The sequence below is a fragment of the Bacillus cereus group sp. N11 genome (assembly GCF_016483605.1).
Taxonomy (GTDB): domain Bacteria; phylum Bacillota; class Bacilli; order Bacillales; family Bacillaceae_G; genus Bacillus_A; species Bacillus_A toyonensis.
On the sequence record NZ_JAEHBN010000021.1, the window covers coordinates 1 to 57,671 of the forward strand.

Below are 57,671 nucleotides of genomic sequence, written 5' to 3' on the forward strand. Positions count from 1 at the left end.
TTAAAAAATGGTGAAAAAGTAACAGTACTAGGAAAAGCAAACGGCTGGGCGAAAATCAATTACCAAGGAAAAGAAGGTTATGTGTCGTTAGAGTTTATAACGATTGGTAAAGATTCCATAGATCCAACAAACCCAACAAACCCTGGACAGGTAACAGAAGAACGAGCAGTTGTAAATGCGTCTTTATTAAATGTACGTAAAGGTCCATCAACAGGTGCGGCAGCTGTCGGTCATTTGAAAAATGGAGAGACTGTTACGATCATAGGAAAAGAAAATGGCTGGGCAAAAATCCGTTTTAATGGCGGAGAGGGTTATGTTTCGTTACAGTTCTTAAAAGTTAAACAAGGTTCGTCTTCTTATGAAATTGTTACCTCATCACAAAAGGTTCAAAAACCAAATGAAGCGGAAGCAACACAAATTATGCAGAATATGAAAGAAGATGCTTACATTAAAAGTGACGGTAAAGTTGTAAATATGAAGCAAGGTTTCGTTCGTGCAAATGGTGTTATTAATATTTATGATATTACGACGGGTAAAAAGCTCACATATGTAAAGGGTGGAGCTGACCTGAAATTTGTAAAAGCTGTTGATGATCGTATTCATGTCCAAATTGATGGTATGACAGGTTATGTGAATATAAATGATGTTACATTACATCCGACAATGACTGGTGAGAAAACGTCGTATTATGCAACTAAAAATGGCAAGTTATATCATTATGTATACAATCCGGAAAATGGTAAACATGCAACGTATCAAATTGGTAATGCTCCGAAACATTTAAAAGAAGGAGAGCGTTACGAGGCTTTTGATAAGAAGCAAATTGGAGGACAAGATAGTTATCAATACTTTGAGTATATGCCACTTCGTGCAACATCTACTTATACAGGAGATGAAATTGATAATTTCTTACGTAAATCGAATGCAAAGAGTCCACTTATTGGATTAGGAAAATATTTTGTAAGTGCAGCAGAGAAATATAAGATGAATGCCGGTTACTTAGTGTCACATGCAATTTTAGAATCAGGATGGGGAACAAGTCGTATCGCGCAAGATAAGAAAAATTTATTTGGCTTTAGAGCGGTAGATTCAGATCCATATAATGGTGCAACTGGATTCAAAACATGGGAAGAAGGTATTGATTTTTGTGCGGCATATATAGATAAGCATTACTTAAATCCAAGTGGAAATACATATAATGGTGGAAACTTAGGAGATAAGGCACAAGGAATGAACGTCATGTATGCAAGTGATGAAAATTGGGGACAGCAAATTGCCTCGCTTATGTATAGAATTGATGCAATGAATGGAAGTAAAGATTTAAATAAATATCGACTTGGAACGTTAACGGCAGGTTCTCCGATATTCAAAAGTATGGCTGAAGGTCAGACTGGAATGACATCTCGCAACATTATGGTAGCCATTAAGAAAACAGTTAATACACCACAAGGATCGTATTATGAAATTGTTTCGGATAATAAAGAATACAACAGTGTCTACGTAAAAGCTGGATCTGTAAATCTTGTGAACTCTTATTAAAGGAAAACATCATCATTTCAATGCAGAAAAGTGAAGTTCATAATGTTAGAGGAAGTGACAGTGTGAAAAAATATATCGCATTTGATATTGGTGGTACACAGATTAAATATGGGATTATTTCAAAATCTGGGATATTACTAAATCACGAAACTACATTAACAGAGGCCCATTTAGGTGGGGAACAAATCGTTCAAAAGATTATTAGCTTGGCGGAGCAATTAATGAATGAACATGTTGTTTCTGGAATCGGTATTAGTACAGCCGGAATTGTAGATATTCATAGAGGAATCATAACTGGCGGCGTGGATCATATTCCACGCTATGCTGGTATTCCTATTATTGATAGATTACAAGCTGTATTAAAAGTTCCTATATCCATTGAAAATGATGTCAATTGTGCTTTGTTTGGAGAGATGTGGCAAGGTGTTGGAAGAAATGAAAATAATTGCATTATGCTTACCCTTGGAACGGGAATAGGGGGAGCTATTGTTATTAATAAAAAACTGTACAGAGGTCATTCATTTAGTGCTGGTGAATGGGGCAATATGTTGATCGAAGGGAAACAATTTGAAGAGGTTGCCTCGATTTCAGGGTTAATTTCTCTTGTGCGGAAGTATAAAGGTAGCGGGAATTGGAACGGTGAAAAAATTTTTGAATTATATGATCAGAAGGATAAAGAAGTTATACATGCCGTTCAAATATTCTTTAAACATTTAGCCATTGGAATTAGTAATCTTGCTTATATCTTCAATCCAAAAGTAATTATTATTGGTGGAGGGATTACTAATAGAGGTAATCGATTTTTAGAAGAAGTAAAGGAAGAGGTACGAAAATATTTAAATCCTGAGATTTATAGTAATTGCGAGATTAAAATCGCACAAAATCGTAATCACGCAGGAGTGATTGGTTCGATTTACCACTTCTTACATCAATATAAATAAATGATATAGGTGTTTTCACATAATTGAGAATTTATTCTTTTTCTCAATAGATAAATAATGCTACAATATAAGAGAAGAATACAATATTTTCCGATTAGGAAAATGCTTTGTAGAAAGGAAGAAACTTCATGCCTATTATTTTAGAAAAAGGACAAAAGATCGATTTAACGAAAGGACAACCGAGAGTAGCAAAACTACAGGTTGGCTTAGGCTGGGATCCAATTGGGCAATCAGGTGGGTTTCTGTCTTCATTATTTGGAAGTAGACCAAATGTAGATTGTGATGCATCAGTTGTTATGTTAGAAGGAGAGCGTTTTTTAAATAAAAATGATTTAGTTTACTTTGGAAACAAACTTTCTACTTGTGGTAGTATTATTCATTCAGGAGATAATTTAACAGGTGAAGGCGCTGGTGACGACGAAACAATTTTCGTAGAATTACATAAAGTTCCGAGCCGTATTAATCGTTTAGTATTCGTTGTAAATATTTATGACTGTGTAAATCGTCGTCAAGATTTTGGGATGATTCGTAATGCATATATTCGTATTCAAAACCCGCAAACAGGTGAAGAATTAGCACGTTATAACTTGTCAGATAACTATGCTGGCAAAACGACTCTAATTGCAGGAGAAATGTACCGACACGGAAGTGAGTGGAAGTTTTCAGCGGTTGGAGAAGGAACACAAGATAAAAATTTAAGTGAGATTGTATCACGTTATCAATAAAATAAACTGAGGAGGAATTGTATATGGCATCAATTTCGTTGAAAAAGGGACAAAAGGTAGATTTAACAAAAACGAATCCAGGTCTTTCAAAAGTTCTTGTAGGACTTGGTTGGGATACGAATCGTTATGACGGACAAAACGATTTCGATTTAGATGTTAGTATTTTCTTAGTAGGTGCGAATGGTAAAGTCTCAGGCGCAGAGGATTTCGTCTTCTACAATAATCCAAAAGGGGCGAATGGTGCTGTAGAGCATTTAGGAGATAACCGCACAGGCGAAGGTGAAGGCGATGACGAATCAATTAAAGTAGATTTGAAAAATGTTCCTGCTCACATCGAACGTATTTGTTTCACAATTACAATTTATGATGGAGAAGGCCGTAGCCAAAACTTTGGACAAGTTTCTAACGCTTTCGTACGTATTCTAGATGAAGAGAAAAATGCAGAATTAATTCGTTACGATTTAGGAGAAGACTTCTCTATTGAAACAGCGGTAGTAGTGGGTGAATTATACCGTCATGCAGGTGAATGGAAGTTCAATGCAATTGGAAGTGGATTCCAAGGTGGATTAGGTTCTCTATGTAATAACTTTGGTTTAGATGTAGAGTAATAGATTTATATATCCATCGGTGAAACGCATGTTTACTGATGGATATATTTTTAAAGATTAAAATATAGAGGTGAATATAAATGGTTATTCAGTTACAAAAAGGACAGAAGATCGATTTAGGTAAGACAAGCCCTGGTTTAACAAAAGCGGTAATTGGTCTTGGGTGGGATATTAAATCTTATGATGGTGGATCTGATTTCGATTTAGATGCATCGGCATTTCTATTAGATGCGAACGGAAAATGTACGAAGGAAACTGATTTTATTTTCTATAACAATTTACAGTCTCCTTGTGAATCTGTTCTGCATACAGGAGATAACCGTACAGGTGAAGGTGAAGGCGATGATGAGCAACTTGTTGTCGATTTGAAGAAAGTTCCAGCAGATGTACATAAAATTGCAATCACAGTTACAATTTATGATGGTGAAGGCCGTAATCAAAACTTTGGACAAGTCGGAAACGCATTCGTTCGTTTAGCGAATGAGGAAACAAACGAAGAAGTTCTTCGTTTTGATTTAGGGGAAGATTTCTCCATTGAAACAGCAGTTGTCTTTTGTGAATTATACCGTCATAATGGACAGTGGAAGTTTAATGCAGTAGGAAGCGGTTTCCAAGGTGGATTAGGTGCGCTTGTAAGAGCGTATGGCTTGGATGCATAAGAAGGGAAACGACATTCGTTTCCTTTTTTTGACCTTTCTATAAATCTAGCAAAGAATAGGGGATAAAGGTAAGATGAGCATTTTGCAAGAAATCATTAATACGTATGCTCAGTTTTTCGACTTAGATATGTGGATTAAAGTGTTGCAAGATCCAGTATCTTGGGGATTAATTGGTACACTTGTTGTACTTGAAGGGTTACTATCTGCTGATAACGCACTTGTGTTAGCGGTAATGGTAAAACATCTTCCGGAAGAGAAACGTAAAAAAGCATTATTCTACGGACTTATTGGAGCTTATGTGTTCCGCTTTATTGCGATTGGAATTGGAATGTTCTTAATTAAATTATGGTGGGTAAAACTTCTTGGTGCGCTTTACCTTGCTTGGTTATCAGTGAAATACTTTATTGATAAGCGTAAAGGTGCAAGTGAAGAAGAGGAAGCTCATGGTATGAATCAAAATAGTATTCTCTTTAGAATGTTCGGTGTCTTCTGGGGAACGGTTGCGATGGTTGAATTAATGGATATCGCGTTCTCTGTAGATAGCGTACTTGCTGCATTTGGTGTATCAAATGAAGTTTGGATTTTACTATTAGGCGGAATGCTCGGTATTTTAATGATGCGTGGTATTGCTGGCGTATTTTTAAAATTGTTAGAGCGTATTCCAGAATTAGAAACAACAGCGTATATTTTAATTCTAATTATTGCAGCGAAAATGTTATTGTCTCTAATTGATATTCACATTAGTCATACACTGTTCTTTATTATTTTACTTGTAGCATTTGGAGCAACATTTATAATTCACTACATGAAGAATTCTGGACAGGCTAAAGAAGAAGTTGCAGCTACTAAAAATAATCATAAATAATTGAAATGGGTTTGCTCGTTATGCGAGCGCCCATTTTTTATAACTAAAAATAGTTTATAATAGAAGAGAGACTTTATAAAAACGTAAATGTTTTTGGAGGTGAACTGTTGTGTTTTCACGTTTTACACTTCAACCATGTGCATTAAAAGAAGAATCAGATTTAAAACAATTTGAAGCGCTTTTAGAAAAACGCCCACAATATGAACTGACAGAGAATGAAATGAAATTTAGTTATATAGCAACGCGTATTCTTGGTGTTCCTAATGATGTAGATGAATATTTCAATGATTTATTTGATTATAGTGAAGCAAAAGGGATTGAGGTTTTGCATGAACAAAATTTAAATAAGGTGATTGATTCCGAAAAACTGCGTCATATTCAAGAAGTTTTTGCGTTACATCAAGAAGCACCAAATGGACTTACAGTAAATAGGCTTGTAGCCCATTTGTCTGGAAAGCAACTATTACCGCAAGTAGACAATCCTGATTTGCAACATTATATACATACGACGTTTATTTCTGTATTGAAATTGTATGAGAAACAACATAATCAATCTTTAAAGACAGAAGGATTCCGTCGTTTCTTAATCGATATGATTAAGTTAAGTGAGAATTATGTAACGAAGTGGTTTTCTACGATTAATTATAAGAAACAAATGCCGCGTATCATTTGGTATGGTGATGCACAGGAAAGTCGTATATATTTCTTATACTTTCTTATTATGCTCGGCTGTGATGTACTTTATTATCACCCGGAAGGAAAAGATGGCTTTGAGAATATCGATGAAGCGGGAAGAACTTTTGTTGTGTCTCATTCAAGCCGTATTTCTCTTGAACCATTTCCCGATCGTCGTCGCGAACGCGTCGCAACAGTAGCGTACCAAGCTTCAAAGGAAATTGAGCAAGTACTTCACCATGATAATTCACTACTGTATAAGCCGTGGCAATTCCGTTCGTATACACCTGTAGCACGTACATTAAAAACGACATATGATGAACTCTTTTTAATTACGAAAGAAAAGTCGTTTGTACGCCCAACATTCTTTGTTGAAAATAAACACATTTATATCCCTTCTTTATTTGCAAAAATATCAGGCGTTTCAAAGAACGATAAAGAATATTTTCAACGATTAAAGGCAGTTACATCATTCGATAACAGTTTATTAATTAATACATTCCCGTTTACGAAAGAACAAAAAGCGAATTTCCAATATCATTACCGAGATGCATTGGACCGCGGAGGAAAGTTACACCCGGATTTAATTATGAATAGCCATTGGTGGCCGCATAAGCGTTTACCGGAAGGTTTACAGCATGGTATTGCAGAGGCAATCATCCATACGTGTGAAAGTGAAATGTGTAAACCAGTTGGGAAAGAGATGAAACAAGAGGTAGCACTATATGTTTTCGCGCAGCTCTCTCAAATACCACCGAATATTTTAGAACAGCTTGAGAAATTTGATTATTCACAAGATGTACCGAAAATTGTTATATTTAATAATGAGAAGAGTGGAGAATTAACTCGTTCCGATGCTGTTTTACTACTATTTTTAAATCAAATTGGAGTAGATGTATTCCATTTCAATCCAACGGGGAGAAACGATATTGAACCGTATATTGAAGCAGGCGCATTTGATTCACATTGGCTTGAGGAAGTTAATTTTGATCTTGAGTTTCATGGTTCATCAGCCTATAAAAATTTATCACAAACAATAAAAGGACTATTTCGTCCATTTTTATAAGGAAAGGGAGAATACCATATGAATAACCCAGTCGTACTAGATTCAAAAACAGAATTAAATGAGCAAACCGCACAAGATGTCCGTTTACAACTTAGACAAGATGCGGAAGTACAACGTATTTATAATGCGGTAGATATTAAAGATCAGTTAGAATTAATCGAGCTTGGAAAAGAACCGTCTATGGAAATTTCACGTTTCGCTGATCAAATTTTACATACAATGTCTTTATCAAAAATAGAAGATTCTGGTGAATTATTAAAACAGCTTGGTAAAATTATGGACAGGTTTGATAGTAAAGATTTTGCGGAAGAGAAAAGTGGTTTCTTCTCACGTATGTTCAAAAAAGCAGATAAAATGATTGAACAAATCTTTAGTAAGTATCAGACAATGGGTCGCGAAATGGATAAAGTATACGTAGAAATTACGAAGTATCAAGATGAAATGAAAAAATCAATTGGTACGTTAGATGGCTTGTATGAGCAAAACTTAAAGTATTATTTAGATTTAGAAAAGTACGTAGTGGCAGGAGAAATGTTATTAGAGCGTTTAAATACAGAGTTAGTCCCGATGTATGAAGAGCGCGTACGTAATAATGATCAACTAGCAGGTATTGAATTAGAATCACTTAAAAACTCTGTTGAAATTTTAGAGCAACGTATTGATGATTTAGAAAAGGCACGTATGGTTGCTCTACTTACAGCACCACAAATTCGTATGATTCAACGTGGTAACAATAAATTAATCGGTAAGATTAATACAGCATTTATTACAACGATTCCTATCTTTAAAAATGGTATCATTCAAGCGGTAAATGCGAAACGTCAAAAGCTTGTTGCAGATTCTATGGCTGAACTTGATCGTCGTACAAATGAGTTACTGAAGAAAAATGCACAAAATATCGCAACTCAAAGTGTGGAAGTAGCGAGATTATCAGGTTCTTCTAGTATTAAGATGGAAACACTTGAAGAAACTTGGAACATTATTTCAAGAGGTATGCAAGAAACACAACAAATTGAAGAGCAAAATAAACGTGAGCGTGAAGAAAGTCGTAAGCGCATGGCTACACTAACAGAAAACATCAAAAAAGAATTACAAGGATAAAGTGAAACTTTAATCAGTGGGTTTTTGTTCATCCTCACTGATTGTTAACCTTCACCAATTGGGCGTTTATGGGCAGTTGATCTCCCACCTCAAGCTGAATTTTGAGGTGGGAGTTTTACTACCGGGAAAATAGTGGGATAAAGAAAAGGCAATGAGGAACAGTCCTCATTGCCTTTTAGTTTCTCTTAACTAATTTAATGATTTCATTCACAACGAGCGGAATGATACTTAACAAGAGAACAAATCCCCAATCGCGTAATGTTAATGCATGTACACCGAATATATTCGCTAGAGGAGGGATGGAGATGATACATACTTGCATAAGAACACCAATAAGAAGTGAGAAGACTAAGTATTTATTTGTAAATATCCCAATTGAGAAAATCGATTTCGTTCTTGAACGCAAGTTAAATGAATGAACGAGCTGAGAAAAACTAAGAACGACAAATGCCATCGTTTGAGCATGTAATAGAGCATCTTCATCAATTTGCTCTGGGAAAAGTGGAAATAAGTTTGTATCTCCAGCATAGAGTTTCGCCCCAACGATAAAGGCTGCTAACGTTAAAAATCCAATTACAACACCATTGAAAATAAGAAAAGGGACGCTCCCGCTAAATAGACTTTCTTTCGCACGTCGTGGTTTTTCTTTCATCACATCTGAATCTTCAGGATCAACACCGAGTGACAATGCAGGAAGTGTGTCGGTAATTAAATTAACCCACAAAATGTGGATTGGGCGTAATGGTGTCGCCCAGCCAAGTAAAATAGCTAAAAATAAAGCGATAATTTCTCCGAAGTTACAAGAGAGTAGGAAGAGAATCGATTTTTTTATGTTACGGTAAATATTTCTGCCTTCTTCAACGGCTTTAACGATAGATGAGAAGTTATCGTCTGTTAAAACGACATCTGCTGCGCCTTTTGCAACATCTGTCCCTGTAATGCCCATTGCTACGCCAACATCTGCTTGTTTTAAAGATGGAGCATCATTGACGCCATCACCAGTCATAGAAACGATATTTCCTTTCGCACGTAATGCTTTTACAATCTTCACTTTATGTTCTGGAGAAACCCTAGCGAATACATGTAAGTGATTAATTTTGCTTGCTAGTTCTGTATCTGAAATGTTATCTAGTTCAGTTCCAATCATAATTTCAGATTTTTCTTCAGCAATACCAAGTTCTTTAGCAATTGCAAAGGCGGTATCCTTATGATCACCAGTAATCATAACTGTACGAATACCAGCTTTTTTACACTCTGTAATGGAATCTTTTACTTCTGTGCGTGGTGGATCAATCATACCGACAAGACCGATAAAGATGAGATTTTCTTCGAGATAATTTATATCCACATCATTCGCATTATATTGTTTAAATGCGAATGAAAGTACTCTTAAAGCTTCTTGAGACATTGCCCCGGCAGCTTCTAATATTTGATTTTTATCAGAATTTGTGAAGACCTCAACTTTGTCATTTATAAAGATATGGGTGCAGTGAGGTAAAAGTTTATCAATAGCACCTTTCGTCATACTGTAGTAGCTTTCATCGTATGTATGCACTGTTGACATCATTTTACGATCAGAATCAAAAGGTAGCTCGTTAACACGTTCATGTTTATTTTCTAAATGATCTTTTTGCATGTTAAAAGTGCTTCCAGCAACGAGAAGGGCAATTTCAGTAGGGTCCCCAGTTTGGGATTCACTACTATAAGACGCATCATTACATAACACCATATTTTCTAACAATAGACGGTGTACATCATTATTTACATTCAAATTTTCTAACTGAGCGTATGTGTTATCACTATAAAAGTGAGTAACGGTCATTTTATTTTGCGTTAATGTACCTGTTTTATCTGAACAAATAATTGTGACAGACCCGAGAGCTTCAACAGCTGGTAGTTTACGAATGATAACGTTTTGTTTAATCATACGCTGCACGCCAATTGCAAGAACGATGGAAACGATAGCTGGTAGTCCTTCAGGAATAGCCGCTACAGCTAAACTAATTGCAGTCATAAACATTTCTAACGTATCGCGTCCTTGTAAAAAACCGATGAGAAACATAATAGCGCAAATGGCTACAGCGACAAAGCCTAAATATTTTCCTACTTGTGCTAAGCTTTTTTGAAGTGGTGTCATATCATCATCTGATTCATGTAAAAGGGTAGCAATCTTACCAATTTGTGAGTTCATACCAGTTTCAACAGCAACACCAACGCCACGTCCGTATGTTACTAGCGTCGACATAAAGGCCATGTTTTTTTGATCGCCCAGTGGCACTTGTTCATCAGTTTGCATAGAAGGATGATAAAGTGCATCCTTATCAACAGGGACGGACTCACCAGTTAGAGCAGATTCTTCAACTTTTAAATTTGCTGTTTCGATAAGTCGTAAATCACATGGTATATAACGTCCAGCATCGAGCATGACGATATCACCTGGAACGACTTGTTCAGATGGAATTTCTTTTAGTTCGCCGTCTCGTTTTACGATAGCTTTAGGTGTTGCCATTTTTTTTAGTGCTTCCAAAGCTTGCTCAGCCTTTGACTCTTGGATGACACCAATAACTGCATTTAATATGACAACGAGCGCGATAATGCTTGCATCTGCCCATTCACCTACAAAGGCAGAAATAAGGGCAGCTATAAGAAGAACATATACGAGGACGTCATTAATTTGGGAAAAAATCCGCTGCCATAAAGTACGTTTTTGTTTTACTGTTAATTCATTTGAACCAAATTGTTTTAAGCGTTCATTTACACCGTCAGCGGTTAAACCACTTTGTTCATTTGTTTTAAGATCCGTTAATATTTGATCTTTCGTCTTACTGTACCATTTGCTCATAAGTAAGCACCTCCAGTAAAAACAGTTAGCAATGGTAGTGTTGCTATTATTTGTGAGTAGTATGTACGGAGAAAAAATCTAAGATGAGCTTCTACTTCTATTGTACAATATTTTACAGTTGGTTGAGGAAAAGAGAAGAGTTGTCATGAATTTGTTGGAAATAAAAAAGAGCCTCATATAAGAGAGGCTTTTTTACTTTTTAATTAATGTACCTAATTCTTCTGTAATAGCTTGCATTTCACTAATGCTGAATGTTTCACGTTTCATAACATGCTCATAGATGTCACGTAAGTCCTCGTACATTTCTTCGTTAAAGCTAGCAGCTCTCATCGCTCCAGCATTAACCATACGTAATTTTTCTTTAATAGCTTCGACCATATATTCAACGTTTTCTTCTGACTTTACGGATAAATCCACCGAAGTGTCCCCCTTTAAAATAACATAAGGCTATCTTAACATTTTTTTATCATTTTCGTTAATGAATCTTTTCAATCCTATTAAATTAGTAGGGATTTCCTTTATATTTAATAATTGGTTGTTTATACTATAAGTATATATTAAGAAATGCACCAAGAAAGGAAGAAACAAAAATATGGTTCAAGTATTATTTGTTTGTCTTGGGAACATTTGCCGTTCTCCAATGGCAGAAGCGATTTTTCGAGATCTTGTCGTAAAAGAGGGACTTGAAGAGAAAATTGTCATTGATTCTGCAGGAACTGGAGATTGGCACATTGGTCATCCGCCACATAAAGGAACACAAAAAATTTTAAAAGAAAATGAAGTCGTTTTTGAAGGAATTAAAGCAAGGCAAGTAGAAAAAGAAGACTTAACAAAGTTTGATTATATTATTGCCATGGACAACAAGAATATAGCAGATTTAAAAAGTTTAGGTAAAACTGGAGGCTATATTGGTAGGCTGTCCGACTTTGTTCCAGACGGTGGCTGGACAGACGTTCCTGACCCTTACTATACAGGGAACTTTCAAGAAGTGTATGACCTTGTAACAGAAGGGTGTGCAAAGCTATTAGCTTTCATTCGAAATGAACAAGGAATATGAGGAAGCTTAGAAAGAAATACTTTCTAACATAAGAAATGAAAGGGTGAAGGAATATGGCAAAGAAAAATAATATTGCTCGAAACATTGCGCTTGGTGTAGCGGCAGGTGTAGCTGTATCCATGTTAAAGAAAGAAAACCGTGAAAAAGTAAAAAACACTGCTGAAAAAGCAAAAACAAAGATGATTGAAATTGGTGAAAATGCAAAGATTAAAGAAAAAGTGCAAACTGTTACAGATAAAGGACGCGAACTTGCTGATTTCAATGTAGTGAAAGCGAAAGTAGCAGAAATTAAAAAATTGACGCCGTCAGTTGTAGAGACGTTAAAAGAAACGAAAGAAATTTTTAGTAAGAAAAAAATTGAGCGAGAAGAAAAGCCAGAAACGATTGAAATTCAAGCTGTATCTCCAAAGGTAGATGAGCTTAAAGCAGAAGAAGAGCCAGTAGTTGCTGAAGATGGTGGTATGAAAGAAGCACGTGAATTATTTATGAAAGACTCACATGCAGAGGAAAAAAAAACTGAAGCGTACATTGAGTTAAAGCAAGATAAAGAAGAGAAGAAAAGCGTTTAAACATATATGAGAAAAATTTTAGAAAAGGTAAGAAGAAATCGCACTTATTCGTTCGGTAAAGATTTATACGATCGGACGATGCGTGATGATGTAGCGGGCTTGGCAGCACAGCTCGCTTATTTCTTCTTACTTGCTATTTTTCCTGGGCTTGTTTTCTTAATTACGCTTCTTGGATTTATTGACCTTCAAACAGAAAGTGTGCTCAATTTATTAGAACCGTACGTACCTGAAGATGCAATGTACTTAATTGAAGTAAACGTAGATAAAGTTGTAAATGAGCAAAATGGTGGTTTATTATCATTTGGTTTACTGTCGATGCTATGGTTTGCTTCAAATGGAGTAAATGCGGTTATGAATGCTTTTAACCGTGCGTATGATGTAACCGAAACACGTTCCTTTATTAAAACAAGAGCTTTATCAATTGTGTTTACATTAGCCATCATTTTTATGATTGTGTTTGCTCTAATTGTCCCAGTGTTCGGACAAGTGATTGGGGCAGCGGTATTTAAAGCAATTGGTTTATCGGATAGTTTTTCTTACGTATGGAGTATTACACGATTAGTAGCGAGTTTCTTCGTACTATTTGCCTTGTTTAGTTTTTTATATACATTTGCACCAGATCGAAAGTTAAAAAGAAGAGAAGTCATTTCAGGAGCAATATTTGCTACTGTAGGGTGGATTGTGGTATCGTACTCATTTGCTTATTATGTAGATAAGTTTGCGAATTACGCCAATACATATGGTGGTCTCGGTGGAATTATTATTTTAATGTTATGGTTTTACTTAACTGGATGGGTAATTTTACTTGGCGGTGAAATTAATGGTCTACTCCATCACTATAGAACGGGTGACAATAATTCCCGTAATGAATAATGAGCTCTTGTTCCATAATAAAAAGGAACAGGGGGGATATTTCATGAGTAATAATAAAAAGAACCACAATAATAAAAACAACAATAAACAAAAGAGCAGTTCGCATCCGAAGCATAAAACAAGTAGTAGTGCGAACGGGCATAATAGCTACCATTAAAAAAAGCGGGTCCTCTATGAGGGACCCGTTTTTATTTGTTTCCTTTTAATAATCGTAACCCGTTTAAAATGACAAGAATTGTACTTCCCTCATGCCCAATAACACCAAATGGAAGAGCTAAAAATTGCAAGAAGTTTGAACAGATTAGCAGTGCAATTACAGCTAGAGAAAATACTACATTTTGCTTTACAATACGGTTCATTCGTTTTGATAAACGGATGGCTTGGGAAAGTCGAGACAATTCGTTCTTCATAAGTACAACGTCTGCAGTTTCTAAAGCTACGTCTGTTCCTTCACCCATTGCAACACCAATGCTAGCAGTAGCGAGCGCGGGTGCATCATTTATACCATCTCCGACCATTGCTACTGTACCGTATTTTTCTTTTAACTTTTTAATCGTTTCAACTTTTGTTTCTGGTAAACAGGATGCATAATATTCTTTTATATTGCTTTCAGCAGCAATGGCTTTTGCGGTTTCTTCATTATCGCCAGTAATCATGATTGCTTCCACACCAATGCTTTGTAAATCGCGAATGGCAGCAATGGTTTCTTGGCGGAGTGTATCTTTTAAAGCGATAAGTCCAAGAATACCAACTTCATCACTTATATAAACGACAGTTTTCCCTTCTTTTTCAAGGGAGGTAGAAATACCATTATGAAATGTCTTTGTTTGTTCCCCGATAAAATCAGCTTTACCAATTTTATAAGCTTTATTTTCTAATGTTCCTTTTAATCCAAAACCAGTTACATCTTCAACGTTTTCGGGTTTTTTTATCGAAATATCATAAGCATGTTTTGCATATTTAACAATGGATTCAGCTAAAGGATGTGTAGAGTGACTTTCAATTGATGCTGTAATAGAAAGTACTTCACTTTCTGCTATACCTTCTCGAACATATACATCTGTTACAGTAGGTCTTCCTTGTGTTAATGTTCCTGTTTTATCAAAGGCAATCGCCTTTACTGAAGCTAGACGTTCTAAATGAATGCCGCCTTTAAAGAGAATACCGTTTCTCGCTCCGTTAGAAATTGCAGATAAAGTTGCGGGTGTAATAGCTGCAACTAGTGCACAAGGAGAAGCGACTACAAGTAAAATCATAGCGCGATAAAATGTTTCATTCCAACTCCAATCCAGTAAGAAGTGAGGAACGAACATCATAAGCGCAACAACGAGTAGTACACCTTTTACGTATGTTCCTTCAAATTTTTCGATGAATAGTTGTGATGGTGATTTTTCACTTTGTGCACTTTGAACGAGACGAATAATCTTTTGGAATAATGTTTGATCGCTCGGCTTTGTAATTGTAATTTCAATAGCACCACGTAAATTCACAGTTCCAGCAAACACTTCATCGCCGAATTTTTTCTCATTCGGAATAGGTTCTCCTGTAATAGCAGCTTCATCAATATTTGTTTCACCATTATGAATTGTGCCATCAGCAGGAACACGTTCACCGGGTTTAATTAAAATAATGTCGTTAATTTGTAATTCTCCAACAGGAACACGTTCCTCGGTTCCATTTGAAATACGTAATGCTTCTTCAGGCTGTAAATCAAGAAGTGCTGAAATTTCTTTTTGACTTTTACTTAACGTATAAGATTCCATTGCACCACTTAGCGCAAAGATGAAGATTAAAATAGCACCCTCTGCCCAATAGCCAATCATGGCAGCACCGATAGCAGCAAAGAGCATGAGCATTTCAACATTTAGCTCTTTCTCTTCAATTGTGTCTGCAATGCCTTCTTTCGCTTTTGCAAATCCTCCAATTACATAAGCGAGGATATAGAAAGTAATACCTACACTTATCGCCTCATTTTTTGTGAATAACCAGCCAGCTAAAATGAAAATACCAGATAAGATTGCAAATATAAGTTCATAGTGCTTTTTTAGTGTTTGAATCCAAGATGGATTAGGTACGTTCTGTTTTGATGGTAATGTTTTTACTTCCGAGTTCATTATTACTCGCCCCTTTCAAATTCTTATTGAGAAAAAGAATCAAAATCGAAACCCCTATAAAACGACGAAAGCTGCCATCCGTAACGGATAGCAGCATTTCTGTTAAATCTGATTTTAATAGTTATTATGTTGTAATTATTCTATAGTATAGCATATGTTTTTGAGAGATGATATGTTTTTGTTTCAAGTATAAACCGAAAACTTGTGTTTTTACAGTTCCTTTGGTATATATGAATATTGTTCATAAAAAGATCGGAAAGGAAGACAACAAGTGAAGACAGAGAAATTTTTTACTCATCCGATTGGTGTATTTATTGCTGCGATAGTAGCAACCTTTTTATGGGGAAGCGCATTTCCCTTTATTAAATTAAGCTATGCTGAACTTGGGATTCGGCCACAAGAAGTCGGAGAACAAATATTATTTGCTGGTTATCGCTTTTTCTTATCTGGTGTAATGCTCTTATTATTTTTTAAAGCGCTAGGAAAAGATATGCAGTTCAAAAAAGGAACAGGGAAGCAGTTAGTTCAAATTGGTTTGTTCCAAACTTTTCTTCAATATATATGTTTTTATATTGGAATGAGTTATAGCTCAGGAATTGAAGGAGCGATTATTTCAGGAACATCATCATTCTTTCAAATTTTACTCGCACACTTTTTATATAAAGATGATGCTCTCAATATGAGAAAAATAATGGGCGTATCAATCGGATTTTGTGGTGTCATTTTAGTGAATGTACCGAGTGATGGAAGTTTATCATTCCATTTTGGAATAGGTAGCTTATTACTTCTTGGGGCAGCGATGATGTATTCGTATGGAAATATATTAGCAAAAGAGGGTAGTAAAACGTTAGATATTGGGTATATGACAGCATACCAAATGATTTTTGGATCAGTTGGGTTACTATGTATAGGTGCATTACAAGTTGGAGCGATGCCATTTACTTTTAACCTATATACGATACTTATGCTCATATATTTATCGTTCTTATCGGCAGCGGGATTTTGTATATGGAATACAATTATGAAGTATAACAAAGTAGGAAAAGTCTCGATGTATATGTTCTTCATACCTGTCTTTGGTGTGTTATTATCGAGCATGATTTTAGGAGAAGCAATTCATTCATTTGTATTATTCGGTCTAGCATGTGTAGCAGCGGGAATCATTGTCGTAAATCGTACCCCGGCTAAGCAGAAAATGGAGCAAAAAAACAAGTAGCGTAGAGAACAAAAAAGCGATTAAAATGGAAGAACAGTATTGTTCTTCTTTTTTTATGTAGAAAAAGGAGAACAGACTATATATAACGAAAAAAGATACATTAAAGCATTTATTGAGGAGAACATATTATGAATGTACTTTACATTGTGTTAATCGGACAAATAATTATTTTTTTAACAGGAGCAATTTATGCAATAGGACAGACAAAAAGAACAAGAGAAAATATGCCGTTACCTTTAGCAGTTCGTCTTATTCTTAGTTTTTCTTTAACAGGTAGTGCGATTTGGATATGGCTACAAGATCCATCGATAGAGTATAGCAGCTGGGTTGCACTAGGAATGACTTTATCGACTTTAGGAGATTTATTTATGGCAGGTTTGATTCCCTTTGGCCATCGATTAATTGGAGGGATGGTTACTTTTGCTCTTGCCCATTGTTTTTATGTAAAAGCATTTTTGCAAACAGGTATTTCATGGAATGGTTTTTGGATTGGTTTACTCGTATACGGACTCTTTCTAATTATAGGGTGGTTCTTTTTTATCCGAAATGAAAAACAGGACAAACTGTTTACGATAGGAGCCCTAATTTACGGCTTGTGGGTTGGGGGAATGGCTTGCTTTGCATTCGCCTTATACTATGAGAATACAGGAATATGGTGGATACCAGCGCTTGGTGGTTTGCTGTTTGTGATTTCTGATTTTATTATTGGTGTGACAGATATTGGTGGCCGCAAGCTGAAGTATGAACCACTTTGGATTTGGTTTACATATGTCGCTGCTCAGATGTGTATTGTATATGTAGGACTATAAAAAGATGCTCTCAAAAATAGTAGATAGACTATTTTGAGAGTATCTTTTTCTTTGATATTCTAATATATTTGTTTAATTAGTTTTAGTATTTGTTAAGTGTAAAATTCATAGGGGAATTTCTGCTTAATAAATATAAAATATGATATATCAAAATAATAAGCTTGTAAGGAATAGTTTTTTAAAATTTGTAATATTATGATTATATAATTTAGAATTTTATGGAAAACAACTATCTGAAGTATTTATAATATAAATAAAAAGACAATGAGATGGTGGAATGATGCAAAAGAAAAAACGTTTGCGTGAGTTCTTTGGAATAATTGCAAGTGCATGTTTATTAGCGTTTTTGGCAAAAATCTTTTTGTTTTTCCCTACAACTGTAAAAGGAGCATCTATGAAGCCAACGTTACAAGATGGGGATAAGATAATTGTTAATAAGTTGGCAAAGCAATTTGAAAGTTATGGTAGAGAAGACATTATTGTTGTGAAGACGGATAATTTTTATGTGAAAAGAGTGATTGGGTTACCGGGTGATGTAATTGAGATGAGAAATGACCAATTATATGTGAATCATGAGGTGAAAAATGAGGAGTATTTGCATAGTAATAAAAAACAAGCTGAAAAAAAACTGATGAATTTAACAGAGGACTTTGGACCTATTACAATTCCTAAAAATAAGATTTTTGTTATGGGAGATAATCGCTTAATCAGTAGGGATAGTAGAAATGGTTTAGGACTTATTGATAGAGCAGATGTATTAGGAAAGTTAGCGGCAATTTATTATCCATTTGAACATGTGAAAATAATAAATTAAAGTAAAAAACCAAGCAAATTTCAGTTTGCTTGGTTTTTTATGTTAAACAGTAGGAGACTCGTTAGATACAAAGACGTCTTCATTGTTTTGGTTAGTACTTATAACAAATTTGTGTTGCAATAGTTGTAGTTTAAATAATGCTAAAGGATCATGATAAGTTTCTGGGTTGCTTCTTAGCGTTGCTAATGTTTGTTCGTCTTCTTGTATTTCAAGTTGAGCGGCTTCTACATTTTGTTTCAATACGCTAAGTGGATCTTTAAAGAACATCATGATATCACGCTCTAGTGCACCTTCAAATACTTCAAATTGAAGGAAGAATTGTTTTGAAATTGTTTGGGCAATTTCTGTATAGTCTTCCGTTTCAATATATTGTTTATATTTGTTTGCGAGCATAGATTGGTTTTTTTGCATATTACCAAATAATTTTCCGGCACTCTTTAAGAAAAATTGTGTCGGTGTGAAGCGTAATAAAATGTTGATGTTCGTTACTGTAATTCTATTTGTCATTCGTACGACATCTCGATGCCAATCATCTAGTAATTTGAAATCGCAAGGAAGTTTCATACGTTCTTCTTTATATAATTTATTGAACGTTTCACTCATTTCATCTAAATAAGCTTGAGCTTGAATAAATTCATTATGTGCTGTTTCAATCCAGTCTTGAATAGACCCAGTAAATTTAGGAAGAAGCACTTGTTGTACATGTTTGTCAATTCGTTCGTTCATCGCAGCATTTAATTCTTCATGAACTAATTTGAAATCACTATCTTCTTGAACAAGGTCAGAACAGCTCTGTAATAATTCAGGAATTTGAGAATGTATATCTTGTGTAATTTCTTCTTTCGTTAAAAGATATGATTCTGTAATAGAACGGATTTTGTCTTTTTCAAGAGCAGTAAGATTGTTAATAAATCCATTAAGTTTTACAGATATATGTTTATTCCAGCGTACTGATTTCACTAATGTATGTTCTAATTCTACACGTTCATTTACAAGGTAAGCGATTGTCTTTTGAGTAAACCATATTAGCTTTTCTATACGTTCTTTCTCTATGTCACGTTCTGCAAGATTAGAGAGAATGGACTCTGTTACATCCCCAAGTTGCTGGCTACTCTCTTGGGAAGGAGAGTACGGGAAGAATTTTGCATTTGGGAAATGGACTGTAAGTTTACTAATTAGATTTTCATTGGTAGTCGTATTATTTGTGTGTAATACGAAATGAATTTGTAAGTTTGGCACTTGTTCACGTAAATAAAGTAATGTATCAAGTTCTTCGCCATGTAATGGTGAGGCAGAATTTAATATGTAAATAAGGCTCTCTGCTGCCTGTAAGTATTCAAAGTATGAGCTGTTTTTATCCAATTGTCCTTGAACAGATGGTGTAACAAGAAATGCAAACTTATTTTTTCTTAAAAATCTACTTGGTAACTTAATTTCTATACATTTTTTCTCAAGTTCTGACTGGGAAGATGTATCCATTATTTGATGGACTTCATCAAAGTTCGAGATGTTTTTTACATCTAGATCATTGAATTCCGTTATTGCAGTTTGACTATCGTCTTTAAATAGAATAGGAGCTGTTAAAGTCTCAGTTAAGATGTTCTCTCCTAATATTGAATTAACGAATGACGCTTTATCATGGTCACTTGTTCCAGCTATTAGTAGTTTATTAACATGTAAATCACATAGTTCATGGACGAGTAGCGTAAATTGATGACTTAAATCTACATCATTTTTCTCGGCCCATTCAGCAATTGTTTCGAATAGATGAGAAACGGTTTCCATATCTACATTTGTTTCAGCTGATGAATTAGAAAGTAAGGCTCCAGCACTTTTTACGAGTAATGATTCTAAAGTTGTAGGTGCAACTTCATTCCATGCTAATACGGCGGCAGAAACAAGTAAGGAATCCTTTGCTTTTGTTAAACTAAACCAATTTGTTAATAAATCAGGAACAAGACCGTTTAATTCATGCATAAAATGATCGCCAGTAATTAATGCAAAGTATGTTTCTTGGTAGCGGATAGAAATTTCATTCCAATTGTCATTGTTATCTGTTTCAATATGTAAAAATAAATGATTCATGCTTTGGATCCAAGAAAGGTATAATGGTTCATTTTGATAGCTGTTCCAAAGGGCAATAACAAACTCTTTAAATTGGACTTGGTCAATTGCATATAAAGCTTTTAAAGAATCATAGAAATATTCTGGTTTGATTTGTTTAGTAAATCCTTGGTTTACGTAATGGATTAAAGTATCGAACCAATGTAATGACTTTGTTCGAATTCCCTCTTGAACTGCAAGTTCGATAGCGTTGTTCCAATCTTCTTGTTTTTCATAGAAAGAACGTGCGATTGCAGTAATATTCGGATAGTCTGGTTGAAATGCCACAGCTTCACTAATCGTCTTAAAAGCTAATCCTAAACGATCTTGCTCGATATAAAGAGAAAGAAGTTGCAAGGAAACTTCCATCGTAAGAGTTGTACCTTCAGTTTGAATAGATTGATAAATTTCTTCTGCTTTTGGTAAGAATCCGAGTTCAAAATAGGCATCAGCAATATTTTTGGTTGCCCAAAGTTCAAGGTCGTTATTTACTTTCTCCCACTTAAATATGGCTGCTTCAAAATCTTTATTTTGATAATAAAATTCACCTTGAGCAAAGCGAATATTAGAAATGTTGGAGAATTCATTTTTAGATTCATTTATGTATGCTTCACCGAGTACTTCCGATACTGGAGTAGAAATTTCTTCTGTTAAAAATGTTTTATAGTAAACTTTTTGGATAAATTGATTTTCAATGGTCATGTTCGTTCCCCCCTGTATAATTTAGAAAAATGATGTTGTATGTAAAAGGGTACATGTTTTTTAATAGATAGAAGTTGTATTATATAGACCAAACTATGTTTTTGCTAGATGTATCATTTTTCTTGAGAGTTAAACCGTTGCGAAAAGTAGCTTTCCTTTATTGTAACAAAAAAACAAGCATATGAATTTTTATTTTTTAATCCTGATTGGTGTGGGCTAATAATCAGTGGAGATAGACAAAATACCCACTGATTAAAGTTTCACTTGATCGCTGTTAAAAGAATGGGTAGAAGTAGAGTTCATTATAAAAACAATGTATAGTGAATATGTATACCATGTTTGTCTTAAAGAGAGAACGGGCAAAATGTGGAATAACGATCGTGCATAGGATGTGTCTTCCGAATGGAACAACATATTGGCGAGTTAATCGCGCATTATGGGTATTTTGGAATTATTATAGCATTGGCTGGTGGGATTGTCGGATTACCGATACCAGACGAGTTTTTATTGACCTTTGTTGGTTATAATGTTTCAAAAGGCGTTATGTCAGGAACTGCTGCTTTTTCAAGTGGGATGGCGGGTGCGATGTTAGGTATTACATTAAGTTACATATTAGGTTTAAAACTCGGTCTGCCTGTTTTAAAAAAATATGGGCCGAAAGTTAGAATTAAAGAACATCACATTGAAAAAACACATGTTTTATTTGAAAAATACGGTCCATTTCTTTTAATGATTGGTTACTTTATACCAGGAGTACGTCATTTAACAGCATATTTTGCTGGGGTTTCGAATTTAACATTTTGGCGTTTTTGCTTGTACGCTTACGGTGGTGCGCTCATTTGGATAAGTGTTTTTATCGGACTTGGCTGGAAATTAGGAGAGAAGTGGCGATTTGTCGAGTATAGTTTACATCATTATGGAATATGGATTTTAATCATTTCAGCAGTTGTTACATGCATTGTATGGTTTTACATAAAGAAAAAGAAAAACCGCTAATAGCGGTTTTTTTAGCTGAAAGCAATAAATAGTACACCAGCTGTAATAAAGACTACACCGATACCAGTCATAAAGTTTAACTTTTCACCGAGTATAATCATCGCAAGAATAATAGAAAACACTACACTTAATTTATCGATAGGGGCTACTTGAGAGACCTTTCCTGTTTTTAAGGCAAGAAAATAAAATAGCCATGACGAAGCACCTGCAACCCCACTTAATGTGATAAATAGCAGTGCTTTTTTATTTAGCAGTACGTCGCCGATATTTTGAAATTTACCTTGTATAATAATAACGCCTATCATAAATAATGCCATAATAATAGAACGAACTGTCGTAGCAACATTGGCATCGATTCCATCTAAACCAATCTTTCCAAAAATAGATACAAGGGCAGCAGCAATTGCTGATAATAGTGCGAATAATAGCCATGAGCTCATAGTAAAATTCCTCCAATCTTACATTATTATACATGAAAATCATTCTCATGTATTAATAACGAAATAATCCCCACCTTATATTTTTAATAAGGTGGGGATTATTATACTACTCTGCAATTTCCTCATATAAAAAGTAAGTTACATTATAAATATGTTCTACTTCATCGTCTGTCATAAACAATAATTCGTCACGCTCAATTCCTTTTTTCTTTTCAATAAACTCAATCATGTTTTTACGTTCTTCTCTTTTCATCAATTTTATTTCTCCTCTCAGTCTGTTTTAATACAGTTTATTTAAGTTACTGCTATTATATAACAGAATCTTTAGAAAGTTCCACCTATTTTATTGTTTTTTTCAGAAGAACTTTTCGACAAAACAAGCCCACCTAAGGGGGGCTTGTTTTATTTTATAGTCGTAAAAACTCGGGCTCCGTCGTACCTGCACCATCGATGTAATAAATTGTGTCAGGATTGATTTTTATTAATACGTAATTAGGGTCTTCAGGACCAAGTAACCAGCGTTTTAAGCTATTATTCCAAAACTTGTTTTTTAATGTTGAGTCTTCCTCGATTGAAGCTAAGCCTTCAACTTCTATATAATCTTCATCTAATTTTTTTCCTTCTCGTCCAAGCAGTACATGTACATTTGGATTGTTTTCGATATCTGTTATCTTTTTTGATTGTCGATCTGTTGCAACGTATAGTACAAAATCTTCATGGAAAAACATCATAAAAGCGCTGTGTGGCTTCTCATTACGTACAGTAGATAACACACCTGTTCTTTGTCCTTGAATAATCGTTGCAATTTTTTCTTTTAAGTGCATACTTTTAACCTCTTTTCATAATTTATAATTTTCTCCGTTTAAACAAGATAAATTAAATATCTTTCATACTGTTTTCTTCAATCTGATTTTTTAAACGTAATTGTGATGAAATCGGACAAGTTAGGAGAAGAATAATATTAATGATGAGGAGAAATACATACGATGGAAGGATGGAAAGCATGTTTAATAAAATATTTCTTATAGTAGCGCTTATAGGTGTACCACTTTCTGTACTCGGAAAAACAATGCATTGGCCTCAAACGATTATGTTTGCTGTATATTGCATTACAATTATCGCATTAGCGGGGTTTATGGGGAGAGCAACAGAAAGTTTGGCAATTGTTTCTGGACCTCGAATAGGTGGATTATTAAATGCAACTTTCGGTAATGCCGTTGAACTTATCATTTCAATTTTCGCACTTCAGGCAGGATTAATTGAAGTTGTGTTAGCTTCGTTAACGGGTTCTGTACTTGGAAATTTACTATTAGTAGGAGGGCTGTCCTTTTTTATAGGTGGATTAAAATATAAAAGACAAAGCTTTAATGTTTACGACGCAAGACATAATTCAGCTTTATTAATTTTTGCTGTTGTCGTAGCCTTTGTTATTCCAGAAATTTTTTCAATGAAGATGGAGGCGGGAAAGACGTATCAATTAAGTATTGGCGTATCTATTATTATGATTATTATGTACCTTGCTGCATTGCTATTTAAGTTAGTTACGCACCGTGGTGTATATCAACATAAAAGTGACGAAGTAGCGCATGAAGAAGAGCCAGAGTGGTCGAAAGGTAAAGCACTCCTTATTTTAGCGATAGCGACGATTGCAGTAGCTTATGTGTCGGAGGCTCTCGTGCATACATTTGAGACGGTTGCGAAGTCATTTGGCTGGTCAGAGTTATTTATAGGGGTTATTATCGTTGCAATTGTTGGAAATGCAGCGGAACATGCATCTGCAATTATTATGGCTTATAAAAATAAAGTAAATATTGCAGTTGAAATTGCAGTAGGTTCTACATTACAAATTGCGATGTTTGTTGCTCCTGTATTAGTATTGCTTTCTATGTTTTTTGTACAAAGGATGCCTTTAGTGTTTACAATACCAGAACTTGTGTCCATGATTACAGCTGTTTTCTTAACGATTGCAATCTCCAATGATGGGGATACAAACTGGTTTGAAGGAGGCACTTTATTAGCTGCGTACGTCATTATGGGAATTGGTTTTTATTTATTATGAAAAATAGGCATAACAATTGTGCTCAGAGAAAACAATAAACAAAGTAGTATATATACCTTTATGTAGGAAGGAGCCAGACAGGTGAAACGAGTATACAGCATATGTCTTTCAGCCATGGTCTCGTTTATTTTATTATTTCCTAACAGTAGTTTTGCAAAGACAACGGTAGAAACAAAAATGCCTTCATCTGTTTTAAATATTTCAAAAGACAATACGTTTCCAAACGATGCGCAAGATTTGCCGCGCTTGCAGCCTAGTAAATTTGCTCAAGAACTATTGAAAACAGCAAATATTAAAATTGAAAATCCGGACTTAATTCGGATGTTTAATGAAACGACAATTTCAAATGCACCGCTTGCAGTAGGGTACCGCGCGAAAATTTATTTAGGTCAATGGGCTTTAAATTATGAATCGGTAGATACATCGATTAATTGGGAATATAAACAAGTGAATCGTAATGTGTACGATAATCGAGGAGGAGATCGCTTATATCCACTTCGTTATAAGCAAGAAACTCAAAAGACGATTGAAGGCGATTTAACAGCAGATATGAAAGATGCTACAGATGTGAAAAAAATGATGCTGCTAAAAGCGCTTGAAAAAGTACAGTTGCCACTTTCATTTAAAACGACCATTGGTTATGGTACAGGACATGAGCGTGTGTATAATATTAGTCCGAGTCAACTTGGATATTTATATGCTTATACGCCAGCAGTAAATGAAAAAGGAAAAGTAACGTTTGGAGAAGTGTACCTTGTTTTAAAAGGAAATCAAAAAAGACTTGTTGTAAAAAATGTTACCTCTCAAGGAATTGGAGCAGCTATTCCAATTCATGATCATTTGTTTTTTAAATTTATTTCCTCGTCGCATGCGCAATGAAATAAAAAAACGTCAGCCCATATAAGCTGACGTTTTTATTTATAACATAGGGTTTGATTTTTTTGATAAGAAATTTTCTGTTGGATAGTAGCTGTTCTTTACAAGAACATTCGGTCCAAGACATTTCACCGCAGGGCAATGACAGCTTAATGATTTTGCTGTTTTTGAAGCGCTCCATTTCTCATATGCTTCTTGTAATGTGTTTGTTTGTATGTTTCCTAGAAGCGGAACATCACCAAAGTCCGTCACAATAATATTTCCATCGAAAATGTTTACATTTAAACGAGAACGGCCATCTGGATCATTACGTACAGTTACATTTTTACTTTCATGTAATTTCTTAAATGTAGCTAAATCGCGTTCATCATCACTACATGCATAGAAAGGTAATGTTCCAAATAACATCCATACATTTTCGTCACGAATTTCTAATAAATGTTCAATAGCTTTTCGAATTTCGTCTTTTGTTAAAATTTCAAGTGTGCTAGCGAAGTCACTTGGATACATCGGATGCACTTCATGACGTTTACAACCCATTTCCTCAACGATTTGACGATGAATATGTTCAATGTGTGGTAGAGTTCTTTTGTTTAACATCGTTTCGGCTGATACGAGTACACCTGCATCGGATAGAGCTTTACTATTGGTAATCATTCGTTCGAATAATTTTGCACGTTGTTCATAAGTAGGTTTACGCTCCATCATTGCAAATCCGCCTTCAACGAAGTCATCAATTGTTCCCCAGTTATGAGAAATATGCAGCACATCTAAATAAGGAATAATTTGTTCGTAACGTGCTAAATCTATAGTTAAGTTTGAGTTGATTTGAGTGCGAACGCCTCGTTCATGAGCGTATTTTAAGAGTGGTGTTACATAGTTGTCGACGGATTTCTTTGAAAGCATAGGTTCTCCGCCAGTAATACTTAAAGAACGTAAATGAGGAATCTCATCTAATCGTTTTAATAAAAGCTCCATCGGAAGCGGATTTGGATCTTTCGGCTGTAATGTGTAACCAACAGCACAATGCTCGCAACGCATATTGCATAACGTTGTCGTTGTAAACTCAACGTTTGTTAATAGTAGTTTGCCGTACTCTTCAAGGTCCATATACGCTTCCCATGGATCGTAAGAAGGAGTAATCGGCTTCATTTTTTGTGATATCGTCATATGAAATACTCCTTTGACTATTGAAATAACAATTTGTCCATTCTCTATAATAGAAGAATATGTACTTTTTATAAAGTGAAACTTTTTAGCGGAAAAAGAGAGAGGGCTTACATTATAGCGGATAATCGTGACAAAATTGATGAAATTTCATGCCCATAGCAATCATTTTTGCGGTATAATAAAAGCAACTCGAATTAAAAGGAGAGTGCCTTCATGGGAAAAGCAATTCAAGATAAAGATACACAATTAGTATATTTAAAAGAGCGTTTAAATATGTTCATTGAAGTAATTGATACAATTGAACCTGAAGAAGTAGAGTTAGAAGATGTAGATCGTCTTCTTGCGATGTTAGATGAATTAGAATTAAAATGTGAGCAATTTAAAAAAGACGAATAATATATTAAAAAGGCTGCCAATACAAAATTGGTAGCCTTTTTCTGTACGGATAATAGAAGGAATATAGAAAAAAAGGTATAATCAAGTTGTGAAAAATCTCATTTATACTTTAATAGCATGAAATAAAGTGAAACTTTAATCAGTGGGGAAGTTTATTCCCCACTGATTATTAGCCTTCACCAATCGGGCGTTTACGGGCAGCGGGGCTCCAACCTAACTTCTTTGCTCTAGTCAAATTTCGAGGTGGGAGTCTTACTGCCCGTTCATGCGGGATAAATAAAGGGCTGAAGAGTATAACGATGGAATTTTCATCTCGTAACGTTTTGGTAGCGTTCACAATTGAGGGGGAAGTAACAATGGAAAAGCTTCAAGAAAGTATGTATCAACTAGTTGTTGAAACGTCAACGAACTTACCGAAAGATGTTCGTCGTGCGATTCAACAAGCGAAAGAGCGAGAAAACGCAGGGACTCGTTCAGCGATGGCACTTGGCACAATTACGAATAACATTAAAATGGCAGATGATAACATCTCGCCGATTTGCCAAGATACAGGGATGCCAACTTTTAAAATTTATACACCAGTTGGTGTGAATCAATTAAAACTGAAGGAAGCTATCTATAGTGCGCTTGAGCGGGCGACAAAAGATGGTAAACTTCGTCCCAACTCTGTTGATTCTCTTTTTGGAGACAATAGTGGAAACAATTTAGGACCAGGTACACCAGTTATTAAGTTTGAGCAATGGGAAAAAGATTATATTGATGCACGTTTAATTTTAAAGGGCGGCGGTTGTGAGAATAAAAATATTCAATATAGCTTACCGTGTGAATTAGAAGGACTTGGACGCGCAGGCCGTGATTTAGAAGGAATTCGTAAATGCCTTCTTCATGCTGTATATCAAGCACAAGGTCAAGGATGTAGTGCAGGTGTAATTGGTGTTGGTATCGGGGGAGACCGAACATCAGGTTACGAATTAGCGAAAAATCAATTATTCCGTACATTAGATGACATCAATCCTGTACCAGAGTTACAAAAACTTGAAGAATACGTATTAGAAAATGCGAATAAGCTTGGCATTGGTACGATGGGATTCGGCGGAGAAACAACTTTACTTGGTTGTAAAATTGGCGTATATAATCGCCTGCCAGCTAGCTTCTACGTATCTGTTGCGTATAATTGTTGGGCATATCGCCGCCTTGGTGTAAAAATCCATCCTGAAACAGGAGAAATTATGGATTGGCTATATCAAGAAGGCGACGATACACTGGAGCAAGAAGTGCAAGAAAAAACAGAGCAACGTGAAATTGTATTACAAGCACCAATTACAGAAGAGCAAATTCGTGAACTTCGCGTTGGTGATGTTGTAACAATTAATGGCATGATGTATACAGGTCGTGATGCAATCCATAAACATTTAATGGATAACGATTGTCCAGTAGACTTAAATGGACAAGTTATTTATCACTGTGGTCCAGTTGTAGTGAAAGACGAGAATGACAATTGGCAAATTAAAGCAGCAGGACCAACGACAAGTATTCGTGAAGAACCATACCAAGGGGATATTATGAAGAAATTTGGTATTCGTGCTGTAATTGGTAAAGGCGGCATGGGTGCAAAAACATTAGCAGCATTAGAAGAACACGGCGGCGTGTACTTAAACGCAATTGGCGGTGCTGCGCAATATTATGCGGAATGTATTAAAGAAGTGAAAGATGTTGATTTCTTACAATTTGGTATTCCAGAAGCAATGTGGCATTTACGAATTGAAGGTTTTAAAGCCGTTGTAACGATGGACTCTCATGGCAATAGTTTGCATGCCGATGTTGATAAAACATCGCTTGAAAAATTAGCGAGCTTTAAAGAGCCAGTATTTAAGTAAACAAAAATGCACCTCGAATGATTCGAGGTGCATTTTTTTGGTATATATAGAAAAACATGTTCAGCATGAAAGAAAGCAGGGAAACAGAAACTACAGGTACGATTATATATGGAAAGGAGACTATTTATGAAATATAAATGGTTATATATAGGTCTCATTTTTTCAATTATGATGGCACTTGTTCCAGTTTCAACATTGGCTTATACAAACACTCCACATAACTGGGGAATTCCGCGTCCTAAAAATGAAACAGTACCAGATGCAGGGAAACTTTATACAGAATTGCTACAAAAAAATGGCGGATTTTATTTAGGGGATACGAAGAAAAAAGATATTTATTTAACATTTGATAATGGATATGAAAATGGTTATACAGGAAAGATTTTAGATGTATTAAAAGAAAAGAAGGTACCAGCCACGTTCTTTGTAACAGGGCATTATATTAAAACTCAAAAAGATTTGTTGTTACGAATGAAAAATGAAGGGCATATTATTGGGAATCATTCTTGGAGTCACCCAGATTTTACAGCAGTAAACGATGCAAAACTTCGTGAAGAATTAACGAGTGTAACAGAGGAAATAAAAAAAGTAACAGGGCAAAAAGAAGTGAAATATGTACGTCCTCCGCGCGGCGTATTTAGTGAAAGAACATTAGCTCTTACGAAAGAAATGGGCTACTATAATGTATTTTGGTCACTTGCATTTCTTGATTGGAAAGTGGATCAGCAAAGAGGGTGGCAATATGCGCATAACAATGTAATGACGATGATTCATCCAGGATCTGTTTTATTACTTCATGCAATATCAAAAGATAATGCAGAAGCACTTGCGAAAATCATTGATGATTTGCGCGAGAAAGGGTATCATTTTAAAAGTCTAGATGACTTAGTGAAAAGCAATCAACCGTAAGCATGTATGCTTGCGGTTTTCTCATGCTATAATGATGTGTAAAAAGGATGGGGAAACGTATGTGGAGCGAACATGTTACGTTAGAGTATCCGTATCATTTTGAAGAAGTATTAAAACGTTTATCTTTTGATCCTCTCAACGTCATTCAATTAGATGAGAAAGTCATTTATGTCCCGCTTTGTATAGACGAGGAACAGGTTGTTGTTCGCTTGCAAGGGATTGGTACTGTTCAAAATCCACAGTTTTGGATTTCTAGTCAGACAGGAGATCCGGAGAAAGTCATGAAACGAATGAGGGCCATTTTTCATTGGAATGAACCGTTTCAAGATATACAAAATCATTTTTTAAACACATCATTACGTCCACTATTTGAAACATATGCTTATACTCCAATTATTTTAGAATTTGATTATTTTGCTTGTCTTCTTAGCTGTATCATTCACCAACAAATAAATTTGAAATTTGCTACTGTGCTAACAGAACAATTTGTGAAACGGTATGGAACAGAGAAGAACGGTGTATTCTTTTTCCCCACTCCGGAAATAGTAGCAAATATTTCAATAGAAGAATTGAGAGAGCAGAAGTTTAGTCAGCGAAAGGCTGAATATATAGTAGGATTAGCAGAACGTATTGCCCGTGGTACATTAGATTTAGCGAGTATAGAAACTGGGACGGAAGAAGAAGTTTCAGCACAATTGTTGCCAATTAGGGGAATTGGTGCATGGACAGTGCAAAACTTTTTAATGTTTGGGCTTGGGCGGAAAAATATGTTTCCGAAAGCGGACATTGGGATTCAGCGTGCAGTGCAAGGTGTATTTCAATTAGATGATAAACCTGATGATGCATTTTTAGAAAACGTGAAACAAGAGTGTGAACCATACTGCAGTTATGCAGCGTTATATTTATGGAAAAGTATAGAGTAGAGGTGTAATCATGATACAAAAGCAACATGAGAGTAAGTTGGAAGTTGGTCAAACGTTTCCTGTGACAATTAAACGTCTTGGGATTAACGGAGAAGGCGTTGGTTATTTTAAGAGACAAGTTGTTTTCATTCCAGGGGCATTACCAGGAGAAGAAGTCGTTGCTGAGACAACGAAAATTCAGCGTGGCTTCGCTGAAGCGAAAGTGAAAAAGGTTCGTAAAGCTTCACCACATCGTGTGAAAGCGCCATGTCCAGTATATGAGGAGTGCGGTGGCTGTCAGCTACAACATTTAGATTATAAAGAACAATTAAATCAAAAACGTGATATCGTTGTACAAGCATTTGAGAAGTACATGAATAACACTTTGGAAGAGAAAATTCGTCCGACGCTTGGTATGGAAAATCCATGGCATTATCGTAATAAGAGTCAATTACAAGTGGGGCGTAAAGACGAGAAAGTTATTACAGGGTTATATAAACAAAACTCACATCAGTTAATTGATATTGCCCATTGTATGATTCAACATAAAGCAACGAATGAAGCGACAAAAGTTGTAAGACGTATATTAGAAAAACTAAATGTTTCTATTTACAATGAGAAAAAACAAAAAGGTTTAGTACGCACAATTGTAACACGTACTGCAGTTCAAACAGGGGAAGTACAAGTTACACTTATTACAACAAAAGAAGAACTGCCAAATAAAGAACAATTTATTGCAGAAGTACAAAAACAGATGCCAGCTGTTAAATCAATTATGCAAAACGTAAACTGGCGTAAAACATCTGTTATTTTTGGCGACAAAACATTTAAATTAGCTGGAAAAGAAGTAATTCAAGAAACACTTGGTGATTTATCATTTGAATTATCAGCACGTGCATTCTTCCAACTGAATCCAGAGCAAACGGTTGTTTTATATGATGAAGCGAAAAAAGCAGCTGCTTTAACAGGGAATGAGAAAATTGTAGATGCGTACTGTGGTGTTGGTACAATTGGTCTTTGGCTTGCGAATGATGCAGCGGAAGTACGTGGTATGGATGTAATTCCAGAAGCGATTGCAGACGCAAGAAAAAATGCGAAACGTCACGGATTTACAAACACGAAGTATGAAGCAGGTAAAGCTGAACAATGGTTACCAAAGTGGGTAAAAGAAGGATGGCGTCCAGATGTAATTGTTGTCGATCCACCACGTACAGGTTGCGATGATAAATTATTGGAAACAATTTTAAAAGTACAGCCGAAACGAGTTGTGTACGTATCTTGTAATCCTTCATCGTTAGCACGTGATGTGAATGCATTAATGAAGAGTTATGAAGTGGAATATGTGCAGCCAGTTGATATGTTCCCGCATACAGCTCATGTAGAAAATGTAGTAAGACTTGTTAAAAAATAAAGTTTATTCATATTCCCTCACGATATGAGGGAATATTTTCTATGAAGGAGAATACTATGCATAATTATAAATTAACGATTCAGTATGACGGTGCGCGTTATAAAGGGTGGCAACGTCTCGGTAATAATGATAATACGATTCAAGGGAAAATTGAGAGTGTCATATCTGAAATGGTCGGGAAAGAAATTGAAATTATCGGCTGTAGTAGAACGGATGCTGGTGTACACGCTTTGAATCAAGTGGCTAACTTTAAGAGTGATGAGAAGTTAGTGGAACATAAAGTGAAAAAGTATTTAAATCAATATTTACCAAATGATATTAGTATTACAAATGTAGAAGAAGTGCCAGATCGTTTCCATGCTCGTTACAACTCTAAGGCGAAAACATATCTTTATAAGATTTGGAATGAAGAGCACACGAACCCATTCATGCGTAAACACAGCATGCACGTGAATAAAAAATTAAATGTGGAAAGCATGAAAAAAGCTGCGAAACATTTAGTTGGTTCACATGATTTTACTGCTTTTTCAAATGCAAAATCTAAGAAAAAGTCTATGGTTCGAGAAGTATATACGCTTGAGGTTTCTGAAGAGGCAGGATTTGTACAAATTAGAGTAAGTGGTAACGGCTTCCTTCATAATATGGTGCGAAAAATTGTTGGAGCATTAATTGAAGTTGGATTAGGACAATTAGATGCTGAAGCAATTCCGAACATTTTAGAGGAAAAACAGCGCAATCAAATTAATTGTCTTGCTGAGGCAAGTGGTTTGTATTTGGAGAGTGTTGAGTTTTAATCAGTAAAAAATCGAGCTGTGTAGGCTCGATTTTTTTATGTTTTGCTGTTAAGAAGATTTCTCTTTCTTCATACGTATTTTCAAATTCCAAAAAGCAGCAAGCATAATAGCTGCAAAGGAGCCGAAAATTGTTCCTAATAGCTTTGCATAAGGAGAGCTGCTTACATCGGCATTAATGAATAACATCATACAGAGAATAGTAGGGAAAAAGTATAAGTATTGTATTAACTTTAATTTTTTATCATTACTCATATATATCGCCCCTTTCTAGCATGTTACATGTTTAGTGTAACATATTTTACCAATTTTTCCGCGATTGGAGAAAGGTTCATTTCATATGTGTAAATGTAATTTTTTAATTCGATATTGTAAGTTTTGTCTACTCAATCCTAAAAATTTTGCTGCTTGTGAGATATTACCATTATTCTCTTTAAGAATTTGAGTGATGTAGTTCTTTTCTATTTCTTCTATCGTGTGCTTTAAAGTTTTAGGTGTATCAGCATTGTAATTAGTTAGTGAAGGTTGCATATTGAATTCTTTTTTTATTCGTTCGCGAAAGTGAGTGGGTATATGAAACGCTGTAATGATATTTTCATCTTCTATTAAGTTCATTGAACCTTCAATTATATGTTCCAATTCTCGTACGTTTCCGGGCCAATCGTACACATAAAAGAATTCTCTTACATGTACATCTACATCCGTTACGCTGAGCCCGAATTGAATATTGTACTTTTCGATAAAGTGCTGAACAAGAGCTGGAATATCTTCTTTTCGTTCCCGTAAAGGTGGAAGACATAAAGTAACGACGCTTAATCGGTAATATAAATCTTCTCTTAACCGATTGTGTGCAATAGCTTCAAGAGGGTCTTCATTAATAGTTGCTATAATACGAACATCAATTTCTTTTTCTTGTGCACCTCCGATTCTTCGTATTGTTTTTTCTTGTATAGCCCGTAGTAACTTAGCTTGAAGCGTTGGGCTTAATGAGTTGATTTCATCTAACAACAAAGTCCCGCCATTTGCTTCTTCAAATAAACCAGATTTATCTATTGCTCCTGTAAAGGCACCTCGATTCGTACCAAATAATAAGCTTTCCATTAGGGTATCAGGTATAGCTGCACAATTTTGTGAAATAAACGGTTTTGTTGAACGCTGACTTTCATTATGTATACTTTGTGCAAATAGTTCTTTGCCAGTCCCTGTTTCTCCTACAAGAAGTATAGATGAGGATGTACGAATTACCCTCTTTCCTTCTGCAATGATTGATTGAATGGCTCCAGAATCACCAATTATGTGGTCAAAGGTGAATTTAGTATTTTGTTTTCGAGAAGGGCTCATTTTTATTGGTTGCTTTAAGTGACTAATCTCTTTTGAAATTTCAATAGCACCTTTAATTTTTCCATTTTCTATTATAGGGAAAGTATCGTTAATCGTCGTAATTTCTTGTCCTTTATTGTTAAAATACGTTTGTTTTATATTTTTTTTTGTTTTTCCAAATTTTAATGCCTCTATAAGAGTACTATTTTTATTTTCTTCAAATGCAAATACCTCTAAGGGACTTTTATATAGCACATCTAAGCGGTTCATTGATTCAATTTCCATCATTTTGCGGTTATAGATAATCGTTTTACTTTCCTCATTAATAATATGAATCCCAATATCGAGTTCATTGAGTAAAGCTTCATATAGCGCATTCATTTCAATAATTTGTTTAAAATTAATTTCTTCTGTATGCATGTATCATCTTCTCCTCGTTTCACCCTATGAAGACTGACTTTTTATAATTTTATTAAAATTCTCATAAAATCGCAAAATTTTTTGCTATTTTCTTTCAAAACTTTTTAAATGATAGAAAAATTTTGCGGTTATGTAGATTTTTTTGTACGAAATCTTAATTTTTATATAGATATTGAGGTTGGTACGTATCTTGCATAAATAATAATTGAAATCTTTAAATGGAAGGAGTGGATGAATTAGAACTTTTCATAGGGTATGCGACATTTCAGTGCAAATTAATTAAGAGGAGGAATTTATTAAGTGAAGACGGTTATAGAAGGCGTGTATAGTCCTTGTTACGGGAAAGTAGAGAAATTATTTGTTACTGAAAGTTCTTACGTATATGAGTGGGAGAAATTAGCGTTAATTGAAACGATAGATAAACAGAAAGTAGAAATTAAGGTAGGCATCAGTGGTTATATCGAATCTTTAGAAGTGGTAGAAGGACAAGCTATCGCTGATCAAAAACTATTAATAACAGTAAGGGATGACCTTTTAATAACAGGTAGTGATTAATATAAGTGATATGTATTTTGCACTTTTTAATAATTAATTTTACGATGAAGAATTTTAAAAGCGCTTACAATTAATGGGTTTTAAAAAATGAAAAGGGGGGATTTATGTGATGGATCAAAGCCAAGGATTAAAAAGGGAATTGAAAAGTCGGCACATATTTATGATTGCACTCGGAGGGGTTATTGGTACGGGTCTTTTTTTAGGATCTGGTTATACAATTCATGAAGCTGGACCTGGAGGAGCGATTATAGCGTATCTTGTTGGCGGGTTTGTTATGTATTTAACGATGCTCTGTCTAGGAGAGTTAGCGGTTGCAATGCCTGATGCAGGATCTTATCAAACGTATGCAACAAAGCACATTTCGCCTGCAGCGGGTTATGTAGTCGGCTGGATGTCGTGGCTAAACTGGTCTGCTACGATAGGCATTGAATTAATTGCAGTTAGTATTTTGATGAAACGCTGGTTTCCCGATGTACCGTCATGGATTTGGTGTGTAGTGTTCGCAGTACTGCTCTTTGCTATTAATGCGTTATCTTCAAGAAGTTTTGCGGAAGTTGAATTTTGGTTTGCGAGTATTAAAGTAATTACAATCATTGCATTTATTATTTTGGGCGGGGCAGCGATGTTCGGTTTTCTAGATATGAAAGGAAACGAACCAGCACCGATGTTTTCTAGTTTTACTGATTATGGAGGGTTGTTTCCAAATGGATTATCAGCAATTTTAATTACAATGATTGCAGTTAATTTTGCTTTCCAAGGAACAGAACTAGTTGGAATTGCAGCTGGTGAGAGTGAAAATCCAGAGAAAACGATCCCGAAGGCAATTAATAATACAGTTTGGCGCATACTCGTTTTCTTTGTACTATCTATTTTTATTCTTGCAGGACTATTTCCTTGGCAGCAAGCAGGCGTGATAGAAAGTCCATTTGTAGTCGTATTTGATAAAATTGGTATTCCTTATGCGGCTGATATTATAAATTTTGTTATTATTACAGCGGTATTATCGGTTGCGAATTCAGGATTATATGCAACTTCCCGTATGCTATGGTCTATGTCTAATCAAGGAATGATTAGCCCGATTTTTGGTAAGTTATCTAAAAACGGTGTTCCTATTTATGCGTTGATTGTAAGCACGATTGTAGGATGCCTCTCATTATTATCAGGTATTTATGCGGAAGATACAGTTTATTTATGGCTTCTTTCAATTGCAGGGTTCGGAGCAATATTAGTTTGGGCATCGATTGCTTTATCTAACTTATTAGCTAGAAGGACATACGTAAAGCAGGGCGGGGATATTAAGGATTTGAAATTTAAAACACCATTGTATCCATTTGTTCCACTTCTTGCGTTAGTATTAAATTTAACAGTAATTGTTGGCATGGCTTTTATTCCTGAACAAAGAATGGCTTTATATTGTGGTATTCCATTTATGATTGTTTGTTTACTGTTTTATCGCGCTACCAGAAATAAGAGAAGTAGCGTAGAACATATTGAAAAGACAAATACAACTGAATTAGAAAGTTTACCCCGCATTAACGGGCAGTAAAACTCCACTTCAAAATTCGGCTGGAGATAAACTGCCCGTAAACGCCCGATTGGTGAAGGCTAATAATCAGTGGGGGATGAACCTCCCCACTGATTATAGTTTCACTTTATAATAGTGAGTCATTTAGAGACTGTAAAATTGTAAACAGTCTCTTTTTTTGTGAAAATAAAGCTGGAAACATACTACGTATGCAAAGGGGAATTAGCGATGAATCCAGAAATTTCGCAGTTGTTAAAACAAATAGATTCAAGGAAAGAGGAATTGCTCGAACTTACAAAAACATTAATTCGTTTTGAAACACCAGCGCCACCAGCGAGAAATACAAATGAAGCACAAGAATTTGTTGCAGATTTTCTAAGAAAACGAAATTTTAGTATTGATAAATGGGAGGTATATCCGAATGACCCGAACGTTGTTGGTGTAAAAAAAGGGACGGAAAGCGGGACATATAAAAGTCTTATTATTAATGGACATATGGATGTAGCTGAAGTGTCGATAGATGAGGCATGGGAAACAAATCCGTTTGAGCCGTTTATAAAAGACGACTGGTTAGTTGGAAGAGGCGCGGCAGATATGAAAGGTGGATTAGCTGGATCCTTATTTGCTATTCAGCTTTTAGAAGAAGCGGGAATTGAATTGCCGGGTGATCTAATATTTCAATCAGTAATTGGAGAAGAAGTAGGAGAAGCAGGAACACTTCAATGTTGTAAACGTGGTTATGATGCTGATTTTGCAGTCGTAGTGGATACGAGCAATTTACATATGCAAGGACAGGGGGGCGTAATTACTGGATGGATTACTGTGAAAAGCCCGCGAACATTTCATGATGCAACACGTAGACAAATGATTCATGCCGGAGGACGTCTATTTGGAGCGAGTGCAATTGAAAAAATGATGAAAATTGTGCAAAGCTTACAAGAACTGGAGCGCCACTGGGCAGTCATGAAAACGTATGAAGGCTATCCATCGGGAACAACAACAATTAATCCAGCTGTTATTGAAGGTGGCCGGCATGCAGCGTTTATTGCTGATGAGTGCCGATTGTGGATAACAGTACACTTCTATCCAAACGAAACGCATGAACAAATAATAGAAGAAATAGAAGCGTATATAAGAAAAGTAGCAGCTGCTGATCCATGGTTAAGTGAAAATCCACCGCAATTTAAGTGGGGCGGAGAGTCGATGATTGTGGATCGTGGTGAAATTTTTCCTTCTTTAGAAGTAGATAGTGAACATGTAGCTGTAAAAACTCTTAGTGCGGTACATGAATCTATTTTATCTAAAAATGCAATTTTAGATATGTCTGCAACAGTAACGGATGGTGGGTGGTTTAGTGAATTTCATATCCCAGCCATTATTTATGGGCCAGGTACACTAGAAGAGGCCCATTCTGTAAATGAGAAAGTTGAAGTTGAACAGTTAATTGAATTTACAAAAGTAATAACGACGTTCATATATGAATGGTGTCATACGAAAAAATAGATTTGTATATTGAAATCGTACGGGTCTGCAACTTGTACGATTTTTTAGTGAACTATTTCAGAGTTGAACTTAAACAACAGCTGAAATAGTTTTTTATCCCGTTATTCGCCGGGCAGTAAGCCCCCCATCTCAAAATTCAGGGAAAGCAAAGAAGTTAGGTGGGAGATCAACGGCCCATAAAAACCCGATTGGTGAAGGCTAATAATCAGTGGGGGATGAACAAAACCCCTACTGATTAAAGTTTTACTTTATTTTTCTATGTCTTTCGTTTTAGTTCAATTAATTTCTCTTTTGCTAATTCAACAGCAATTGCATCATCTAAATAGCCAATTGGAAAGAGATAGTCGGGTATAATGTCGGTCGATAAAATGAAATACAGTAATGCACCCCCAAGAATTGCACGTTCTTCTTTTGAAATGGTTTCATTACAAAATTGTTGATACATATCTGTTAATTGTTCAATGAAAGGGCCTGCACTATCAATCTGTTCTAACTTGCTCGAAAAACTTTCATGAATACGTTTTTCACCTTCTGTTGTTTGAGCATAGCGTTCATAAGTTTCAAGTTCTTGTTTTACGCGAGTTGTTGTGTAATCGAAGTCGAATAAGTTAGAGGATTGTAAAGTTTGCTGAATTGTATCAAGAGATGTATACATATCCGTCTTTTCTTTATTTATGTGAGGAGAATTAGGATACATTTCATCAAATAACAATTGAGGCGGAACTTGCAGACATTCTGCAAATTTTTGTAGATGTTTTTGTTTTGGTTGTTGTTTACCATTCATAATTCTTGAGATTGTTGCTGGATCAGTATCTGTAAGTATTCCTAGTTGGCGCATGGATAAGGCACGTTCTTTTAAAAGCTTTTTGATTAATTTACCAAGCCGATCGTTTGGGTTTTCTTTAGGCATAGTGAAGGCACCCCTTTTTATTGTTGAAAAAATGTTGAGCATTTATTACAAGTATATGAAACAGACAGGCACAGTTGCTCAACATTTTCATAATATGCATTGAGAAGTGAGAAAAAGGGGTGACTGTTTATGAGTACGGCAGGTATATTTTCAATTCTTTTAATCGGAATTGCTTCTAATTTAGATAATGCAGGTGTTGGGATTGCATATGGCATTCGTAAAATTCGTATTTCGTGGTTTAACAATTTTATCATCGCATTTTTTGGTTTTTTATTTACTTTATTAGCTGGTTTTTTGGGGAATTGGATCGCATTATTTATTTCAGAGTTTACAGCAAACCTGATTGGAGCAATTGTTTTAGGGATAATCGGAGTGTTTATTTTATGTCAGCCTTTCTTGAGTAAAAAGGACACCATAGAATCTAAAGATGGTAGTGTACTTTTGGGGATTTTACGTGATCCAGAAAAAGCAGATTTTGATGGATCGAAAACAATTAGTTTTTCTGAGGCTCTTGTTTTAGGGGTGGCATTATCTATTAATAATATTGCAGGTGGGTTTGATGCTGGAGTAACAAATTTGAATCTGTGGCTTACGGCATGTATTTCTGGGGTGTTTAGTTTCATTTGTATTAGTGGCTTTTCATATATAGGAAAACGATTTTTAGCTGAATACTTAGGGAAATGGGCGACGATAATTGCAGGCGTATTATTAATTCTTATTGGGATAGATCAGTTGTTGTAAACATAGAAAGGCAATGTTCGAGCATTTCCTCGGAAATACTTGAATAAATTTCATATATCGACATCGGATATTTATTTCTTAATAAACATAAAAAGCACCTACAAAGGTGCTTCTTAGCGTATATCTTCAATTAATTGTTCCGATTCTTCGTGCATACTATATTCACTTAAAACTTGGATACAAAGCCATTTTAGTTCCTCAATACTATGCTCAAGTTCTTCAGGGAGTACATGATGAATATCTTCGAGTCCCATTCCGAAATGTATAAGCTCTAGTACTTGATCATCGATGTTTCGATCCATTAATAGTTCAAGTACTTCTAAATTGAATATGTATCGGTGAGCTTCGTCGAGTGAAACAACTTTTAGCTTTAAGCTTTCTACAATACTCAATATAAAAAGAACAATTGTTTTTTCAAGAACAGGTTGTTTCGCCATTTGAAATATTAGTTTCATCTTTTACACCTCCACATATAGCGCTAGGTTGTACTATACTATTCAGGAGGGGGGAGCAAATATGCATAATAAAGAGAAACTTTCAGTACTGTTTTCGTAAGGATATTGATGACCAGTAACAATGAATTTTCCGTAAAAAAATCCTGCTATATTAGCAGGATACCGCCCAATTAAAAAATGCTCCAACCTTCTTGAGCAGAAAGAAGTTCAAGAATTTTAAAACCAGCGATACTATTTCCGTTTGCATCTAAAGCTGGCCCGAAAATGCCGATACCCATCTCGCCTTTTACGCAACCGAAAATACCACCAGCTACACCGCTTTTTGCAGGGATACCAACGCGAATTGCAAATTCACCAGATTCGTTATACATACCGCATGTAACCATAAATGTTTTACAGATTTTCGTAATATGTTTAGGGATAATTTGTTTTTTCTTATATGGATCATATCCGTCCATTGCAAAAATTAAGCCAATACGTGCTAAATCAATACAGTTTACTTCAACTGCACATTGACGAGTGTATAAATCCATAAGTTCCTCAATGTCACAATCGATAATTCCATTTTGTTTCATATAGTAACAAAGTGAACGATTTAAGTAAGCCGTCTCTAATTCTGAATTGGCAACTTTAGAAGAATAATTAATAGTAGGATTATCTGTTATTTCACGTACAAAATGAAGAATGCGCTCCATTTTTTCTTCGTTATCTTGTCCCGCTAACATGCTTGTAATAGCTAATGCTCCCGCATTAATCATTGGATTAAGAGGTTTGGAAGGACTTGTCGTTTCTAACTTAATAATAGAATTGAATGGGTCACCAGTTGGTTCCATTCCAACTTTAGAAAATACATATTCTTCACCGCGATCTAAAAGGGCAAGTGCAAGTGTAATTACTTTGGAAATACTTTGAAGAGTAAATAATGTCTGTGAGTTACCAGCATGGATATATTCTGTTTCTTTATGGAAAATGGCAATCCCTAAATCGTCTGGATTTGCATTTCCTAGTTCGGGGATATAAGTAGCAAGTTTTCCTTTTTTCGTATATGGTTTTACTTGTTCTAACAACTGTTGTAAGTTGTTTGTTTCAATGCACTGCATAGTACCAACGCTCCTATTTCGAATTAACTAAGTTTACTTTTCCCGATATGCTCGGAAATAAATAATAACATGAAAAAGTGGAATGATAAAACGAAAGTTACATGTTCTATAGTGAGTCGTTCGTTCCGACTATGCTATATTGAAAAAGGAGAATTTTCCTTTTATATAACAGTTTGGAAATAGAAAACTTATCCATAAAAAGTTCGGAAATAAAAACTACACATCTATACAACTATATGTTATTATGGTTATGTAAATAGAAAGCGTTTTCTAAGGCGTACTTATAATGATAACGATTTCATAAACTTGATAGGGGGAATTAAAATGTTGCAGTTTTTACAACGTATTGGTAAAGCGCTAATGCTTCCAATTGCCGTACTACCAGCAGCAGGATTATTGCTTCGTTTAGGGCAACCAGATGTATTTGATATTCCTGTTATGGCACAGGCCGGCGCAGCGGTTTTTGATAATTTAGCACTTATTTTTGCAATTGGTATTGCAATCGGTCTTTCAGTTGATGGTAGTGGTGCAGCAGGTCTTGCAGGTGCAATTGGTTATCTGGTTATGAAAAACAGTATTGATGCACTTAGTAAGGGATATTCTACTGTAGAATTACAAGATAAATTAGGTAAAGTTCAAGATTTAATAGGTAATAGCGCAAATATAGATCCATCTAAGCTGGCAGATACAATGACACAAGTATCTAAGGCCGCCGAATTATCGACTAAAGTGGATATGAAAGTTTTAGGTGGTATTATTGTCGGCGTTATAGCAGGATTCCTTTATAATAAATTCCATAAGATTAAACTTCCAGAATGGTTAGGTTTCTTTGCTGGAAAACGTTTCGTTCCGATTGTTACATCGGTTGTGATGCTAATATTAGGAATTCTATTCGCACAAATTTGGCCAGTAATTCAAAATGGCATCGATGCATTGGCTCATGGAATTGTTAATTTAGGTGCAGTTGGTTCAGGTCTATTTGGTTTATTAAACCGTCTATTAATTCCAATTGGCTTACACCATGTAATGAACACATACTTCTGGTTCGTATTTGGTGACTTTACAAATGCAGCAGGTAACGTTGTAAATGGTGATATTGCTCGCTTCCTTGCAGGGGATAAAACAGCAGGTATGTTTATGACTGGTTTCTTCCCAGTTATGATGTTCGGTTTACCAGCAGCATGTTTCGCAATGATTGCAGCTGCTAAACCAGAAAAACGTAAAATGGTTACAGGTATGTTAGGTGGCCTAGCATTGACTTCATTCTTAACTGGTATTACAGAACCGATTGAATTCTCATTCATGTTCCTATCACCAGTATTATATGGTATTCATGCCGTGTTAACAGGTATTTCTTTATTCGTAACAACATCACTTGGCATTCACGATGGTTTCACATTTAGTGCCGGTGCAATTGATTACTTCTTAAACTTTGGTATTGCAACAAAACCAGTATTGCTAGCGGGAATCGGTTTAATTTACGCAGTAATTTACTTTGTAGTATTCTACTTCTTAATTAAGAAGTTTGACTTGAAAACTCCTGGTCGTGAAGATGACGATGAGTTAGTTGAAGAGGGTGATGCACCAGTTGCAGGTTCAATTGGTGAAACTTACGTAGCAGCTTTAGGTGGAAAAGACAACTTAACAGTTATTGATAACTGTGCAACACGTCTACGCTTACAAGTGAAAGATGCTAGTCAAGTAAACGAAGCTGCATTAAAACGTGCGGGTGCGAAAGGTGTTATGAAATTAAGTAACACAAGTGTACAAGTTATCGTAGGTACAAATGTTGAATCTGTTGCCGATGATATGAAAAAACACGTATAAATAATTAAATAAGAGGATATCCAAAAAAACTGATAATATCAGTTTTTAGAGGATATCCTCTTTTTTTATGTTAAAAATTTAACGGGAATCTTACTTTTGTAAATTTTCTTTTTCTTTTTTGTACATATAGGTTGGTTATATGTACAGTGCGTGATAAAGTAGTGATGTTATAGAATAGATTATCCAAAATATAGGTGAAAATTAAAAGTAAATTATCGGTAAATAAGGGGAAAAAGGCAATCATGGATCAGGAAAAAAATAATGCGAATGGGAAAGCACGTCGGCCGATTGTATACATAAAAAGAACAATCATTCTCGTCTTACTATTATCACTTGTATATTTCATGTATACAAAAATTGTTGCGCATAATAAGAAAGAGGAAACTTTAAAAGCGGCAGCAGAAATGAAAAAACAAGAAGAGCTAAAAAAGAAAGAAGAAGAAAAAAAGAAGCAAGAAGCACAAAAACAAAAAGAGCAGGAAGAACAAGTGAAGCAAGCGCAAGCTGTGGAGAAGCCTGCTGAGGGACCACCTCAAGAAATTAATGAAAATGCTCAATTGGATCAATATTTACAGAGCATGGGATTTAGTGGAACAGCTGTTATTGTGAAGAATGGGAAAGTTCTTGTGAATAAAGGATACGGCATGGCTAATAAAGAGAATCAAGTGCCGAATAATTCAGAGACGACCTTTTATATTGGTTCTATTTCAAAAGCGTTTGTAGCGACTGCTATTATGCAATTAAAAGATCAAAATAAGTTACAAGTAGAGGATACAGTTACAAAGTATATTCCAGACTTTCCTCAAGGTAATAGCATACAGTTAAAACATCTATTAACACATACATCAGGAATTCCAGAGTATGAGCAGGGGACAGAGGATATTTCTCATGAAGAATTGATCAAACGAATAGGAAAGCAAAAGCGTATTGGGAGTCCGGGAGAGAAATGGAAGTATTCTGATTCAAACTATTCTATACTTGCTTACATTGCTGAGAAGGTAAGTGGACAGTCGCTCGAAGAATATATAAAACAGCATATTTTTGCGACCGCGGGTATGAAACATTCTGGTTTTGGTACAGCGTTGGAACAAACAAGATTCCCATCAACGGGTTATAAAATAGTGAATAACAATATGACAACACCTAATATTCCGAGCATGTCACAACTATATGGTTGTGGTGATATATATACGAGCGCACATGATTTATATTTATTTAATGAAGCACTCTTCTCTGGAAAATTAATTTCAAAAGAGAGTTATAATCAAATGTTTACTGCTGTGAAAAAAGATTACGGATTTGGCTGGTATGTAGATCCAGGAAGCTATTCAAATCATGGTGTAATGCCAGGTTGGAATTGTTTAAATGGTTTTAGTAAAAATGGTAGTGTATATGTTGTTTTATTATCTAACATTCAAAATAACATTAAATCATTTGGTAAAGTGAATAACGATATTTATACGATGTTACGAAATATTGAAGTGTAAAAGACTGTCTTTTTTGGATAGTCTTTTTTTATTGAGGAAGTGTATGTGCAATGGGATAATGAAATAAAGTGAAACTTTAATCAGTGGGGGTTTTCTTCATCCCCCACTGATTATTAGCCTTCACCAATCGGGCTTTTACGGGCAGTCGATCACCCACCTAACTTCTTTGCTTTCGCCGAATTTTGAAGTGTGGGTCTTATTGCCCGGCAAATAGCGGGATAAATGGAAAAGGGGACGGGATATGAGTATACATAAGCATCACGCACGTAATGCGAAACGTATTTTTTTTGTATCTGTCATTGTATGGATTATCGTTGCAATTGGATTAGTGATGGAATATAAAAAAGGGATGCTATTCACTTCAGAGAAAGACAATCTGCAATTAATAGGTATTGTACTACCAGTATTTGGATTATTAATATATAGCTTTATAGAAAAACGAAGATCAAAAATACTTAAACAGGAAAATTATAATATAGAGACTTCTGAATTACTTGAGCAACAAAAATTTGTTGTTCGGAAAGAGGTAGGGATATTTCAAGTAATAACGTACTTTGGATTAGAAGGAAATACAGTAGGTTTTTTAAAAGAAGAGTATGATTTTGTTATTCAAAGTGTATGGCAAGCTGTACTCTCTTTTCTTTTTAAGGGACTACATAAGCAACAATTTTATTTATATAATCACTCAGGAGAAAGATTGTTGCGTGTTCAAAAGAATATGGGAGTACGCAACTTCTATATTTTTTCGAATATGGATGGAAAGAAAATTGGGGAGTTGAAACAAGTACTAAGTTTAACAAAATGGGAATGGATCTTTTTAGGGGTGGATGGTAAAGAATTTGGTAAAGTGACTGGGGACCTTTCAGCAACAATGCAGAAAATAGACTGGCGAGATGGCACGCATATTGATGTGAAAGAAGATGGTATTCCGTTAGAAGCTGTTAAGTATTTTTCGGCAAGCGGTGGTTCTCTTGTTACAGCTTCTATCAGTGAACAGGCAGAATTACCACGAGCGGTTTATTACAGTACAGCTGCCATTGTTACAATTAAAAATTAAAATACTTATAAAGATAGATGGGATACCGTCTATCTTTTTTATTTAGTTAAAAATTCTTGTTTCTTTGAAAAATGTATGTCTTACCTATCACATAAAAAGCCTGCTTTGTATACATTAAGATGTATGAATGTATTTTTTATATTTTAAAAATAAATAGGAGGAGAAGTGTATGTGTCTGTTCAGAAAATATTGGCATAAATTATCCCGACTGTTTAATAGACAATTAGGTTATTTTTTAGATGACAAGTTACTGCCTGCTGTGGAACGACTTTTATTTTCGCAAAACTTTGCGAGATTTATTCAAAGAAATTCTAAGCAAGCTACAGAAGAATTTATTAAATCAAGTCAATTTCAATCGATTATTTGTAACATTTTAAAAGAATGTAATACATCACCGTTTAAAGAAATTGCAAAGCAATATTTAGGTAAAAACGTCGAAATTACTGTGACGGTTGGGCAGTTAACAGGTGTTATTGTAGCAGTTGGCGACGATTTCTTAACACTGCAAGAAGGAATAGGAACTGAAGTTTTATTACCATTTACAAGTATTATATCAATTAAAGAAGTGTAAGAAAGGAGAGTTATATATGTTATTTACTGATGAACTGCGTAACCATGTTGGTGAGTTAGTGCAAGTTGTGACAGCTGTAGAAATTGTTGCAGGCATTCTTTTATCTGTGACAGACGGGGCAGTAAGTGTTCGTACTTCTCCTTCCTATGGACCACCGGAAGATGTAATTGTGCGTACTCCTATTATTGCCTATGTTCGCTTGGAAGGGTAAGCGTGATACAAGTATGAGAGTATCAGTTGTTATTCCGGCGCATAATGAAGCAAGTACGTTATCTCAAGTTTTAGTAGAAGTGGAGAAGCTGAAGCCGTATGAAATTATCGTAGTAGATAATGGATCGACAGATGGGACGAAAGAAATAGCAATACAACATCATTGTCATGTGATTTATTATAAACATTCTCTTGGCAATGATGTGGGACGGGCAATTGGAGCAAGAGAAGCAAAAGGTGAAATTGTCTTGTTTTTAGATGGTGACATCGTTATTGAGAGTAAAGAGTTACAAAGTTTCGTGAAAGGGATTCGGCAGGGGCACCAAATTGTTGTGAATAATTTAACATGGTCGGTTTATTTAAAGATGAGACCACATTATACGACAGTTGGAAAATTCATGTTGAATCGCTATTTGAATAAAAAGGAGCTTGTTGTTGGATCTTTAATCGCAATTCCACATGCGATGAGTAGGGAAGTTATTGAGAAACTTGGGTGGTGGAATTTAGCAGATCCAGCATTATTTCAAGCGATGGCGATGTCTAGAGGAGTAGATATTGTCGATATGGCTTCGGTCGATGTAATTCATACAAATAAGGTTCGTCCTGTGCATACGGGAACATCACCTGGTTCTCCTTATCCGAAAGCGACTAGTCGTATTATGGGTGATCATTTACGTGCTTTGCAATATGTAATTGAAATATATGGTAAACGCGGTGGTTTTTCGGAGGGAAACAGAGATAGAGAGTTTATAGGGAAATATAAACCAGCTGTATTAAAGAAGGAAAAAGCGAAATATAGTTCGATTATACCAGTGTCAGAAGAAAAGATGACTATAAAATCTGTTATACAAGAAGTGAAAAAAGCAGGAGTAGATGAAATTATTGTTGTTGCGAATGGAGCGGATATCGAGACTATTAAACAGGCACAGCTAGAGAATGTTATTGTTGTTGAATTCGGGGAGGCGCTTGGACATAATGTAGCGCGAGCGATAGGAGCCATGCATGCTACAGCTGATATTTGTTTATTTGTTGATGGTGATTTTGCTATTCCGGCAAAAAAACTAACTCCCTTTTTGCATGCTATTGAAGATGGGAGTGATATGGCATTAAATGATTTGCAATGTTTATTAGATATGTTTCATCCCGCGGATCCAATTAGTATGGGAAAATACTTTGTAAATTTAGTAGCGAAACGACCAGATTTATGGAATAACTCACTAACGGCAGTGCCACATGCTATGCATAAGAAGGTAATAGATAAAATTGGATATGACTCTCTCATTATCCCGCCATTAGCTCAAATGAAAGCTATTTTGGAGGGATTCTCTATTACAGCAGTACAATTTGTAGATGTTATAAAAACAAATCGAGTACGCCCAGAGCAACATGGATTTGTTAATGGACGTATTCCAGCATTTGACCGTATTTTCGGTGATCAACTTGAGGCGATTGCTTATCTATTACAATATACAGACGAACGCGGGAGTTTTACAGATGGAGAACGGGATAGAGATATTATTCAACAATTGAGAAAGGAAGAAAAGAATACAGATGAATGCTAGTAGTAAAGTAGCTATTATTGGATTAGGGTATGTTGGTCTTCCTTTAGCGGTCCATTTCGCAGAAAGAGGATATACAGTACTTGGACTAGATAAAGATACTAGGAAAATAGAATCGATTATAAAAGGAGAAAGTTATATTCCAGATGTTTCTTCTAAAGAGTTACAAAGTTTATTAACTAAAAAAAGCTTACTAGTAAATACACCAGATAAAGGTGTTACTGAGTTCCAAAAGAGTGATTATGTTATTGTTACTGTCCCGACTCCAATTAATGAGCAAAGAGAACCGGATTTAAGTGCTCTCATTTCAGCTTCGCATTATATACAACAAAACCTTCAAAAAGGACAAACCTTCATTTTTGAAAGCTCCACATATCCAGGTACACTTGAGGAAGTTATCATTCCTATTATTTCTCGAACTGGTAAAAAGGTAGGAGTGGATTATTATATTGGTTATTCACCGGAGAGAATTGATCCGGCAAATATTCACTATTCAGTTCAATCGATTCCAAAGGTTATTAGTGGACAAACAGAACAATGTAAACAAAAGGTACAGGATTTGTATAGCACTATCTTCGATGTAGTTGTTCCTGTTAGTTCTCCAAAAGTAGCGGAGATGTGTAAGCTATTTGAAAATATTCAGCGCTTAGTTAACATTTCGTTAGTAAATGAGTTAAATATGCTATGTGAAAGTTTGAATATTAATTTTTATGAGGCGCTTGAAGCTGCATCTACAAAACCGTTTGGATTTACTCCGTATTGGCCAGGACCAGGAATAGGAGGACATTGTATTCCTGTAGATCCTTTATATTTTCAATGGAGAATAAAGAAAAATGGGGCTATTAGTCAATTAATTGAGGCGGCACATGTAATTAATGAAGAAATGCCAGAGAAAATAGTCGGAAAGGTAAAAGGCATGGTGCAATCACCCGCAACGGTTTTAATTGTAGGGATTGCGTATAAGAAAGATGTAAATGATTTGAGAGAATCACCAGCATTGCCAATTATTCAATTACTAATAAAAGAAGGATACGAGATAGAATACCATGATCCATATATTTCTTCTGCGGAAATTGGAGATAGGGTGTATCAATCTGTTTCCTTGGATGAACAAAAGGTTAAACAAGCAGATTGTATATTAATTTTAACTGATCACTCTAATATCGATTGGGAGCTTTTTAAAAGAATAAAGCGAGTAATCGATACACGTGGAATTATAAAGAAGGTGAGTGCATGAGTAAGAAATGTTTAATTACAGGTGGAGCAGGATTTATTGGATCACATCTAGCTGAAGAATTGGTGAAAAGAGGTTATGGAGTCACAATTGTGGATAACTTCTATAAAGGGAAAAATAAATATCATAATGAGTTAATGAAAGAGATTCCAGTTATTCCAATCAGTGTTTTAGACAAAAAGGCAATCGATGAATTAGTAAATCAACACGATGTAGTATTCCATTTGGCAGCAATATTAGGTGTTAAAACGACAATGGAAAAAAGTATAGAACTCATTGAAACAAATTTTGATGGAACGAGAAACATTTTACAAGCAGCATTAAAAGGCAAGAAAAAAGTAGTCTTTGCGTCTACTTCAGAAGTATATGGTAAGGGCAAGCCACCTTTCTCTGAAGAAGGAGATCGATTATACGGGGCAACTTCTAAAATACGCTGGAGTTATGCAGTTTGTAAAACGTTAGAAGAGACATTATGTTTAGGATACGCATTAGAAGGTTTACCGGTAACGATTGTTCGTTATTTTAATATTTATGGTCCAAGAGCGAAAGATGGTCCGTATGCAGGGGTAATCCCACGATTTATCCGTGCGGCTTTGCAAGGTGAAGACATTCTCGTATATGGCGATGGAAAGCAGACACGTTGCTTTACGTACGTAAGTGATGCAGTAGAGGCAACGATTCGAGCAATGGATGAGAATGTAAATGGTGAGATTATTAATATAGGTTCTGAGAATGAAAAAAATATTAAAGAAGTAGCAGAAGTAATCAAAAAACTAACAAATTCTTCTTCAAAAATTGTACAAGTTCCTTTTGAAAAAGTATATCCACATGGTTTTGAGGAAATTCCAAATAGAAGACCAGACGTAACAAAATTAAGAGAACTTGTTCAATTTCAAGCGACAATAACGTGGGAACAAGGATTGAAAGAAACTATTAAATGGTTTCGTGAAGAAAACAATGGCTAAGTCATTATCGGTTATTATTCCCGTATGTAATGAAGTGGATACGATTTCAGACGTGATTCAATCGGTAAAGCCATTCAATCCAGTAGAGATTATTGTAGTAGCTAATGGTTGTAATGATGGTACAGAAGGGGTTGCTGAGAGTTTAGGATGTAGAGTAATTCAGAATAAAGAGTCACTTGGTAACGACGTTGGCCGCGCAGTTGGTGCAAAACATGCGATAGGTGATGTATTACTGTTTATAGATGGAGATTTCGCTATTCAAACTTCAAAATTGCAATTATTTCTTAATCCGATTTTACATGATCAGGCTGACATCGTTTTAAATAATTTGGATGCATTATTTTTAAAAAAACAAAAACCACATTCCGTTACAGTATGGCGCCAAATATTAAATGCAATGTTAGAGCGCGAAGAATTAAAAATTGATTCTTTATTATCTGTACCTCATGCGTTGACGAAAGAAGTCGTTCAAAGTATTGGATATGAATGTTTTGTTAATCCTATTGTAGCTCATTTACGCTTAGCACAAAGTAAATGGAAAATTAGTCGTCATTGTGCAATTGACGTTATTACGCCGAATAAATTTCGGCCACTCGAGCATGCAGCATATGGCACGGATCTTGCACAAGCTGAAAAACGAATGATAGGTGACCATATAGAAGCTGTAGCGGAGCGGATAATAGGCAGCGATGAGCGTGGAGGATATTATGATGGAAATCGGAAAAGAGAGAGTGTCTATCATACTTTAAATTTTGAAGATTTTTATCAAGGATGGGGCGTTACATCTAATTTGTATAAAGGAAAGCAATTATCGGTAATTATTCCTGTACAAGATGAAGAGAAAACAATTGGAAACGTTATAGAGGAGCTTCGTAAAATTGAACCTTTTGAAATCATCGTTGTTGTAAATGGTTCGTCAGATAAAACGGCAACAATTGCAAAAGAAAAAGGAGCAACAACAATTATATATAAAGAAGCACTCGGAAACGATGTGGGGCGTTCGCTTGGAACTTATTTTGCAAAAGGAGAGATTGTGTTATTTATAGACGGTGATTTTGTTATTCCAGCTAGTGAGCTATATCCTTTTGCAAAAGCTATTGCAGATGGGCAAGATGTCGCATTAAATGATCTAAATCATTATTTAGATTTAAGAGTACCACTTCATCTCGTAACTGCATTTAAATATGCGTTAAATTTAGCTTGTGATAGAAAAGATTTAGGAGTAGGCTCTCTTATTGCCGTACCTAATGCATTTAGTAAGACGTGTTTGAAAGCAATAGGATATGGATCTTTACTGTCACCTTGTGTAGCGCAAGTGAAAGCTGTTCTTTCAGGATTCGAAATTGCATGTGTCAGTCGTGTTGAGGTCGATAAAATGAACCGTATTCGTCCCAGTGAACATTTTGCAAAAATAGGACATCCTCCAGCTGTACTTCGAATTATTGGTGATCATATCGAAGGATTAGAGCAATTAATTGCATTAAAGGGCAGTCGGGGTGGATTCTATGATGGAAATAGAAAAAGAGATGTTTTATAGGTAACAAAAAAAGTGTACAACATATGTACACTTTTTTGTTCCGTTATAAAAACTATAACAGATTAGGAGATAAGAGTATTACAGCTCTACAATGGGTATTGTTCTTATATTACAAAATAGGACTCGTATATAAGGATACCAAAAAAATACAATTAAAGAAAGGGTTAATTATAAAGACTTTTGAGTGAAGTTAACACTATGCATACAGTAGTTTGTTCAACATTTCACAAACATGTCACAACTATTTCGTTCACTTTCGCAAAAAAGTAGTATTCTAAGTGTGTAAGCTGTTATATAAAAAATCTTATTCCTGTACTAATCAAAAATGGAGGAGATTAGGATGACTCAAATATTAGAAAATGTAAAAAACGCATGGGAAAACTTTAAAGGTGAAAAATGGAAAGCAGAGATTGATGTTCGCGATTTCATTTTAAATAATGTAAACGTTTTCGAAGGGGACGAATCTTTCTTAGCGGGAGCAACTGAAGCAACGAAAACACTTTGGGATCAAGTAATGGATTTAACAACAAAAGAACGTGAAAACGGTGGCGTTCTTGATATGGATACAAAAATTGTTTCTTCTATTACATCACATGAACCAGGATATTTAAATAAAGATATTGAAAAAGTAGTCGGTTTCCAAACTGATAAGCCATTTAAACGTTCATTACAACCATATGGTGGTATTCGTATGGCGGAACAAGCTTGTGAATCTTATGGATACGAAATGGATAAAGAACTTAGTAAGATTTTCAGAGACTGGCGTAAAACTCATAATCAAGGTGTATTTGATGCATATACACCAGAAATGAAAGCGGCTCGTAAATCAGGTGTTATTACTGGTCTTCCAGATGCATATGGACGTGGACGTATTATCGGTGATTACCGCCGAGTAGCGCTATATGGTATAGATCATTTAATTGAAGCTAAAAAAGCTGATTTTAATTTAACTGGTGGTGTAATGAGCGAAGAGACAATGCGTTTACGCGAAGAGTTATCTGAGCAAATGCGTGCACTTCAAGAATTAAAACAAATGGCTTCTTCTCATGGTTTTGATATTTCTAAACCAGCAACAAATACACAAGAAGCTTTCCAATGGTTATACTTCGCATATCTTGCAGCGATTAAAGAACAAAACGGAGCTGCAATGAGTCTTGGACGTACTTCTACATTCTTAGATATTTACATTGAAAGAGATTTAGAAAATGGTACTTTAACAGAAGAAGAAGTACAAGAAATCGTGGATCACTTCATTATGAAATTACGTCTTGTGAAATTCGCAAGAACACCTGATTATAATGAATTATTCTCTGGTGACCCAACTTGGGTAACTGAATCTATCGGTGGTATGGCTTTAGATGGTCGTCCATTAGTAACAAAGAACTCATTCCGTTTCTTGCATACATTAGATAATTTAGGACCAGCTCCAGAACCAAACTTAACAGTTCTTTGGTCTAAACAATTACCAGAGAACTTTAAAAACTACTGTGCAAAAATGTCTATTAAAACATCAGCAATTCAATATGAAAATGATGACATTATGCGTGCTGACTACGGTGATGACTACGGTATTGCTTGTTGTGTATCTGCAATGAGAATCGGTAAACAAATGCAGTTCTTCGGCGCACGTGCAAACTTAGCGAAAGCATTACTATATGCGATTAACGGCGGTAAAGATGAAAAATCTAAAGCTCAAGTTGGCCCTGAGTACGCACCAATTACTTCTGAAGTATTAGATTATGAAGAAGTTATGCATAAGTTTGATATGACAATGGAATGGTTAGCAGGTCTATATTTAAATACATTAAACGTTATCCACTATATGCACGATAAATATAGCTACGAGCGTATTGAAATGGCGCTTCATGATACAAATGTTCTTCGTACAATGGCGACAGGTATCGCAGGATTGTCTGTAGTAGCAGACTCATTAAGTGCAATTAAATACGGAAAAGTAAAACCAATTCGTGATGAAAATGGTATTGCAGTTGACTTTGAAATTGAAGGTGATTTCCCTAAATACGGTAACAACGATGATCGTGTAGATGAAATCGCAGTAAATCTTGTGAAAACATTTATGAATAAACTTCGTAAGCATAAAACATACAGAAATTCTGTTCATACAATGTCAATCTTAACAATTACATCTAACGTCGTATACGGTAAGAAAACTGGTAATACTCCAGATGGCCGTCGTACTGGAGAACCATTTGCACCGGGCGCAAACCCAATGCATGGTCGTGATACAAAAGGTGCATTAGCATCACTATTATCTGTAGCTAAATTACCATATGAAGATGCACAAGATGGTATTTCCAATACATTCTCTATTATTCCAAAAGCACTTGGTAAAGAAGATGATGTACAAGTGCGCAACTTAGTATCTATGCTTGATGGTTATGCAATAAAAGAAGGACATCACTTAAATATTAACGTATTTAATCGTGAAACATTAATGGATGCAATGGAGCACCCTGAAAAATATCCACAATTAACAATTCGTGTATCTGGTTACGCTGTTAACTTTATTAAATTAACTCGTGAACAACAAATTGATGTAATTAACCGTACAATGCATGAAAGCATGTAAGTGAAAAAAGTGTCCCTCCGCTTTTAATATGTAGTGGAGGGAGGCTGTTTCAATAAAGGAGGAAGTAACATGGTAAAAGGAAGAATACATTCTGTAGAGTCTTGTGGTACTGTTGATGGCCCAGGGATTCGTTATGTCATATTTACACAAGGGTGTTTATTACGTTGTCAATATTGCCATAATGCTGATACGTGGGAGATCGGTAAAGGAAAAGAAATAACAGTTGAAGAAGTAATGCAGGATGTGACATGTTACCTTCCATTTATTGAAGCTTCTGGAGGCGGTATAACAGTTAGTGGTGGAGAACCATTATTACAGTTAGATTTCTTAATTGAATTATTTAAGAAATGTAAGGAAGTTGGAATTCATACAACAATTGATTCTTCTGGAGGTTGTTATTCTGAAGAGCCAGAATTCCAGCAAAAGTTGGATAAATTAATGGATTATACAGATTTAGTTTTATTGGATTTGAAACATATTGATTCAAAGAAACATCGTAAATTAACAGGGAAATCAAATGAACATATTTTACAATTTGCTCGTTATTTATCGGATAAGAATAAACCGATTTGGGTACGACATGTATTAGTTCCAGGTGTTACTGATAATGAAGAGGATCTGCAAAAATTATCTAGCTTTATTCAAAGTCTGTCTAATGTTCAGAAAGTTGAAGTGCTACCATATCATAAGCTTGGTGTATATAAATGGGAGGCGCTTGGGCATAAATATCCACTCGCAAATGTAGAACCACCTACGGAAAAAAATGTAGAACAAGCGAGACATATTTTAAAAGCAGTCTAATCCAAATATTGGATTAGACTTTTTGCTTTCTTTACAATAAAACCTAGAGTATATATATAGAAAAGAGTATACTGAAAAAAGAATATCCATATTTTTGTAAGGAATAAGTGGAGAAATTTACATAATTGTAAAGGGAAATCAAAATAGTAAAAAGAATTAAGAAGTAAAAGAGTGAGTATCATGGAATAGAGAACATTTGTAAGTTATTGCGAAAGCTCTTATAGGAAAGTATAATGTAAAGATATGAGCACGGATAGGATTAAGGGGTCAATCTTATATGCTTTGCATATCCACGACAGGTACATAGCTAACAGGGGAATATTGGAATCCAAGTATGTAATGTTTAAGGAAAATGTTTTTCCTATTGTCGTATATGCAATATGGAGAAACAAAAAGCTAGGAGTGGATTTGTTTGATAAAAAACCCCAAGGTTTTAATTTTAACTGCACATTACGGTAATGGTCATGTGCAAGTAGCGAAAACATTAGAACAAACATTTCGCCAAAAAGGAATTGAAAATGTAATTGTATGCGACTTGTTTGGAGAATCACATCCATTTATAACTGACATTACAAAATATTTATATTTAAAAAGTTATACAATAGGAAAAGAATTATATCGTTTGTTTTATTACGGGGTAGAAAAAATTTATGATAAAAAAATAGCATCTTGGTACGCAAATTTTGGAAGGAAACGTTTGAAATCACTTTTACAAGTGGAGAAACCGGATATCGTTATTAATACCTTTCCAATCATAGCTGTACCTGAGTTGAAAAAGCAAACAGGTATTTCAATCCCTGTTTATAATGTGTTGACGGATTTTTGTGTGCATAAAATATGGATTCATCGTGAAGTAGATCGTTATTTTGTAGCAACTGATCACGTGAAAAAGGTGATGGTTGATATTGGTGTACCTGCGGAACAAATTGTTGAAACTGGAATTCCAATTCGCAATAGTTTTGAGCTAAAGATAAATCAAGACATTATATATAATAAGTATCAGTTATGTAAGAATAAAAAGATTTTACTAATTGTAGCAGGTGCTCATGGGGTACTAGGAAGTGTAAAAGAACTATGCCAGTCATTTATGGCCGTACCTAATTTACAAGTAGTTGTCGTTTGCGGAAAAAATGAAGCTTTAAAACAGGATTTATTAGGATTACAGGAACAAAATTCGGATGCTTTAAAAGTATTTGGTTATGTTGAAAACATTGATGAGTTATTCCGTGTTACTTCTTGTATGATTACGAAGCCAGGTGGTATTACATTAAGCGAAGCAGCAGCATTACAAGTACCTGTCATTTTATATAAGCCTGTCCCAGGACAAGAAAATGAAAATGCGTTGTATTTTGAAAAAAAAGGAGCTGCAGTTGTAATCCGTGATGACAGTGAGGTTTTTGCAAAAACAGAGGCGTTATTACAAGATGATATGAAGCTTCTCCAAATGAAAGAAGCAATGAAAAATATTTATCGTCCTGAACCGGCATGTCATATCGTGGATACAATTTTGGAAGAAAATCATGCAGAGCCGAATCATATACCTATGAAATCACCTGCTCTTGCAGAATCATTTACTTAATATGTAACCCTCTTTTATATGTTTAAAGAGGGTTCCTTTTATTGTAAAGATTCCTTTATCCGGCTATTTGAGGGAAGTAAGACTCCCATCTTGAAATTGGGCGAATGCGAGGACGTTAGGTGGGAGATAGCTTCCCGTAAAAGCCTTCACTTTATCCACAAAGGGATGCGCTTTCATTAGACGGTAAAGTCGGAATATTAACAACTATATCCACATTGTCCACAATTTTTAGAAAAATATCCACAATTCCAGTAGTTGATATGTGCGAAAATATATAAAAATATCAAAGTTTTTAGAAAAATATTCACAATCATATCGATGTTGTGGATAAAGTTGTCCACAACAAAAGAGTTCCCTTATGTATAAGGGAACTCTTTTAGGTTATTTCTGTCAGTCGGGAAAATTATGTAATGAAAATGAATAATTAGGGGGGAAAACTTCTAATTATTCATTTTCACTTTAAATACTTTTTGAGCGATATCCCGCTGCACGATCTGCTTTTCGAAATTCTCGTTGGTATAGAACTTCTTGTGTACTAGATAATGTATTTTTCGCTTTGTCACGTTTCTTTTTATCCATTACAAATCACCTCGTGTCCTAAAGTCACTATCTATCGTTTC

At 35.3% G+C, this 57,671-nt stretch carries 53 protein-coding genes and 1 pseudogene; 40 read left to right on the forward strand and 14 right to left on the reverse strand.

Going from position 1 to position 57,671, the window contains the following annotated elements; genetic code table 11:
* The 8 genes from JDS98_RS25210 to JDS98_RS25245 all read left to right on the forward strand — a co-directional run.
* The coding region (locus JDS98_RS25210; RefSeq protein ID WP_199634460.1) for an SH3 domain-containing protein at window positions 1–1,539 on the forward strand (1,539 nt) is incomplete at its 5' end.
* Between the two features lie 62 nt (window positions 1,540–1,601).
* Window positions 1,602–2,480: an ROK family protein gene (locus tag JDS98_RS25215; RefSeq protein WP_000759854.1), complete on the forward strand. Its 879-nt coding sequence runs from the start codon at window positions 1,602–1,604 to the stop codon at window positions 2,478–2,480.
* A gap of 128 nt (window positions 2,481–2,608) precedes the next feature.
* Window positions 2,609–3,205 carry a TerD family protein gene (locus tag JDS98_RS25220; RefSeq protein WP_199634461.1) on the forward strand — a complete coding sequence of 199 codons (597 nt, stop codon included), beginning with the start codon at window positions 2,609–2,611 and terminating at the stop codon, window positions 3,203–3,205.
* A 23-nt stretch (window positions 3,206–3,228) separates the two neighbouring features.
* A complete protein-coding gene (locus JDS98_RS25225) occupies window positions 3,229–3,813 on the forward strand; it encodes a TerD family protein (RefSeq protein ID WP_000146728.1) in 585 nt (194 codons plus the stop codon).
* Window positions 3,814–3,893: 80 nt separating this feature from the next.
* Complete coding sequence (locus JDS98_RS25230) at window positions 3,894–4,472, forward strand: TerD family protein (RefSeq protein ID WP_000236645.1); 579 nt, start codon at window positions 3,894–3,896, stop codon at window positions 4,470–4,472.
* Window positions 4,473–4,545: 73 nt separating this feature from the next.
* The gene (locus JDS98_RS25235; RefSeq protein ID WP_000025680.1) at window positions 4,546–5,337 is read left to right on the forward strand and encodes a TerC family protein; all 792 of its coding nucleotides are present in this window, start codon (window positions 4,546–4,548) and stop codon (window positions 5,335–5,337) included.
* Between the two features lie 109 nt (window positions 5,338–5,446).
* Window positions 5,447–7,078 (forward strand): YceG family protein, encoded by a 1,632-nt coding sequence (locus JDS98_RS25240; protein ID WP_000492834.1) that lies wholly within the window; start codon window positions 5,447–5,449, stop codon window positions 7,076–7,078.
* A gap of 18 nt (window positions 7,079–7,096) precedes the next feature.
* Window positions 7,097–8,179, forward strand: a complete 1,083-nt coding sequence (locus JDS98_RS25245) for a toxic anion resistance protein (RefSeq protein ID WP_001064417.1) — start codon at window positions 7,097–7,099, stop codon at window positions 8,177–8,179.
* Between the two features lie 175 nt (window positions 8,180–8,354).
* On the opposite strand, the gene JDS98_RS25250 is transcribed toward JDS98_RS25245, so the two are convergent.
* Both JDS98_RS25250 and JDS98_RS25255 read right to left on the reverse strand, forming a co-directional pair.
* Window positions 8,355–11,021 carry a cation-translocating P-type ATPase gene (locus JDS98_RS25250; protein WP_098711282.1) on the reverse strand — a complete coding sequence of 889 codons (2,667 nt, stop codon included), beginning with the start codon at window positions 11,019–11,021 and terminating at the stop codon, window positions 8,355–8,357.
* 192 nt (window positions 11,022–11,213) lie between these two features.
* Entirely contained in the window at window positions 11,214–11,438 is a 225-nt protein-coding gene (locus tag JDS98_RS25255) for a DUF1128 domain-containing protein (protein ID WP_000366197.1), read from the reverse strand.
* Window positions 11,439–11,613: 175 nt separating this feature from the next.
* On the opposite strand from JDS98_RS25255, the gene JDS98_RS25260 reads away from it, so the two are divergent.
* From JDS98_RS25260 to JDS98_RS25270, 3 genes are read left to right on the forward strand one after another with little or no spacing between them, the layout of a single operon-like run.
* The gene (locus JDS98_RS25260; RefSeq protein ID WP_000250904.1) at window positions 11,614–12,078 is read left to right on the forward strand and encodes a low molecular weight protein-tyrosine-phosphatase; all 465 of its coding nucleotides are present in this window, start codon (window positions 11,614–11,616) and stop codon (window positions 12,076–12,078) included.
* A gap of 53 nt (window positions 12,079–12,131) precedes the next feature.
* A complete protein-coding gene (locus tag JDS98_RS25265; protein WP_001085404.1) occupies window positions 12,132–12,647 on the forward strand; it encodes a DUF4075 domain-containing protein in 516 nt (171 codons plus the stop codon).
* 6 nt (window positions 12,648–12,653) lie between these two features.
* Window positions 12,654–13,520 (forward strand): YihY/virulence factor BrkB family protein, encoded by an 867-nt coding sequence (locus tag JDS98_RS25270; protein ID WP_001226534.1) that lies wholly within the window; start codon window positions 12,654–12,656, stop codon window positions 13,518–13,520.
* A gap of 188 nt (window positions 13,521–13,708) precedes the next feature.
* Here JDS98_RS25270 and JDS98_RS25275 read toward each other — a convergent pair whose 3' ends face one another.
* Window positions 13,709–15,634: a heavy metal translocating P-type ATPase gene (locus tag JDS98_RS25275; RefSeq protein WP_199634462.1), complete on the reverse strand. Its 1,926-nt coding sequence runs from the start codon at window positions 15,632–15,634 to the stop codon at window positions 13,709–13,711.
* A gap of 271 nt (window positions 15,635–15,905) precedes the next feature.
* Here JDS98_RS25275 and JDS98_RS25280 point away from each other — a divergent pair, with 271 nt between their 5' ends.
* The 3 genes from JDS98_RS25280 to lepB all read left to right on the forward strand — a co-directional run bounded on the left by JDS98_RS25280 (window position 15,906) and on the right by lepB (window position 18,473).
* Window positions 15,906–16,850 (forward strand): DMT family transporter, encoded by a 945-nt coding sequence (locus JDS98_RS25280; RefSeq protein ID WP_199634463.1) that lies wholly within the window; start codon window positions 15,906–15,908, stop codon window positions 16,848–16,850.
* Window positions 16,851–16,978: 128 nt separating this feature from the next.
* On the forward strand, window positions 16,979–17,659 hold the full coding sequence (locus JDS98_RS25285) for a lysoplasmalogenase (protein ID WP_001102002.1): 681 nt from the start codon (window positions 16,979–16,981) through the stop codon (window positions 17,657–17,659).
* Between the two features lie 277 nt (window positions 17,660–17,936).
* Window positions 17,937–18,473: a signal peptidase I gene (gene lepB, locus JDS98_RS25290; protein WP_087971187.1), complete on the forward strand. Its 537-nt coding sequence runs from the start codon at window positions 17,937–17,939 to the stop codon at window positions 18,471–18,473.
* A gap of 42 nt (window positions 18,474–18,515) precedes the next feature.
* On the opposite strand, the gene JDS98_RS25295 is transcribed toward lepB, so the two are convergent.
* Window positions 18,516–21,278 carry a tetratricopeptide repeat protein gene (locus tag JDS98_RS25295; RefSeq protein WP_000151398.1) on the reverse strand — a complete coding sequence of 921 codons (2,763 nt, stop codon included), beginning with the start codon at window positions 21,276–21,278 and terminating at the stop codon, window positions 18,516–18,518.
* A 402-nt stretch (window positions 21,279–21,680) separates the two neighbouring features.
* Between JDS98_RS25295 and JDS98_RS25300 the strand changes: the two genes are divergently transcribed.
* Complete coding sequence (locus tag JDS98_RS25300) at window positions 21,681–22,274, forward strand: DedA family protein (RefSeq protein WP_000434868.1); 594 nt, start codon at window positions 21,681–21,683, stop codon at window positions 22,272–22,274.
* 11 nt (window positions 22,275–22,285) lie between these two features.
* Here JDS98_RS25300 and JDS98_RS25305 read toward each other — a convergent pair whose 3' ends face one another.
* The 3 genes from JDS98_RS25305 to JDS98_RS25315 form a co-directional block, all read right to left on the reverse strand.
* Window positions 22,286–22,714: an EamA family transporter gene (locus JDS98_RS25305; RefSeq protein WP_000100302.1), complete on the reverse strand. Its 429-nt coding sequence runs from the start codon at window positions 22,712–22,714 to the stop codon at window positions 22,286–22,288.
* A 106-nt stretch (window positions 22,715–22,820) separates the two neighbouring features.
* Window positions 22,821–22,967 (reverse strand): BH0509 family protein, encoded by a 147-nt coding sequence (locus tag JDS98_RS25310; RefSeq protein ID WP_000817786.1) that lies wholly within the window; start codon window positions 22,965–22,967, stop codon window positions 22,821–22,823.
* Window positions 22,968–23,121: 154 nt separating this feature from the next.
* On the reverse strand, window positions 23,122–23,538 hold the full coding sequence (locus tag JDS98_RS25315) for a pyridoxamine 5'-phosphate oxidase family protein (RefSeq protein ID WP_000550219.1): 417 nt from the start codon (window positions 23,536–23,538) through the stop codon (window positions 23,122–23,124).
* A 179-nt stretch (window positions 23,539–23,717) separates the two neighbouring features.
* Between JDS98_RS25315 and cax the strand changes: the two genes are divergently transcribed.
* Window positions 23,718–24,773: a calcium/proton exchanger gene (gene cax, locus JDS98_RS25320; RefSeq protein ID WP_199634464.1), complete on the forward strand. Its 1,056-nt coding sequence runs from the start codon at window positions 23,718–23,720 to the stop codon at window positions 24,771–24,773.
* A gap of 81 nt (window positions 24,774–24,854) precedes the next feature.
* Window positions 24,855–25,652 (forward strand): YfkD famly protein, encoded by a 798-nt coding sequence (locus JDS98_RS25325; RefSeq protein ID WP_002093842.1) that lies wholly within the window; start codon window positions 24,855–24,857, stop codon window positions 25,650–25,652.
* A gap of 39 nt (window positions 25,653–25,691) precedes the next feature.
* Here JDS98_RS25325 and yfkAB read toward each other — a convergent pair whose 3' ends face one another.
* The gene (gene yfkAB, locus JDS98_RS25330) at window positions 25,692–26,819 is read right to left on the reverse strand and encodes a radical SAM/CxCxxxxC motif protein YfkAB (protein WP_199634465.1); all 1,128 of its coding nucleotides are present in this window, start codon (window positions 26,817–26,819) and stop codon (window positions 25,692–25,694) included.
* A gap of 213 nt (window positions 26,820–27,032) precedes the next feature.
* Here yfkAB and JDS98_RS25335 point away from each other — a divergent pair, with 213 nt between their 5' ends.
* The 6 genes from JDS98_RS25335 to truA all read left to right on the forward strand — a co-directional run bounded on the left by JDS98_RS25335 (window position 27,033) and on the right by truA (window position 33,108).
* Window positions 27,033–27,215: an SE1561 family protein gene (locus JDS98_RS25335; RefSeq protein WP_000513558.1), complete on the forward strand. Its 183-nt coding sequence runs from the start codon at window positions 27,033–27,035 to the stop codon at window positions 27,213–27,215.
* Window positions 27,216–27,571: 356 nt separating this feature from the next.
* Window positions 27,572–29,092 carry a class I fumarate hydratase gene (gene fumA / locus JDS98_RS25340; RefSeq protein ID WP_000413539.1) on the forward strand — a complete coding sequence of 507 codons (1,521 nt, stop codon included), beginning with the start codon at window positions 27,572–27,574 and terminating at the stop codon, window positions 29,090–29,092.
* Between the two features lie 126 nt (window positions 29,093–29,218).
* Window positions 29,219–30,001: a delta-lactam-biosynthetic de-N-acetylase gene (gene pdaA, locus JDS98_RS25345; protein ID WP_199634466.1), complete on the forward strand. Its 783-nt coding sequence runs from the start codon at window positions 29,219–29,221 to the stop codon at window positions 29,999–30,001.
* Window positions 30,002–30,060: 59 nt separating this feature from the next.
* On the forward strand, window positions 30,061–30,924 hold the full coding sequence (locus JDS98_RS25350; protein ID WP_199634467.1) for a DNA-3-methyladenine glycosylase family protein: 864 nt from the start codon (window positions 30,061–30,063) through the stop codon (window positions 30,922–30,924).
* A gap of 10 nt (window positions 30,925–30,934) precedes the next feature.
* A complete protein-coding gene (rlmD, locus tag JDS98_RS25355) occupies window positions 30,935–32,314 on the forward strand; it encodes a 23S rRNA (uracil(1939)-C(5))-methyltransferase RlmD (RefSeq protein ID WP_000615220.1) in 1,380 nt (459 codons plus the stop codon).
* 56 nt (window positions 32,315–32,370) lie between these two features.
* Window positions 32,371–33,108, forward strand: coding sequence for a tRNA pseudouridine(38-40) synthase TruA (gene truA, locus JDS98_RS25360; protein ID WP_000553127.1), 738 nt, complete (start codon window positions 32,371–32,373; stop codon window positions 33,106–33,108).
* 48 nt (window positions 33,109–33,156) lie between these two features.
* Here the strand turns inward: truA and JDS98_RS25365 are convergent, their stop codons facing one another.
* Both JDS98_RS25365 and JDS98_RS25370 read right to left on the reverse strand, forming a co-directional pair.
* Complete coding sequence (locus JDS98_RS25365; RefSeq protein WP_000063850.1) at window positions 33,157–33,360, reverse strand: hypothetical protein; 204 nt, start codon at window positions 33,358–33,360, stop codon at window positions 33,157–33,159.
* An 81-nt stretch (window positions 33,361–33,441) separates the two neighbouring features.
* Window positions 33,442–34,845 carry a sigma-54 interaction domain-containing protein gene (locus JDS98_RS25370; protein WP_199634468.1) on the reverse strand — a complete coding sequence of 468 codons (1,404 nt, stop codon included), beginning with the start codon at window positions 34,843–34,845 and terminating at the stop codon, window positions 33,442–33,444.
* Between the two features lie 300 nt (window positions 34,846–35,145).
* Between JDS98_RS25370 and JDS98_RS25375 the strand changes: the two genes are divergently transcribed.
* From JDS98_RS25375 to JDS98_RS25385, 3 genes are all read left to right on the forward strand, one after another.
* The gene (locus tag JDS98_RS25375; protein WP_000859494.1) at window positions 35,146–35,400 is read left to right on the forward strand and encodes a biotin/lipoyl attachment domain-containing protein; all 255 of its coding nucleotides are present in this window, start codon (window positions 35,146–35,148) and stop codon (window positions 35,398–35,400) included.
* A gap of 106 nt (window positions 35,401–35,506) precedes the next feature.
* Complete coding sequence (locus JDS98_RS25380; RefSeq protein WP_000969264.1) at window positions 35,507–36,946, forward strand: amino acid permease; 1,440 nt, start codon at window positions 35,507–35,509, stop codon at window positions 36,944–36,946.
* Window positions 36,947–37,105: 159 nt separating this feature from the next.
* On the forward strand, window positions 37,106–38,428 hold the full coding sequence (locus JDS98_RS25385; protein ID WP_106081024.1) for an acetylornithine deacetylase: 1,323 nt from the start codon (window positions 37,106–37,108) through the stop codon (window positions 38,426–38,428).
* A 256-nt stretch (window positions 38,429–38,684) separates the two neighbouring features.
* On the opposite strand, the gene JDS98_RS25390 is transcribed toward JDS98_RS25385, so the two are convergent.
* Entirely contained in the window at window positions 38,685–39,338 is a 654-nt protein-coding gene (locus JDS98_RS25390; RefSeq protein WP_199634469.1) for a DUF1232 domain-containing protein, read from the reverse strand.
* A 129-nt stretch (window positions 39,339–39,467) separates the two neighbouring features.
* Here JDS98_RS25390 and ytaF point away from each other — a divergent pair, with 129 nt between their 5' ends.
* On the forward strand, window positions 39,468–40,079 hold the full coding sequence (gene ytaF, locus JDS98_RS25395) for a sporulation membrane protein YtaF (protein WP_000100715.1): 612 nt from the start codon (window positions 39,468–39,470) through the stop codon (window positions 40,077–40,079).
* A 113-nt stretch (window positions 40,080–40,192) separates the two neighbouring features.
* Here ytaF and JDS98_RS25400 read toward each other — a convergent pair whose 3' ends face one another.
* Together JDS98_RS25400 and glsA are read right to left on the reverse strand one after the other, a co-directional pair.
* Window positions 40,193–40,534, reverse strand: coding sequence for a DUF3969 family protein (locus JDS98_RS25400; protein ID WP_000766598.1), 342 nt, complete (start codon window positions 40,532–40,534; stop codon window positions 40,193–40,195).
* 170 nt (window positions 40,535–40,704) lie between these two features.
* Window positions 40,705–41,634, reverse strand: coding sequence for a glutaminase A (gene glsA, locus JDS98_RS25405; RefSeq protein ID WP_001149858.1), 930 nt, complete (start codon window positions 41,632–41,634; stop codon window positions 40,705–40,707).
* Window positions 41,635–41,958: 324 nt separating this feature from the next.
* Here glsA and nagE point away from each other — a divergent pair, with 324 nt between their 5' ends.
* From nagE to JDS98_RS25465, 13 genes and pseudogenes are all read left to right on the forward strand, one after another.
* The gene (gene nagE, locus JDS98_RS25410) at window positions 41,959–43,461 is read left to right on the forward strand and encodes an N-acetylglucosamine-specific PTS transporter subunit IIBC (RefSeq protein ID WP_098174052.1); all 1,503 of its coding nucleotides are present in this window, start codon (window positions 41,959–41,961) and stop codon (window positions 43,459–43,461) included.
* Window positions 43,462–43,703: 242 nt separating this feature from the next.
* On the forward strand, window positions 43,704–44,948 hold the full coding sequence (locus JDS98_RS25415; RefSeq protein ID WP_097954439.1) for a serine hydrolase domain-containing protein: 1,245 nt from the start codon (window positions 43,704–43,706) through the stop codon (window positions 44,946–44,948).
* A gap of 241 nt (window positions 44,949–45,189) precedes the next feature.
* Entirely contained in the window at window positions 45,190–46,005 is an 816-nt protein-coding gene (locus tag JDS98_RS25420) for a sugar ABC transporter ATP-binding protein (protein WP_097957049.1), read from the forward strand.
* Between the two features lie 169 nt (window positions 46,006–46,174).
* On the forward strand, window positions 46,175–46,576 hold the full coding sequence (locus JDS98_RS25425) for an LSm family protein (RefSeq protein WP_000335538.1): 402 nt from the start codon (window positions 46,175–46,177) through the stop codon (window positions 46,574–46,576).
* A 16-nt stretch (window positions 46,577–46,592) separates the two neighbouring features.
* Window positions 46,593–46,787 carry a hypothetical protein gene (locus JDS98_RS25430; RefSeq protein ID WP_000899471.1) on the forward strand — a complete coding sequence of 65 codons (195 nt, stop codon included), beginning with the start codon at window positions 46,593–46,595 and terminating at the stop codon, window positions 46,785–46,787.
* A gap of 13 nt (window positions 46,788–46,800) precedes the next feature.
* Entirely contained in the window at window positions 46,801–48,348 is a 1,548-nt protein-coding gene (locus JDS98_RS25435) for a glycosyltransferase family 2 protein (RefSeq protein WP_242480992.1), read from the forward strand.
* Window positions 48,338–49,582: a nucleotide sugar dehydrogenase gene (locus tag JDS98_RS25440; RefSeq protein WP_199634470.1), complete on the forward strand. Its 1,245-nt coding sequence runs from the start codon at window positions 48,338–48,340 to the stop codon at window positions 49,580–49,582. Before JDS98_RS25435 ends, JDS98_RS25440 begins: the two co-directional genes overlap by 11 nt.
* Window positions 49,579–50,544, forward strand: a complete 966-nt coding sequence (locus JDS98_RS25445) for an NAD-dependent epimerase/dehydratase family protein (protein ID WP_000037046.1) — start codon at window positions 49,579–49,581, stop codon at window positions 50,542–50,544. Before JDS98_RS25440 ends, JDS98_RS25445 begins: the two co-directional genes overlap by 4 nt.
* Window positions 50,537–52,081, forward strand: coding sequence for a glycosyltransferase family 2 protein (locus tag JDS98_RS25450; RefSeq protein WP_106081026.1), 1,545 nt, complete (start codon window positions 50,537–50,539; stop codon window positions 52,079–52,081). The genes JDS98_RS25445 and JDS98_RS25450 overlap by 8 nt, the downstream gene beginning before the upstream one ends.
* A pseudogene (locus JDS98_RS30385) lies at window positions 52,050–52,269 on the forward strand (hypothetical protein). Before JDS98_RS25450 ends, JDS98_RS30385 begins: the two are co-directional and overlap by 32 nt.
* Window positions 52,270–52,421: 152 nt before the next feature.
* Entirely contained in the window at window positions 52,422–54,671 is a 2,250-nt protein-coding gene (gene pflB, locus JDS98_RS25455) for a formate C-acetyltransferase (protein WP_000192129.1), read from the forward strand.
* 69 nt (window positions 54,672–54,740) lie between these two features.
* The gene (gene pflA / locus JDS98_RS25460) at window positions 54,741–55,472 is read left to right on the forward strand and encodes a pyruvate formate-lyase-activating protein (protein WP_000238486.1); all 732 of its coding nucleotides are present in this window, start codon (window positions 54,741–54,743) and stop codon (window positions 55,470–55,472) included.
* Window positions 55,473–55,884: 412 nt separating this feature from the next.
* A complete protein-coding gene (locus JDS98_RS25465) occupies window positions 55,885–57,051 on the forward strand; it encodes a diglucosyl diacylglycerol synthase (RefSeq protein WP_000594698.1) in 1,167 nt (388 codons plus the stop codon).
* Between the two features lie 459 nt (window positions 57,052–57,510).
* Here JDS98_RS25465 and JDS98_RS25470 read toward each other — a convergent pair whose 3' ends face one another.
* Window positions 57,511–57,630 (reverse strand): YfhE family protein, encoded by a 120-nt coding sequence (locus JDS98_RS25470; RefSeq protein ID WP_000358484.1) that lies wholly within the window; start codon window positions 57,628–57,630, stop codon window positions 57,511–57,513.
* Window positions 57,631–57,671 lie beyond the last annotated feature (41 nt).

Bases quoted from the DNA above. Each gene is read 5' to 3' on its own strand.
- yfkAB (WP_199634465.1), bottom strand. From the start codon at position 26,819: ATGACGATATCACAAAAAATGAAGCCGATTACTCCTTCTTACGATCCA.
- JDS98_RS25305 (WP_000100302.1), bottom strand. From the start codon at position 22,714: ATGAGCTCATGGCTATTATTCGCACTATTATCAGCAATTGCTGCTGCC.
- JDS98_RS25470 (WP_000358484.1), bottom strand. From the start codon at position 57,630: ATGGATAAAAAGAAACGTGACAAAGCGAAAAATACATTATCTAGTACA.
- JDS98_RS25350 (WP_199634467.1), top strand. From the start codon at position 30,061: ATGTGGAGCGAACATGTTACGTTAGAGTATCCGTATCATTTTGAAGAA.
- glsA (WP_001149858.1), bottom strand. From the start codon at position 41,634: ATGCAGTGCATTGAAACAAACAACTTACAACAGTTGTTAGAACAAGTA.
- JDS98_RS25310 (WP_000817786.1), bottom strand. From the start codon at position 22,967: ATGAAAAGAGAAGAACGTAAAAACATGATTGAGTTTATTGAAAAGAAA.
- truA (WP_000553127.1), top strand. From the start codon at position 32,371: ATGCATAATTATAAATTAACGATTCAGTATGACGGTGCGCGTTATAAA.
- JDS98_RS25270 (WP_001226534.1), top strand. From the start codon at position 12,654: ATGAGAAAAATTTTAGAAAAGGTAAGAAGAAATCGCACTTATTCGTTC.
- JDS98_RS25335 (WP_000513558.1), top strand. From the start codon at position 27,033: ATGGGAAAAGCAATTCAAGATAAAGATACACAATTAGTATATTTAAAA.
- JDS98_RS25435 (WP_242480992.1), top strand. From the start codon at position 46,801: ATGAGAGTATCAGTTGTTATTCCGGCGCATAATGAAGCAAGTACGTTA.
- JDS98_RS25250 (WP_098711282.1), bottom strand. From the start codon at position 11,021: ATGAGCAAATGGTACAGTAAGACGAAAGATCAAATATTAACGGATCTT.
- JDS98_RS25450 (WP_106081026.1), top strand. From the start codon at position 50,537: ATGGCTAAGTCATTATCGGTTATTATTCCCGTATGTAATGAAGTGGAT.
- JDS98_RS25430 (WP_000899471.1), top strand. From the start codon at position 46,593: ATGTTATTTACTGATGAACTGCGTAACCATGTTGGTGAGTTAGTGCAA.
- JDS98_RS25420 (WP_097957049.1), top strand. From the start codon at position 45,190: ATGAGTATACATAAGCATCACGCACGTAATGCGAAACGTATTTTTTTT.
- JDS98_RS25275 (WP_199634462.1), bottom strand. From the start codon at position 15,634: ATGAACTCGGAAGTAAAAACATTACCATCAAAACAGAACGTACCTAAT.
- JDS98_RS25245 (WP_001064417.1), top strand. From the start codon at position 7,097: ATGAATAACCCAGTCGTACTAGATTCAAAAACAGAATTAAATGAGCAA.
- rlmD (WP_000615220.1), top strand. From the start codon at position 30,935: ATGATACAAAAGCAACATGAGAGTAAGTTGGAAGTTGGTCAAACGTTT.
- JDS98_RS25415 (WP_097954439.1), top strand. From the start codon at position 43,704: ATGGATCAGGAAAAAAATAATGCGAATGGGAAAGCACGTCGGCCGATT.
- JDS98_RS25285 (WP_001102002.1), top strand. From the start codon at position 16,979: ATGAATGTACTTTACATTGTGTTAATCGGACAAATAATTATTTTTTTA.
- JDS98_RS25315 (WP_000550219.1), bottom strand. From the start codon at position 23,538: ATGCACTTAAAAGAAAAAATTGCAACGATTATTCAAGGACAAAGAACA.
- cax (WP_199634464.1), top strand. From the start codon at position 23,718: ATGTTTAATAAAATATTTCTTATAGTAGCGCTTATAGGTGTACCACTT.
- nagE (WP_098174052.1), top strand. From the start codon at position 41,959: ATGTTGCAGTTTTTACAACGTATTGGTAAAGCGCTAATGCTTCCAATT.
- JDS98_RS25425 (WP_000335538.1), top strand. From the start codon at position 46,175: ATGTGTCTGTTCAGAAAATATTGGCATAAATTATCCCGACTGTTTAAT.
- JDS98_RS25445 (WP_000037046.1), top strand. From the start codon at position 49,579: ATGAGTAAGAAATGTTTAATTACAGGTGGAGCAGGATTTATTGGATCA.
- JDS98_RS25300 (WP_000434868.1), top strand. From the start codon at position 21,681: ATGGAACAACATATTGGCGAGTTAATCGCGCATTATGGGTATTTTGGA.
- JDS98_RS25260 (WP_000250904.1), top strand. From the start codon at position 11,614: ATGGTTCAAGTATTATTTGTTTGTCTTGGGAACATTTGCCGTTCTCCA.
- JDS98_RS25265 (WP_001085404.1), top strand. From the start codon at position 12,132: ATGGCAAAGAAAAATAATATTGCTCGAAACATTGCGCTTGGTGTAGCG.
- pflB (WP_000192129.1), top strand. From the start codon at position 52,422: ATGACTCAAATATTAGAAAATGTAAAAAACGCATGGGAAAACTTTAAA.
- JDS98_RS25295 (WP_000151398.1), bottom strand. From the start codon at position 21,278: ATGACCATTGAAAATCAATTTATCCAAAAAGTTTACTATAAAACATTT.
- lepB (WP_087971187.1), top strand. From the start codon at position 17,937: ATGATGCAAAAGAAAAAACGTTTGCGTGAGTTCTTTGGAATAATTGCA.
- fumA (WP_000413539.1), top strand. From the start codon at position 27,572: ATGGAAAAGCTTCAAGAAAGTATGTATCAACTAGTTGTTGAAACGTCA.
- JDS98_RS25390 (WP_199634469.1), bottom strand. From the start codon at position 39,338: ATGCCTAAAGAAAACCCAAACGATCGGCTTGGTAAATTAATCAAAAAG.
- JDS98_RS25440 (WP_199634470.1), top strand. From the start codon at position 48,338: ATGAATGCTAGTAGTAAAGTAGCTATTATTGGATTAGGGTATGTTGGT.
- pdaA (WP_199634466.1), top strand. From the start codon at position 29,219: ATGAAATATAAATGGTTATATATAGGTCTCATTTTTTCAATTATGATG.
- JDS98_RS25365 (WP_000063850.1), bottom strand. From the start codon at position 33,360: ATGAGTAATGATAAAAAATTAAAGTTAATACAATACTTATACTTTTTC.
- JDS98_RS25400 (WP_000766598.1), bottom strand. From the start codon at position 40,534: ATGAAACTAATATTTCAAATGGCGAAACAACCTGTTCTTGAAAAAACA.
- JDS98_RS25220 (WP_199634461.1), top strand. From the start codon at position 2,609: ATGCCTATTATTTTAGAAAAAGGACAAAAGATCGATTTAACGAAAGGA.
- JDS98_RS25370 (WP_199634468.1), bottom strand. From the start codon at position 34,845: ATGCATACAGAAGAAATTAATTTTAAACAAATTATTGAAATGAATGCG.
- ytaF (WP_000100715.1), top strand. From the start codon at position 39,468: ATGAGTACGGCAGGTATATTTTCAATTCTTTTAATCGGAATTGCTTCT.
- JDS98_RS25230 (WP_000236645.1), top strand. From the start codon at position 3,894: ATGGTTATTCAGTTACAAAAAGGACAGAAGATCGATTTAGGTAAGACA.
- JDS98_RS25235 (WP_000025680.1), top strand. From the start codon at position 4,546: ATGAGCATTTTGCAAGAAATCATTAATACGTATGCTCAGTTTTTCGAC.
- JDS98_RS25225 (WP_000146728.1), top strand. From the start codon at position 3,229: ATGGCATCAATTTCGTTGAAAAAGGGACAAAAGGTAGATTTAACAAAA.
- pflA (WP_000238486.1), top strand. From the start codon at position 54,741: ATGGTAAAAGGAAGAATACATTCTGTAGAGTCTTGTGGTACTGTTGAT.